Consider the following 49,742-nt stretch of genomic DNA (forward strand, 5'->3'; position numbering starts at 1 on the left):
CCACACTTCTCGTGTGATACCTCGGGCGGACAGGTCGATGACAAGCTCTCAGCTTGAGCGGCTCCTCTTCAAAAGGGGGCCATAGCTCAGTTGGTAGAGCGCGTGCTTTGCAAGCATGAGGTCGTCGGTTCGATCCCGTCTGGCTCCACCATGAAGACGTGAATAACGCGATCGGAAAGATACAAAGTTTCCAACGCCTGGCTATGCCGGCGCTGGTTCAATGACATCGTGAATTGAAGGGTTTATCCGGCCCCCCCTGGGGTTTGGAGGATGGACCTGAGAAGACATCATTGTTCGAAAGAACAAGATTTCTATAGCGCATGTGAGGGCGCCACCCACCGCTTCGTACCGACGGGTGGCAAATACCGTCCCCTTACATGAGTTTCACTGAGAACGATCAAGCGCATAAGGGCTTCTGATGGATGCCTTGGCGTCGAGAGGCGATGAAGGACGTGGCACGCTGCGATAAGCTTCGGGGAGGCGCGAGCACCCTTTGATCCGAAGATTTCCGAATGGGGAAACCCACCTTTACGATTTGCGAATTTGATTTTCAGCTTCGGCTGGGCATCAGGTTCGTACGTCGTTCAAAGGTATAATGACCTGAATAAAATAGGGTTCATTAAGCAAACCCGGGGAACTGAAACATCTCAGTACCCGGAGGAAAGGACATCAACCGAGACTCCCGTAGTAGTGGCGAGCGAACCGGGACCAGGCCAGTGCCGTCGTGACATAAAGCCGAATGACTTGGAAAGGTCAGCCATAGCGGGTGATAGCCCCGTAGGCGTCAATTAGCGACGGACTCGAGTAGGGCGGGACACGTGAAATCCTGTCTGAACATGGGGGGACCACCCTCCAAGCCTAAGTACTCCTCGACGACCGATAGTGAACAAGTACCGTGAGGGAAAGGTGAAAAGCACCCCGACAAGGGGAGTGAAATAGAACCTGAAATCGGAAGCCTACAAGCAGTCGGAGCCACCTCGCGTGGTGACGGCGTACCTTTTGTATAATGGGTCAGCGACTTCATGTGCCGTGCAAGCTTAAGCCGTTAGGTGTAGGCGCAGCGAAAGCGAGTCTGAATAGGGCGAATAAGTACGTCGCATGACGACCCGAAACCAGGTGATCTATCCATGAGCAGGTTGAAGGCTGGGTAACACCAGCTGGAGGACCGAACCCGTGAATGTTGAAAAATTCTGGGATGACTTGTGGATAGGGGTGAAAGGCCAATCAAACCTGGACATAGCTGGTTCTCCGCGAAAACTATTTAGGTAGTGCGTCGGACGAATTCCTTGGGGGGTAGAGCACTGGATGGATGCGGGGGTCGCGAGATCTACCAATTCTAACCAAACTCCGAATACCCAAGAGAACTATCCGGCAGACACACGGCGGGTGCTAACGTCCGTCGTGAAGAGGGAAACAACCCTAACCATCATCTAAGGTCCCCAAGTAATGGCTAAGTGGGAAACGATGTGGGATTGCTTTGACAACCAGGATGTTGGCTTAGAAGCAGCCATCATTTAAAGAAAGCGTAACAGCTCACTGGTCAAGCGATCCTGCGCGGAAAATGTAACGGGGCTAAAGCCATTCACCGAAGGTATGGGTTTGCAGTTTACTGCAAGCGGTAGCGGAGCGTTCCGTAAGCCTGTGAAGGTAAGGCGTGAGCCTTGCTGGAGGTATCGGAAGTGAGAATGCTGACATGAGTAACGATAAAGAGTGTGAGAAACACTCTCGCCGAAAGTCCAAGGGTTCCTGCGTAAAGCTAATCTGCGCAGGGTTAGCCGGCCCCTAAGGCGAGGCCGAAAGGCGTAGTCGATGGGAATCAGGTGAATATTCCTGAGCCAGTTGGAAGTGACGGATCCCGTAAATTGTGAGGGCTTATTGGATTGTTCCTTGCAGTGAAGGGGTCCCTGGAAATAACTCCAACGGAGACCGTACCCTAAACCGACACAGGTGGACAGGTAGAGTATACCAAGGCGCTTGAGAGAACTATGCTGAAGGAACTCGGCAAATTGCACGCGTAACTTCGGGATAAGCGTGACTCTGCTTAGGGCAACCTTTGTAGAGTGGCACAGGCCAGGGGGTAGCGACTGTTTATCAAAAACACAGGGCTCTGCGAAGCCGCAAGGCGACGTATAGGGTCTGACGCCTGCCCGGTGCCGGAAGGTTAAAAGGAGTGGTGCAAGCTGCGAATTGAAGCCCCGGTAAACGGCGGCCGTAACTATAACGGTCCTAAGGTAGCGAAATTCCTTGTCGGGTAAGTTCCGACCTGCACGAATGGCGTAACGACTTCCCCACTGTCTCCAGCATAGGCTCAGTGAAATTGAATTCCCCGTGAAGATGCGGGGTTCCCGCGGTCAGACGGAAAGACCCTATGAACCTTTACTGCAGCTTCGCCTTGGCGTTAGCGGCAACATGTGTAGGATAGGTGGGAGGCTATGAAACCGGGGCGCCAGTTCCGGTGGAGCCAACCTTGAAATACCACCCTTGTTGTCGCTGACGTCTAACCGCAGCCCGTTATCCGGGTTCGGGACATGGCGTGGCGGGCAGTTTGACTGGGGCGGTCGCCTCCCAAAGTGTAACGGAGGCGCGCGATGGTGGGCTCAGAGCGGTCGGAAATCGCTCGATGAGTGCAATGGCATAAGCCCGCCTGACTGCGAGACTGACAAGTCGAGCAGAGACGAAAGTCGGCCATAGTGATCCGGTGGTTCTGCGTGGAAGGGCCATCGCTCAACGAATAAAAGGTACTCTAGGGATAACAGGCTGATTTTGCCCAAGCGTCCACAGCGACGGCAAAGTTTGGCACCTCGATGTCGGCTCATCACATCCTGGGGCTGGAGCAGGTCCCAAGGGTTCGGCTGTTCGCCGATTAAAGTGGTACGTGAGCTGGGTTCAGAACGTCGTGAGACAGTTTGGTCCCTATCTGCCGTGGGTGTACGAAACTTGAGAGGATCTGTCCCTAGTACGAGAGGACCGGGATGGACATACCTCTGGTGGACCTGTCGTGGCGCCAGCCGCGCAGCAGGGTAGCTAAGTATGGACTAGATAACCGCTGAAAGCATCTAAGCGGGAAACTAACCTCAAAACAAGGTTTCGCCGAGAGCCGTGGTAGACCACCACGTTGATAGGCCAGGTGTGGAAGTGCCGCGAGGCATGCAGCTTACTGGTACTAATCGCTCGATCGGCTTGATCGTTCTTAGTGAAATTCATGAATGCGCTTCAGAAATCGCGCTTTCAGCAGTGATGTCTTCTCAAATATCCGTTTCGTTGACCTGGTGGTTTTGCCGAGAGGTCCCCACCCGATCCCATTCCGAACTCGGTCGTTAAGCCTCTCTGGGCCGATGGTACTTTGTCTTAAGGCACGGGAGAGTAGGTCGCCGCCAGGTCTACCAAACGGATATGTCCAATAACCCTTCAATCACGATTATAGCTTTGCCGCGGGGTGGAGCAGCCCGGTAGCTCGTCAGGCTCATAACCTGAAGGTCACAGGTTCAAATCCTGTCCCCGCACCCAAAGATCTCTTAAAGCCCCGCTCGCGCGGGGTTTTTTGCGTTTGGACGGTCGCGCCCGCGCGAAATTGGCCGAGATCTAAGCTTGCGAATACTTAAGACGCGTCAGAATTGGCCGCCTCATTGTCCGGATTGACCACGCGGCGATGCCCCTCGGCCACCGGAGCACCTATCCCGCGGCCTTCCGAAGCCCCTGCAATGGCCAGAGCTATCAGCCGCTGGCGCGCGACCGCGGTCTGACCCGGTTTGGTGTCAGCCTGCCGGTGATCGAGCACGGCCGATGTTTCTGCTGGTCGCGGCTCGCTTGTAGCCGCGTTGCGAAACGGCGGCGCCGTGGCGGCTTAGGCCACAGAAAAAGGGCCGGCGTGATGCCGACCCTTTCCCCGCAAATCTGGGTGTTTGGTTTAGCGCTGGGCGAGCCGCATCGCTTCGAGCTGGGCGACGTCCGAGGCGCCGAGCTGCTCGAGGGCCGAGTTGACCGAGCCCTTCATGCAGCGGCCGTAGGCGTCGAGGAACAGGCTCTCGCTGGTCACCGCCTTGGCGCACACCTTCTTGGCGGCCGCGACAATGTCGGCGTGGATCTGGGCGCTGGACTTGCCGACCAGAGAGACGCGGACGCCTTCTTCAGCATGGGCGACCGGAGCCAGGGCGAGGGTGGCCAGAGCGGCCAGGGTCATCAGTTTCATCATAGTCGTCGTCTCCGAAAGGGGTTGGGGTTCAACCGCCTCCCGGCGTTCCTCAGGCTGAGGCTTGTGCTTCTAGGGTGGCCCAAGCGCGTCGCCTGAGAGGGACTTAGCGCGTGGATTCGGCACCCGGCAAGTGACAATGGTGCGACGCAATATGGGGCATATTGCAATGCGATATGAGCGGGCGCCGTCGCTCAGAATGGTGGCGCCGAGGGGGGGAAGGCGCGGCGCGGCACGGCGGTTGCGGCGAACAGCGCGCAGGCCCCCGAAATGAAACACTTGCTTTCGGGACGTCTTCACATTTGATTAACCTCTATTAACCGCCGAGGTCTCATGTTGTTTTCTGTCCTGGCTTTGACGGCCGCTATTTCCGCCCCCTCGGGCGCGTCGGCCCAAGCCTCCGAAGCCGCCCCGGCCCTGGCGGCCAACGCCTATATCGTCGAGTGCCTGGTCAATGGCCCGGCACTGACCGCCTGCACCGTCATCGACGCCGACCCGGCCACCAACCCGGGCGCCGCCACAGCGCTGAAACTGGCGGCCAACATCCACGTGCCGGACTCCATGGCCGAGGCTGGCCGCATCCGCATCAAGCTGAACGTCAATCCGTAAGGCCCTCGGCCGCGATTGACGAACTGATCCCGGCGGCTCCAAAAGGCTCCCGCGCACTGTCGCGCCGCTTCTGAGGAGCCGCCCCATGCAGACCCGCAAGCTTGGACCGTTCGAGGTCTCCGCCATCGGCCTGGGGTGCATGAGCCTCTCCCACGGCTACGGACCTCCGGCCCCGCGGGAGCAGGCCGAACGGGTGCTGAAGGGCGCGCTGGACGCCGGCTACACCTTCCTCGACACCGCGGCGGTCTATGGCGTCGGCCACAACGAGACCCTGATCGGCGAAGTCCTGGGCGACCGGCGCGACGACTATGTGCTGGCTTCGAAGTGCGGCCTGACGAATGGCGACAAGCGGGAGCTGAACGGCCATCCCGACGTCCTGAAGGCCACCTGCGAGAGCAGCCTCAAGCGGCTGCAGACCGACGTCATCGACCTCTACTACCTGCACCGTTGGGACAAGCGGGTGCCGATCGAGGACAGCGTCGGGGCGCTTGCCGACCTCGTGGCGGCGGGAAAGATCAAGACCATCGGCCTGTCGGAGGTGTCGGCTGACACCCTGCGCCGCGCCCACGCCGTCCATCCCATCACCGCCCTGCAGACAGAATACTCGCCCTGGACCCGCAATCCGGAGATCGCGGTGCTGCAGGCCTGCAGGGACCTTGGGGTCACCTTCGTGGCCTTCAGCCCGGTGGGCCGCGGCTTCCTGGCCGGCGGCGCGTCCGATCCCGCGGCCTTCCAGGAAGGCGACATGCGGCTGGGCATGCCCCGCTTCCAGGGCGAGGCCTTCGCCGCCAATCTGAAGATGTTCGAGGCCTTCGCCGGCCTGGCGAAGGCGGCGGGTTGCACGCCGGCCCAACTGTGCCTGGCCTGGCTGCTGGACAAGGATGAGACCCTTGTCCCCATCCCCGGCACCACGAACCCGGGCCACATGGTGGAAAACGCCGGGGCGGCGGCGATCAAGCTGTCGGCCGAGACGATGGCCCAGGTCGAAGCCCTGGTGAATCCGCAGACCGTGACCGGGCCGCGCTATTCGCCCGCCATGCAGGCCTCCATCGACACAGAAGGCTAGGCGGTCTCGAGACTTTCGAAGGCGGTGATGAGCGCCGCCTGGGCCAGGCGCTTGGCCCGGGCGGCGACCTCGGCCTCGGGCATGTCGTGCAGGCCGCGCGGACGGGGCAGGCTGACCTGAACGGTGACGCCGTCATCGGTGAGGATCGAGACCCCCACGAGGGTGGGGCTGACGGTGACGGAGGGCGGCAAGGACAGGTCCAGCATGGCGTTCGTCTCCAGTTGTTCCCCCGTGAGCGGGATTTGGGGCGCCGCGAGTCCCAAGTCCAGGCACGGTTTTATGACCGGATAGGCGAGGGTTCGTTAAGCTTCCTGAGCATGCAGTTTCTCATCGATCTGCCTGGGGTTGTGTCACTTGCCGCGGGGTGACGGCTGACAGGGCGCCCCTTTGCCCCTATGCCCTTGGCCATGCCCATCAGTCCTCCCCCGCCCGAAGTCGAAGTCGTCGTCGTCCATGCTCCGCGCCTGCCGGCGTTGGGTGGGGAGGCGGTGTTCGCGGTCCAGCAGATCGGCGCCGAGGAGCTGAAGACCGCGCCGCGTCTCGACGTGGCCCTGAAGCGGGCGCCCGGCGTCTCGCTGTTTCGGCGGACCGGCAGCGACGCGGCCAATCCCACGATCCAGGGGATCTCCCTGCGCGGCGTGGCGCCCTCCGGCGCGGGCCGGGCCCTGGTGACCCTGGACGGCGCGCCGCAAAACGACCCCTTCGGGGGGTGGGTGATCTGGTCGGCCCTGCCGCCCGAAAGCCTGGAGAGCGTCACCATCGTGCGGGGCGCGGGCGCCGGGGCCTATGGCGCGGGCGCCCTGACCGGGGTGATCGCCCTGGAGGAGCGCGGGGCGACGCAGGGCGTCTCGGCCCTCGACGTCTCCCTCGCCCAGAGGGGCGGGGCGCGCGCGGCGGTCGCGGTCGGTACGACCGGCTTGCTGGTGACCGCCAGCGCGGAGAGCTCGGACGGCTACACCCCGGTGCGGGGCGGACGCGGGGCGGCCGACGCGCCGACGACGCTGGACGCCGGCGCCTTCGCCTTCCGGGTTCAAGGCGAGCACGAGGGGATCGTCGGCGCCCTGCGGCTGGGGGCCTATGAGGAACAGCGCGGGGCCGGCTTGGTCGGCGCCAACTCCACGGCCAGCGGCGGATCGGTCACGGCGACGATCGCCAGGATCATCGACGGCGGCGGTTGGCGGCTGCAGGCCTGGGCGCGGTCCAGCGACCTGAAGAACACCTCGTCGGCCGTCGCGGCGGGCCGCGTGGCCACCACGCCGGCCAGCGACCAGTATTCGACACCGGCCCTGGGCCACGGCTTCAACGCCGCCTGGCAGGGACGGGGGACAGCCTTCTCCTGGGAGGTGGGCGGCGACGCCCGCTTCGCCGACGGCCACGCCTTCGAGCGCTTTCGCTACATGGCCGGCGGCTTCACCCGCGGCCGGGAGTCGGGTGGGACCACGGCGGTGGCGGGGCTTTATGCCGAGGGCGTGCTGGACCGGGGCGACTGGCTGGTCATCGGCGGCGCGCGGGTCGATGCCTGGCGACAGGACGAGGCGGTTCGCCGTGAGCGCGACCTGGCTACTGGGGCCGTCACCCTGAATTCCACCTCGCCCGACACCTCGGGCACGACGCCGACGGCGCGGTTCGGGGTGCGCTACCGGCTGAACGAGGCGACCTGGCTGCGGGGCGCGGCCTATGCCGGCTTCCGGCCGCCGACGCTCAATGAACTCCACCGCCCGTTCCGGGTGGGCAATGATGTCACCGAGGCCAATCCGACCCTGACGCCCGAGACCCTCTATGGGGTCGAATTCGGGATCGGCGGCGACGGGGCGACCCGCTGGAGTGGGACGATCTTCTACAACCGCCTCGACGACCCGATCACCAATGTCACCGTGGGGCCGGGCGGAATGGCCTATCCGGTGGCGGGCTTCATCCCGGTGGGTGGTGTGCTGCGCCAGCGCCGCAACGCCGGCCAGATCAAGGCCTGGGGCCTGGAGGCCGACATTTCGCGCACCTTCGGCGGCCTGACCCTGATGGGTGCGGCCTCGGCCACCAAGGCGGAGGTCGATGGCGGCGGCGCTTCCCCCCAGCTCACCGGAAAACGCCCGGCCCAGACGCCGGAATATACGGTGACCGCCGGGGTGGACTGGAAGGCCACCGAGCGCCTGACCTTGTCGGCCAACGCGCGGTTCGAGAGCCAGCGTTTCGAGGATGACCTGAACAGCCGCAAGCTCGGGGCCTCCGTCGGGGTCGACGCCCGGGCGACCTGGCGCTTGACGCCCGACAGCGAGCTCTATCTGGCGGCCGAGAACCTCACCGACGCCCGCATCGAGGTGGGCGAGACCGGCGACGGGACCGAGAGCTTCGCCGCGCCCCGGACACTGAGGATCGGTTTCTCCCTGCGGCGGTGATCGTCGGGGTCCCGCCAGAATAAGTCAGAAGCCATGCAAGCTTTGCTGGGGCGCATGCTAGATTTCACCCGCTGTAAGCCGTCATGGCCGCCGCGGGAGACATTTCCAGCATGCCGCGCCCACAGTTGTTGGCCCCCTGATGGCCGTCATCCTCATTGTCGAGGACGAGTTCTTCATTCGTCAGAACGCCGAGTGGGCGATGGAAGACCTGGGTCACAGCACCCTTGTCGCCACGGACCTGGCGGAAGCCCTGGTCCACCTGTCGGCGACCTCCCACATCGACGCGCTCTTCGTGGACATCAGGCTGAGCTCTCTGCCCTCCGGCGGCTACGACGTCGCCAACCAGGCCATCGTGCTGCGGCCGGGCCTGCGGGTTCTCTACACCTCCGGGAGCCCGCTCAGCGCGGAAATGGCGGACGGATTTGTTGGTGGGGGCCAGTTTATCCAGAAGCCCTATTCGGCTGAGCAACTCGGAAATTCGGTTGGAACCCTGCTGCACTAAACCCCGGTGATCCCGGCCTTCGCGCCGGTCACGGACGTACATCTGAGTTAGGAAGCCCCATCCTCATCCCCACCGCCCCTGCTGAGACGGGCGCGAACCTGGCCGCGTTGCAGAGCGCGATCTTCAACAGCGCCAACTTCTCCAGCATCGCCACGGACGCCAAGGGGGTGATCCAGATCTTCAACGTCGGGGCCGAGCGGATGCTGGGCTATGAGGCGGCCGAGGTGATAAACACCATCACGCCGGCCGACATCTCCGACCCCCAAGAACTGATCGCGCGCGCCCAGGCGCTGAGCGCCGAACTGGCCACCCATATCGCGCCGGGCTTCGAGGCCCTCGTGTTCAAGGCCTCGCGCGGCATCGAGGACATCTACGAGCTAACCTATATCCGCAAGGACGGCAGCCGGTTTCCCGCCGTGGTCTCGGTCACCGCCCTGCGCGACGCCGCCGGGGCCATCATCGGCTATCTGCTGATCGGCACGGACAACACCGCGCGCAAGCTGGTGGAGGAGGAGCAGAAAAAGTCCGACCAGAGCCTTCGAGACCAGCAGTTCTACACCCGCTCGCTGATCGAATCGAACATCGACGCCCTGATGACCACCGACCCGGCCGGCATCATCACCGACGTGAACAAGCAGATGGAGGCCCTGACCGGGTCGACCCGCGACGAGCTGATCGGGGCGCCCTTCAAAGACTGCTTCACTGATCCCGACCGGGCCGAGGCGGGCATCAAGCGGGTGCTGGCCCAGAAATCGGTCACCGACTACGAGCTGACGGCGCGGGCCCGGGACGGCAAGCAGACCGTGGTCTCCTACAACGCCACCACCTTCTATGATCGAAACCGCACCTTGAAGGGGGTGTTCGCCGCGGCCCGCGACGTCACCGAGCGCAAGCGGGTTGAGGTCGAGTTGCAGCAGGCCAAGGCCATCGCCGAGAGCGCCAGCCGCACCAAGTCCGACTTCCTGGCCAGCATGAGCCACGAGATCCGAACCCCGATGAACGCCATCATGGCGATCGCCGACCTGCTGGCCAAGACGCCGCTGACGCCCGAGCAGGACAAGTACGTGCAGATCTTCCGGCGGTCCGGTGACAACCTGCTCAACCTGATCAACGACATCCTGGACCTCTCCAAGGTCGAGGCCTCGCAACTGGACCTGGAGCAGACCGGCTTCTCGCTCAGCGACCACCTGGAGAAGGTGATCGAGATGGTGGCGCCCCGGGCGCAGGAGAAGGGCCTGACCCTGGTCTGCGAGATCGCCCCCAACGTCGCCAACGACCTGATGGGCGACCCGACGCGGCTGCGTCAGGTGCTGCTCAACCTGCTTGGCAACGCTATCAAGTTCACGCAAGGGGGCGAGGTCTCGCTGAAGGTGGAGCCGGACCTGGATCCGGCGGTTCCCACCGCCTTGAGGTTCACCGTCACAGACTCCGGCATCGGGATCGCCGACAGCAAGCTGGCGCGCGTCTTCGAACGGTTCACCCAGGCGGACTCCTCGACGACCCGGCGGTTTGGCGGGTCCGGCCTGGGACTGACGATTTCAAAGCGTCTGGTGGAGTTGATGGGCGGGCGAATCTGGGTGAGCAGCCGCGTCGATGTCGGCAGCGTCTTCGCCTTCGCCCTGCCGCTCGAAGTCTGGGCCTCGGCGAACCGTCCGGTCAGCATGCCCGTCGGCGCCGGTCCCGCCGCGCCGCTCGCGCCGCTGCAGATCCTGATGGCTGAGGACTCGCCCGACAACTGCACCATCGCTCTCGCCTATCTCGATGACACCCCTTATCGCGTCGACGTCGCCGAGACCGGGATCATCGCGTGCGAGATGTTCAAGGCCGGGCGCTACGACCTTGTCCTGATGGACCGCCAGATGCCCGCCATGGACGGCCTGACCGCCACACGCACCATCCGCGCCTGGGAAAAGGCCAATGAGCGGCCGCCGACCCCGATCATCGCCCTGACCGCGTCGGCCCTGAAGGGCGACCGCGAGACCTGCCTGGCCGCCGGCTGTACGGCCTACCTTACCAAGCCCATCAAGCAGGACGTGCTGCTGGCGGCCATCCTGCACTACGCGACCCTGGCGCCGCCCGCGGAGCCTGCTCCAGAAGAACCGAGGTCCTGGCGGCCGAGCGAGCGGCTGCTGGCCCAGATTCCGGCCTATCTGGACAGTTGCCGCCAAGATGTCATCACCATGCGCGACGCCCTGGATCGGGCCGACTTCGAACCGGTGACGATCCTGGGCCACAACATGCGCGGATCAGGCGGCGGCTTCGGTTTTCAGGCCATCACCGACTTCGGCGCGGGTCTCGAACAGGCGGCCGAGGACACCGACGTCCTCACATCGCGCCGGCTGCTCGACGCGTTGTCGAGCTATCTCGAAAGCCAGACGCGAGCCTAGTTCGCCTTCTCGCCGAACAGTTCCTCATGCTTGGCGCAGATCGCAGGCCACAGGGCGGCCATCTCGGGCACGTCGAGGCCGAACTCTCGGGCCAGGATGTCGACGAAGGCGTCGGCGCTCTCGATCAGCGCCTGGGTGCGTTCCCCCGGTCGGACACGTCGCAGGGTGCGGCCTAGGATGATCACCAAGCCGTCCGGGGTATGGCGCTGGACGATGGGGAACTGGGTGAAGATCGAATCCGGTGAGGTCCGTAGCCACTGGCAGGTGGTGTTCAGCGTGGTGTCGCTGGCCGCCGCCTCGGTGAAATCGAAATAGGGCGCGCCGCCCAGGGCGTGGTTGTGAAAGCGCCACCAGTCGGCGTCGAGCTTCTCCAGGCGGAAGTCGTACTCGGCCACCGTCATCGGGCCCACGGCCAAGGCCACGGGCTCCAGCACGCCATCGCCGAACCCGACGTCGGCGATGTAGGGGCGGTCCAGGTCCACGCGAAGGACCAGATGGTTGCCATGGCTGATCTCGCCGCGCTCGGTGCGGCCCACCGCGCCGGCCATGCGCGTGACCTTGAAGCCGATCTCGGCCAGGGCCCAGCCCAGCAGACCGTTCATCTCATAGCACCAGCCGCCGCGCCGCTGCGTCACCAGCTTGTCGAAGGCGTGCTGCACGGAGACGTCGCCGGGCCGCTGCAGCTGCACGTCCAGGTTCTCGTAGGGGATGGCCAGGAGGTGGGCGCGGTGGATCGCCGTCAGGGTCTCCAGGTCCGCGCGCGGCGCCCCGGCATAGCCGATGCGGGCCAGATAGGCGTCGAGGTCCATGGGGCGCTCCTCCTTGTGCTCAAGCTAGGATGGCTGGCGTCGTTCCACCAGCGCGGCTCGGGCCGCTATATCCGCACCCATCCCACCTTCGACGCGCCGCAGGGTCCGCACGACGGACTGAACAAGGCGATCTTCGGCGGAACCGTCGGCGTGCCCGATGGCGGCAAGGGTGCGGATCGGCGTCTATCGGGTGATCCAGGGCGCCCTCCGGACCACCCGTCCGTGGCGAAAACGCCCCGATCATTGACGTATTCGCCACTGGTGAGGCGCGCGGGCGTCAGCGCATCCTGGCGATCGCCAAGGAGGTCCCATGTCCGAAGATGCTCGCCCGTTGAAAATCCGGCTGGAGGAGAAGCTCTCCCAATTTGACGACACCTGGGCCCCGAAGATCGTCGCTCGCTACAATGACAACGAGGTCCGCCTGGTGAAGGCGGAGGGGGAGTGGGTCTGGCATCGCCACGATGAGACTGACGAGCTCTTCCTGATCCTGCAGGGTGAGTTCGACATGGATTTCCGGGACAGCACGGTGACGGTCGGGCCCGGCGAACTTCTCCTGGTCCCCCGCGGGGTGGAGCATCGTCCCGCCGCGCGCCGGGGTCAGGTTCGGCTGCTGCTCATCGACCCCGCCGGGACGCCCAACACCGGCGACGTGGTCACCGCGACGCCCGCGGTGGAGCTGTAGCGCCCAGGCCACCAGCCGCAGGTCAGTCCTTCTTCGGCTCGGCTGCGGCGGCGGCGGTGATGAGGGCGACGATCTGCGGGCTGATGTTGTCGGCGCCCTTCTCCATCATGTGGGAGACGATCCGGGCGCCGACGGCGGCGCGGGTCTGGCTGGTGAACTCGGTCTTGTTGTCGCGCACCCAGTCCATGGAGGCCTTGCGGTTGACGTTCAACTGCTGGAAGTGCGGGACCACGTAGCGGGCGATCATCTCGTAGGAGCGCTTGGTGTTCTCCCAGTTGGCCCAGTTGTGGGCCATCATCAGGTAGCAGCCGAAGCCGCCGCTTTCTTCCTGCAGCTGCTCGATGCGGGCGATGGCCTCGTCGGGCGTGCCCACCACGGCCGAGCCGAGGGCCAGATAGGCCTCGACCGGGTCGCCCGCGAAGTCGTCGGGCACCATGGGCAGGTTGGCGATCTCCCGGAAGTAATAGATCCACTTCTCCAGGCCGAAGCGGACCTGCTCGATGGCCTTGTCCTTGGTTTCGGCGATGTGCATCTGGCCCACCAGCCGCCAGGCGTTGCGGTCCATGGTCTGGCCGCTGGCCTTGGCGATGTCCTCGGCGATGCCCCAGTTGGCGGCGAGCGCATTGAACCCCGCCGTGGTGGTGGCGCCCAGGGAGAGCAAGCCCACCCCATGCTTGCCAGCGGCCCGCGCGCCGGTCGGGGAGACCTGGCTGGCCACGGCGATCTCAACCGACGGCCGCGAATAGGGGGTCATCTGCAGGCGGGCGTTGACCAGGGTGAACCAGTCGCTCTCGTGGCTGACCTCCTCGCCGCGCAGCAGGCGAACCAGGACGTCCAGGGCCTCGTCCATGCGGTCGCGCTGCTTGGCCACCGGTATGCCCATCATGAAGGCGTCGGAGGACAGCGCGCCGGGGCCGGCGCCGAACATCACCCGACCACGGGTCATGTGGTCCAGCTGGTTGATGCGGTCGGCCAGCATCATCGGGTGGTGATAGGGCAGGGAAGACACTCCGGTGCCCAGCTTGATGTGCTTGGTGCGCTCGGCGGCGGCGGCGATGAACACCTCGGGCGAGGCGATCAGCTCATAGGCGGCCGAATGGTGCTCGCCGATCCAGGCCTCCTCGAAGCCCAGATTGTCCAGGTGCTGCACCAGCTCCAGGTCGCGCTGGATGGCCAGGGTGGGGTTCTCATCCAGAGGGTGAAAGGGCGCGATGAAGGCGCCGAAGCGCAGCTTGTTCTCAAGTGTCATTCTGGCCCTCCCAGGGTCTTTGACGAGACCTTAGCTGGGGTGACGCGGGGGCGCCTAGCGGCCCGCACCTGCGGCTCGAAACCTTAGGCGGCGGACTCCCGCGCGGCTTCCAGGAACATCAGGACCGAGAGCTCGAAGGCGCGTGTCGAGTTGGTGTTCTTCAGGGGCAGGACGCCACGCTCGTAGGATTCCAGCACCAGGGGGTGGATGTAGGAGCCCCTGCAGACTGCGGCGGTGTTGCCCAGCAGACCGGCCACGGCCTTCACGCAGGTCGCCACGTTGCGCTTGGCCTGGGCGGCGTTGGTGGAGTGCGGATGCATCACCAGGCCGCGGGCGGCGGCCAGGGTCCCGGCCCAGGTCCGGAAATCCTTGGCGGAGAAGTCCTCACCCAGGACCTCGCGGATATAGGCGTTCACGTCGGCGCTCTCGACCACGCGGCGCTGGCCGTGGTCGTCCAGATACTGGAACAGGCGCTGGCCGGGGATGTCCTGGCAGGCCTTGAGGATGCGGGCCAGGCGGCGGTCGCGGAAGCCGGTCTGGTGGACCTTGCCGCTCTTGCCGCGGAATTCGAAGACGGCGCCCGTGCGGGTGATCCTGGCGTGGCGGTCGCGCAGGGTGGTCAGGCCGAAGCTCTTGTTGGTGCGGGCATACTCCTCGTTGCCCACCCGGATCAGCGTGACCTCCATGACCGCGACGACGGCGGCCAGCACCTTCTCGCGCGGCAGTCCCCGGCGGGCGAGGTCGCTCTCGACCCGTTTGCGCAGGCGGGGTAGGGCGCGCCCGAAGGCGATGACGCGGTCGTACTTCATCCCGTCCCGGTCCTGCCGCCAGCCGGTGTGGTAGCGGTACTGCTTGCGGCCCTTCTGGTCGCGGCCGGTGCACTGGATATGGCCCCGGGGGGAGGGGCAGATCCAGACGTCGGTCCAGGCCGGTGGGATCACCAGGGCCTTGATGCGTTCAAGGGTCTGTGCATCGCTGACCGGGCGGCCCTCGGCGTCGCGGTAGGAGAACCCTGGCTTGCCGGCCACGCGGGTGATGCCGGCGTCGTCGTCGTTGACATAGGTCAGGCCGGCCGGGGCGGGGGGCGTGAGCTCTGCGGTGTCTCTGGCCATCTGTCGCCTTTGGAGATCCACGGGGACGTGGCATCTACGCCCCATACAGCCGCTGAACGTGAGCTCGCGGTCGCGAGTTCCCAGGTCGGCCGGGAGACTTAAAGTCCGTGAACTATCGCCACGCCTTCCACGCCGGGAATTTCGCCGACCTGGTCAAGCATGCCGGCCTGCTGCGCCTGATGGCCACCCTGACCAAGGCGCCGGGTCCGCTGACGGTCATCGACACCCACGCGGGGCGGGGTCTCTATGATCTCTCGGGCGCCGAGGCGCAGCGTTCGGGGGAGGCGGAGGCCGGCATCGCTCAGCTGATGAAGGCCGCCGACCTGCCCGCCGCCTTCGGCCCCCTGCGGGCGGCGGTGAACAAGCTGAACAACAGCGGGCCGACCAAGCTGTATCCAGGGTCGCCGCGCCTGATCGCCGACACCCTGCGCAAGAAGGACAGCTACATCGCCTGCGAACTGCGCGGCGAGGAGCATGCGGCCCTGCGCATGGCGCTCAAGGGCCGGACCGGGGTCGAGACCCTCTGCGCCGATGGCTATGAGACCGCTGTCAGCCGCTGCCCGCCGAAGGGCGCTGTGCTCGTGCTCATTGATCCGCCCTTCGAACGGCCCGACGACTACACTCGCATCGTCGCCACCCTGAAGGCCATTGGCCGGCGCAATCGCGACGCGGTGGTGATGATCTGGCTGCCCATCAAGGATCTGCAGACCTTCGACCATTTCCTCAACGAGGCGCAGGACACCGGCATCGGCCCGCTGCTGGTGGGGGAGTGCCGGATGCGGCCGCTGAACGATCCCATGAAGATGAACGGCTGCGCCCTGGTGACAGCTCGCGCGCCCGCGGACTTCGCCGCCTCGATGGAGGAAATGTGCCGCTGGACCGCCCAGACCCTGGGCCAGAATGGTCAGGGCCGGGTTTCGACGCTGTCGTAACGTTGATTTGCATCAAGGCGTCGCTGGGTGATGTTATGTTGCATTGCACAATCAACCTCGGAGACGTTCCATGATCGCGCTTAAGTCGAACGAGTCCGTTACCCCCGCCTCGGCCTTTCACGTGCCGATCGGCGCGGCCTCGCCCCTTTGGTTCATGTTCACTGGCGCGGCCTCGGCCGGCGTCGCCTACTGGTGGATGACCCGTTGGATGCGGCCGATGAACCTGGAGGCCATGCTGCCCCTTTCCGGCGCCGACGCAGCGCCGCTGGAAGAAGCCGCCATCCTTATCGAGGCCTTCGTCGAGCCTCTGCTGGAGGCGGCCCAACCCGTGCTTGAGGGCGGCGTGGTGGATCCCGACCCGGCTCCGACGCCCGCGCCGGAGCCCGCGCCGAACCCCCTGGACACCCCGCCGGCGCAAGCCGCCGCCCAGACGGTGGTTGAGCCCGTGGCGCCGATGACCGAAGCCTCGGCTGAGCCCGCCGCGCCAACGCCCAAAGCCAAGCCCAAGGCCGCCCCGAAAGCTTGAGGCCGTAGCGCGGAAACGCGCGGCGCATTAAGGCTGGTCTCCAACGAGGGGGACCTGTGTGCTGAAGCGTGGGTTAGACGTCCTGGGCGCCGCGGCGGGCCTGATCCTACTGTCGCCCGTGCTGCTGGCCCTGGCCGTCGCCGTGCGGCTGGAATCGCCCGGCCCTGCCCTGCACTGGTCGCGGCGTGTCGGCCGGTTCAACGCCCTGTTTCCCATGCCCAAGTTCCGCAGCATGCGCGTCGGCGCGCCTGACGTCGCCACCCACCTGCTGCCCGACCCGGCCTCCTGGATCACCCCCCTGGGCGCCTTCATGCGCCGCACCAGCCTGGACGAACTGCCTCAGCTCTGGAGCGTGCTGCGGGGACATATGAGTCTGGTGGGACCGCGCCCCGCCCTTTTCAACCAGGATGACCTGATAGCCCTGCGCGACGCGGCCGGCGTCCAGACGCTGCGGCCGGGCCTGACCGGTTGGGCCCAAATCCACGGCCGGGATGAGTTGCCGGTGCCAGACAAGGTTCGGCTGGACGCCGAGTACCTGGCCGCCCGCACCACCCTGATGGACCTCTCCATCATTCTGCGCACCGCGATGACCGCCTTCTCCGGCCGCGGAGTCCGTCACTAGACGGACCCCTTCGGCGGCTGGCGCGTTCTGGCCTGACCCGGAGTTCCCAGACCTTGCCAGACGAACCGATCTACCTGCGCGCCCGCTCGGGCCTCGTCCGCGCTCGCGACCGGGCCGCCGATAGCCTGCGCCGCGCACGTGGGGCGATCGGCCCTGGCTGGGAGCGGACGCGCTCGCGCCTGCGGGAAACCAGGATCAAGCGCCCGAGCAACAGGGCCCTGGCCTGGACGGGGGGGATCGTCGGCGCGCTGGTGGTGGCCATCGCCCTCTTCCTGATCCTGTTCGACTGGAACTACCTGCGCGGCCCGATCGGCCGCTACGCCTCGGCCAAGACCGGCCGCGAGATCGTGCTGGCGGGCAATCTTGACGTTAAGGCCTTCTCCTTCCAACCCCGTGCGACGGTGGAGGGTATTCGGGTCGGCAATCCCAAGTGGGCCGGCCCCGGCCAGACCGCCGACATCAAGAAGCTCGACGTCCAGGTCAAGCTGATGCCGCTGTTGGTGGGTCAGGTCGTGCTGCTGAATCTGGAGCTCAACCAGGCCAAGGTCGACCTCCGACGGGACCTCCAAGGCCGCGCCACATGGGACTTCTCCAACGGAAAGGAGTCCAAGAAGCCCTTCAAGATGCCGCCGATCCGGCGGTTCGTGATCAATGACGGCCACCTGCGTATGGTCGACGAGAAGCGCAAGCTGGTCCTGAACGGGGAGATCAACGCCACGGAGGAGATGGGCCGGGCAGGCCGCGGCTTTCTGATGAGCGGCGACGGTTCGCTGAATGGGAACCGGTTCCGGCTGCGCATCCAGGGCGGTCCGCTGCTCAACGTCGACAGTCGAAAGCCCTACCCCTTCGACGCCGACATCCGCTCGGGCGCGACGCGGGTGACCGCCAAGGGGGCGATCCCCAAGCCCTTCGACCTGGCGCAGTTCTCCATGAACGTCACCGCCCAGGGCCCGGACCTGGCCGCCCTCTACGACCTGACGGGCGTCGCCCTGCCAAACACCCCGCCCTATCGCCTGAACGGCCGGCTGTCGCGTGACGAGCAAATCTACAAGATCGAGGGCCTGAGCGGCCGGGTCGGCGACAGTGATCTGTCCGGGTTCATCTCGGTGGAGACCGGCGACGAGCGCCCCTACCTGAAGGCCGACCTGCGGACCCGCAGCCTGGACTTCGACGACCTCGCGGCGATCTTCGGCGGGGCCCCCTCCCGCAAGGCCGGCGAAACCATCTCCCCCGAGCAGGCCGCCATCGGCCGAAAGATGGCCGCCCAACGTCGGCTGCTGCCGGACACCACCCTGAACGTCAGCAAGATCCGTTCGCTGGACGCCGATGTCCGTTACCGGGTCGCGGCCATCCATGACGCCATGCTGCCCCTGCGGTCGGGCGACGTCACGGTGAAGCTGGAGCGTGGCCTGCTCAGCGCCAACCCCCTCACCCTGGACCTGCCCCAGGGCAAGATCACCGGCCAGGCCCACCTCAACGCCCGCGCCGAAACGCCGGTGACCGAGGTGGACGTCCGGCTCTCCAACGCTCGCCTCGAACAGCTCATCCCCATAAAGGGCGAACCGCTGGCCGGCAGCTTCGTCGGAAGGATCAAGCTGAAGGGCGCCGGCAATTCGGTGCACCGCGCCGCCTCCAACGCCGACGGCGAGGTGCTGGCGGTGGTTCCGAGCGGCGAGATCCGCGAGGCTTTCGCCGAACTGCTGGGCATCAACGCGGCCAGGGGCCTGGGCCTGCTGTTCTCCAAGGACCAGGGGTCGGTGCCCATCCGCTGCGGCGTGGCCCACTTCCAGGCCAGGAACGGCGTGCTGACCGCTGACCGCATCGTCTTTGACACCAAGCCGGTCCTGGCCACCGGGGCCGGGACCATCAACCTGGACAGCGAGACCATGAACCTGCGGGTCCAGGGCAAGTCCAAGGAACTGCGCCTGGTGCGCCTGCTCTCGCCGATCACCGTGAAGGGCCCACTCCTCGGGCCGAAGGTCGGCATCGAGACCGGCAAGGTGGTCGCCCAGGGGGGTGTCGCTGTGGCGCTGGCCGCCGTGGTCACGCCCCTGGCGGTCCTGCTGCCGTTCATCGATCCCGGCCTCGCCAAGGACGCATCCTGCGCCTCCCTGATCGCCGAAGCCGGACGCGAAGGCGCGCCGGTCAAGACGGTGGCCGCCAAGACCGCTCGCCGCTGAACATTTCAGGCCAGCAGCAAAACCAGGGCGGCCTGAAACCAACGCGCGATTGACGCGGCGTCCGGGCGCCCCTCAAACTCGGGCTTACGATTTCCGTTGCGAAGAGGTCTTTCCATGGCTCGTCTTACCAAGCGTCCCCTCGGTCTGGCCCTGGGGATGGCCCTCAGCCTGACGGCCCTCGGCGGGGCGGCCCTGGCGGCCTCGGCGGCCGAGACCGCCATCGCGCAGCGCCAGAAGGGCTTCAAGGCCATGGGCGGCGCCTTCAAGACCATCAATGACAACCTCAAGACCGACGCTCCCGACGCCAAGCTGATCGCGGCCCAGGCTACGATCATCAAGGCCCAGGCCGGGCACATCCCCCACTGGTTCCCGAAGGGCAGCGGCCCGGAGGCGGGCTTCAAGACCGCCGCCAAGCCGGAGATCTGGGCCGAGGGCGCCAAGTTCGCCGCCGCCGCCAAGGGCCTGCAGACGGAGAGCGCCAAGCTGGAGACCATCGCCAAGGGCGGCGACATCGACGCCATCAAGGCCCAGGTGAAGGCCACCGGCGGCGCCTGCGGGACCTGCCACACGCCCTTCCGCGTAAAGTCCTAGGGCTCCATGAGCGACGCGCCGCCGATCGCCACCCGGCTCTGGGACCTGCCGACGCGGATCACCCACTGGGCCCTGGTGGTGCTGATCCTCGTATCCTGGCTGACCGGGGGCGAGAACATGCAGGTCCATCGGTGGTCGGGCTATGGCGTGATCGGCCTGCTGGTCTTCCGGCTTTACTGGGGCTTCTTCGGCGGCGAGACGGCGCGGTTCTCCCACTTCGTGAAGGGACCGGGCGCGACGGTCGGCTACCTCAAGACCATGGGCAGGCGCACCGCCGGCGATCTGGTGGGGCACAGTCCGGTGGGGGCGGTCAGCGTGGTCCTGCTGCTGCTGGTCATGCTGGTGCAGGTCAGCCTTGGCCTGTTCGCCAGCGACATTGACGGCATCGAGTCCGGGCCGCTGTCCCACCTGGTGGACTTCGACACCAGCCGGCTGGCCTCGGACTGGCACGAACTGACCTTCCGCGTGCTGCAGGCCCTGGTGGTCCTGCACGTCGCGGCCATCGCCTTCTACGCCCTGTGGAAGCGCCAGAACCTCATCACCGCCATGATCACCGGCAAGCGGGTGTTCTCCGGTCCTGTCCCGAACCTGAAGTTCGCGCCGGTCTGGAGCCTGCTGCTGGGGATCGTGATCGCCGTGGCCGCGGCCTGGCTGATCGCCAGGGGCCTGAAGCTTCCGAAGTTCTAGTGCATGGCGCCGGCGTCCGGACCACAGGCCAACTCGGCCTCGGCCTCGAAGGTGTTGGCGCTGCCCAGCGGCGCGAACTCCCGGCCAAGCTTGATCCCGAATTTGGGGAGCCCGGCCGGGATAGAAAGGCTCAGGCGGCGGCGCCCTTCAGGCAGTTGAGCCAGGCGTCTTCGCGGGCCTTCTCGGCCTCGCGCAGGGTGGTCTCGGCGTCGCGCACGGCGGCGTCGTGCTTGCGCCACTCCAGGACGGCGCCTTCGCGGGCGGCGCGGGCGGCTTCCATGGTTTCGAAGCGGGCGAGGATGGCGCGCACGCTGTAGGTCACCGGCGGGCCCACGGTCTCGCGGTCAGGATAAAAGCCGGTGATGGAGTCCGTGCTCTCGCTGTCGATGTGGAAGACATCGGCCCAGCCGGCGTGGTGGCGCATCAGGGCCCAGGGACGTTGGACGGTCATCAATAGCTCCTCAGAATCCGCATAGCGGTGTCTCGCGGTGAAACTAGCCCGGCTCGCGCCCGGCTCCAACGGCGCAGGCGCGCGGCAATAGCAGATGCACCGCTTCGGATGAAAGCCGAACCGTGAAATTCGATCCTAGACTCCCATCAGCTCCAGGGCGTTGGCGGCGGCCGCCTCGAGCATGGTGTTGTCGAAGATGCACCAGCCCTCGGTCCCGGGTTGGCGGGTGGCCAGGGTCGGGGCGACCGTGGCTATCTGCTCGCTGGAATAGGGCGAGGCTTACATCCGCGGCGATCCGTGCAGGCGGATATAGGTGAGGCCGGTCCAGCCCCCGGGCCGCGCGGCCTCGGGAACCACGGCGGGGTCGGCGGCGACACGGGCGATGCGGGCGTCCACCAGCCTGGCCTCCGCCTCGCCGGTGAACCAGGTGGCGTGACGCGCCTCGATGACGGTCGGCCCCTCATATAGCTCGCGCCAGCCGCCGACGAAACGCGCGGCGTCGTCGGTGAACTGGAGGCTGGGCGGCAACTGGATCAGCACCGGTCCGAGCTTGCCGCCCAGGGGGCCGATCTCCGCGATAAAGGTGCGCAACAGGTCATCGGTCTCCACCAGCCGCTTCTCATGGGTGACGGTCTTGGGCGCCTTCACGGCGAACCGGAAGTGGGGCGGGGTGGCGTTGGCCCAGCGCTCGAAGATGGCGGGCTTATGTGAGCGGTAGAAGGTGGTGTTGATCTCCGCGGCCGGCAGCACGGCGGCGTAGCGTTCCAGGCCGGTCCCTTCGGCAGGGAAGTGCGCCGCCGACATGCGCGGAATCGTCCAGCCTGCCGTGCCGATCCTGTCCATGAGCGCTCAGCGCGCGAGCCGGGCGGCGGTTGCTAGGCGTCGAAGGGGATGACGCGGCGTTCCTGGTCGCCGGAAACCCCGACCCGCGGGCAGGCGTCACGCAGGACACAGAGGCCGCAGGCCGGGTCGAAGTGGGTGCAGAGCGACTGGCCATGGCCCTTCAGCAGCCAGTGCAGTTCGTAGAGCTGCTCTCCCTGCCATTCACCCGGCGCCTGCTCCATCAGGCTGTCATAGGCTTCCCGCACGTCGCCGCTGCGGGCGGTGAGGCCCAGGCGCCGCGAGACCCGATGCACGTGGGTGTCCACCACCAGGGCGCGGCGGTTCAGGGTGCTCAGGTTCAGCACCGCGGCGGCGATCTTCACTCCGACGCCCGGCAGGCGCATAAGCCAGGCCATGGCTTCCTCCACCGGCTCGGCGGCCAGGAAGTCCAGGTTCAGTTCGCCGCGCTTCAGCAGCAGCAAGCGGACCAGGATCGGAAGTTGGCGCGCCTTCTGGTCGGCGAAGGTCACCGGATCGATCACCGGCTCCAGCTCTTCCTGGGTGGCGTGCACCAGGGCGTTCCAGTCCGGATAGGCCGCCCGCAGCCGGATAAAGGCCGCCCATGACACCTCGTCATAGGTCCGCGAGCTCAGCAGCGACTTGATCAGCTGGGACACCGGATCAAGCTGATGCTCGGGCCTTTGCGGGCCCAGGACGCTGCGCAGCCGGTCGCGTGTGGGCGGCAGGTCTGAGGGGAGGGCGAGTCGGATATGCATGCCGCCACGCTAGAACAAAAACAGAACATTTGTAAACCCGCCCCGAGCGCCGTACGAAGGGGTCCGGCATCCACGGGAAGGGCGGCCATGAACCCGGCCTCGGTCTCCGACTATCGCGACTTGGCGCGCCGCCGGCTGCCGCCGATGTTCTTCGAATATATCGACGGCGGCTCCTACGCCGAGGTCACGCTGAAGCGGAACGTGGCTGACCTGGAGGCCATCGCCCTGCGCCAGCGGGTGATGCGCGATATGAGCCAGCTGGACCTCAGCATCGAGACCCTTGGTCAGAAGCTCGCCTTCCCGGTGGGCCTGGCGCCCGTGGGCATGGCCGGAATGTACGGCCGCCGGGGCGAGGTGCAGGCGGCCAGGGCCGCGGCCAGCCTTGGCGTGCCCTTCTGCCTGTCCACCGTGGGGGTCTGTTCGGTGGAGGAGGTGGCGGCCAGCGGGACCGCACCCTGGTTCCAGCTCTATATGCTCAAGGACCGCGGCTACATGGCCGAGCTTCTGGCGCGGGCCAAGGCGGCCGGCTGCCCGGTCCTGGTCTTCACTGTCGACCTGCCGCTGCCGGGTTCGCGCTATCGTGATGTGCGCTCGGGCTTCACTGGGGCGACCGGGCTTTCCGGCGCCCTGAACACCGCCTGGCAGGGGGTGACCCACCCCGACTGGCTGTGGGACGTCTGGCTGCATGGTCGACCCCACACCCTGGGCAGTGTCGCCAACGCCGTTCCGAAGGCCGGCGGCGTCACCGACTTCCTGGCCTGGATCGCCAGCAACTTCGACCGCTCCGTGACCTGGGCGGATCTGGATTGGGTGCGCAAGACCTGGGATGGGCCCATCGTGATCAAGGGTGTGCTGGACCCGCAGGACGCCCGCGACGCGGTGAAGGCGGGCGCGCAGGGCCTGATCGTGTCGAACCACGGCGGACGGCAGCTTGACGGGGTGCGCTCCTCGATCTCGGCCCTGCCGGCGGTGGCCGACGCCGTGGGCGGGGACCTGGAGGTCTATCTGGACGGCGGCGTCCGCTCGGGCCTCGACGTGCTGAAGGCGTTGTCCCTGGGGGCCAAGGCCTGCTTCGTCGGCCGGGCCTGGGCCTATGCCCTGGGCGCGGGCGGCGAGAAGATGGTCGCCCGCATGCTTGGAACCCTGCGCAGCGAGCTCGCCACCGCCATGGTGCTCACCGGCTGCCGCAATGCGCGGGATGCGGACAGAACGCTTCTCGACCTCGCAACTTAGAAAAACTTTTCAAATCCATAGGTTCGAACCCATCGACAAGGGTCGATCTTGCCGGTAATGGCCGCGCGAACGTGCGTTTGACGGTCGGGTTCGGCCGCGCAGTCGCATGCCTGTAATGCCTGCTAGTAGAAGAATGAGGTACCCGCATGGGCGCTCCGGAACGGCAAGGTCTGTACGACCCGCGCAATGAACACGATGCGTGCGGTGTGGGGTTTGTGGCCAATATCAAAGGCCGCAAATCGCATGAGGTCGTGACCGCTGGGCTGGAAATCCTGATCAACCTCGACCACCGCGGCGCCGTCGGCGCCGATCCCCTGGTGGGCGACGGCGCGGGGATTCTGATTCAGATGCCCGACGCCCTGCTGCGCGACTGGGCCGGCAAGGAAGGCGTCGAGCTGCCCGCGCCCGGCGACTACGCCGTGGCCATGTGCTTCATGCCCCAGGACGACGCCGCCCGCGCCGTGGCGGTCAGCCAGTTCGAGCACTTCCTGAAGGTCGAGGGCCAGATCTTCATCGCCTGGCGCGACGTGCCCGTCGACACCACGGGCCTGGGAGCGGCCGTGCTCGCCGAGATGCCGGTGATCCGCCAGGCCATCGTCGGCCGCGGCCCCGGGACCAAGGACCAGGACGCCTTCGAGCGGAAGCTGCTGACCATCCGCAAGCAGCTGCAGAACCCCCTGGCCGAGCTGGCGGTGAAGAAGAACCTGCCCGGCCTGACCCAGCTGTACCTGCCGTCCTTCTCGACGCGGACGGTGGTCTACAAGGGCCTGCTGCTGGCCGGTCAGGTCGGCGCCTTCTATACCGACCTCACCAACCCCCTGACCCAGTCGGCCCTGGCCCTGGTTCACCAGCGGTTCTCCACCAACACCTTCCCGTCGTGGAAGCTGGCGCACCCCTATCGGTTCATCGCCCATAACGGCGAGATCAACACCGTGCGCGGCAACGTCAACTGGATGAACGCGCGGCGCCGCACGCTGGAAAGCGACCTGTTGGGGCCCGACCTCAACAAGATGTGGCCGCTGATCCCGCACGGCCAGTCCGACACCGCCTGCCTGGACAACGCCCTGGAGCTGCTGGTGGCCGGCGGCTACCCGCTGGCCCACGCCGTCATGATGCTGATCCCGGAAGCCTGGGCCGGCAATCCGCTGATGGATCCCAAGCGCAAGGCCTTCTACGAATACCACGCCGCCCTGATGGAGCCGTGGGACGGTCCCGCCGCCGTGGCCTTCACCGACGGCCGCCAGATCGGCGCCACCCTGGACCGCAACGGCCTGCGTCCCGCTCGCTTCGTCATCACCGACCAGGACCATGTGATCATGGCCTCGGAAATGGGCGTGCTGGTGGTCCCCGAGGAGCGCGTCGTCCGCAAGTGGCGGCTGCAGCCCGGCAAGATGCTGCTGATTGACATGGAGGAAGGCCGGATCATCGAGGACGAGGAGATCAAGGCCTCCCTCGCCGACGCCGAACCCTATGCCGAATGGCTGGCCCAGACCCAGTTCAAGCTGGAAGACCTGCCCGAGGCCGCGCCGGCCGACGCCCTGATGGGCTCCGATCCAGCCCAGCTGCTCGATCGGCAGCAGGCCTTCGGCTACACCCAGGAGGACCTGCAGTTCTTCCTGGAGCCCATGGCCCAGACGGGCGACGACCCCATCGGCTCGATGGGTGGCGACATCCCCATCGCGGTGCTCTCCAAGCGCGCCAAGCTGCTCTACGACTACTTCAAGCAGAACTTCGCCCAGGTCACCAACCCGCCGATCGACCCGATCCGCGAAGAGCTGGTGATGAGCCTGGTCTCGATGATCGGCCCGCGCCCGAACCTGCTGGGCCGCCAGGCCGGCACCCACAAGCGCCTGGAGGTCTCCCAGCCGATCCTCACCAATGAGGACCTGGCCAAGATCCGCGCCATCAGCGAGCTGCTGGACGGCGCCTTCAGGACCGCCACCCTGGACGCCACCTGGGCGGCCGAAGAGGGCCCCGCTGGGCTCGAGCGCGCCCTGGACCGGCTGTGCCGCGAGGCCACCGAGAGCGTGCTGGCCGACATGAACATCCTCATCCTGTCGGATCGGGGCACCTCGTCCGACCGCATCGCCATCCCGGCGGCGCTGGCCACCGCGGCGGTGCACCACCATCTGATTCGCCAGGGCCTGCGCATGCAGACCGGCCTGGTGATCGAGACCGGCGAAGCGCGCGAAGTGCACCACTTCTGCGTCCTGGCCGGCTACGGCGCCGAGGCGGTGAACCCCTATCTCGCCTTCGAGACCCTGGAGCACCTGCGGGTCGCCAACGGCTACAACCTGTCGGCCTATGAGGTCCGCAAGAACTACATCAAGGCGGTCGGCAAGGGCGTGCTGAAGGTGATGTCCAAGATGGGCATCTCCACCTACCAGTCCTATTGCGGCGCCCAGATCTTCGACGCCGTGGGCCTGAACTCCACGGTGATCGAGCAGTACTTCACCGGCACCGCCACGACGATCGAGGGTATCGGCCTCTACCAGATCGCCGAGGAGGCCGTGCGCCGCCACCGCGACGCCTTCGGCGACAACCCGATCTACGCCTCCATGCTGGACGTGGGCGGCACCTACGCCTTCCGCCTGCGCGGCGAGGAGCACGCCTGGACCCCGGACACGGTGGGCCAGCTGCAGCACGCGGTGCGCGGCAACCTGCCGGACGCCTACAAGAGCTTCGCCGCCGGCATCAACGAGCAGTCCCAGCGCCTGCTGACGATCCGCGGCCTGATGCGCTTCAAGAACGCCGAGACGCCGCTCAGCCTGGATGAAGTCGAACCGGCCAGCGAGATCGTCAAGCGCTTCGCCACCGGCGCCATGAGCTTCGGCTCCATCAGCCGCGAGGCCCACACGACGCTCGCCATGGCCATGAACCGGATCGGCGGCAAGTCCAACACCGGGGAGGGCGGCGAGGAAGCCGACCGCTTCAAGCCACTGCCCAACGGCGACTCCATGCGCTCGGCCATCAAGCAGGTGGCCTCCGGCCGCTTCGGGGTGACCACCGAGTACCTGGTCAACGCCGACGACATCCAGATCAAGATGGCCCAGGGCGCCAAGCCCGGGGAGGGCGGCCAGCTGCCCGGTCACAAGGTGGACGCCAACATCGCCCGCGTTCGGCACTCCACGCCGGGCGTCGGCCTCATCAGCCCGCCGCCGCACCACGACATCTATTCCATCGAGGACCTGGCCCAGCTCATCCACGACCTGAAGAACGTCAACTCCAAGGCCCGCATCTCCGTGAAGCTGGTGTCTGAGGTTGGCGTCGGCACGGTGGCGGCGGGCGTGGCCAAGGCGCGCGCCGACCACATCACCATCTCGGGCTTCGAGGGCGGCACCGGGGCCTCGCCCCTGACCTCCCTGACCCACGCGGGCTCGCCCTGGGAGATCGGCCTGGCCGAGACCCAGCAGACCCTGCTGCTGAACGGCCTGCGCACGCGCGTGGCGGTCCAGGCCGACGGCGGCCTGCGCACCGGCCGTGACGTGGCGGTCGCGGCCCTGCTGGGGGCCGACGAGTTCGGCTTCGCCACCGCCCCGCTGATCGCCGCCGGCTGCATCATGATGCGCAAGTGCCACCTGAACACCTGCCCGGTGGGGGTGGCGACCCAGGACCCCATCTTGCGGGCCCGGTTCACCGGCCAGCCCGAGCACGTGATCAACTACTTCTTCTTCGTCGCCGAAGAGCTGCGCGAGATCATGGCCCAGCTCGGCTTCCGCACGATGAACGAGATGATCGGCCAGGTGGACCGCCTGGACATGCGCGAGGCCGTCGATCACTGGAAGGCCAGCGGGGTCGACCTGTCGAAGATCCTGCACGAGGTCCAGCCCGGCAAACCCAAGGGCCTGTGGAACCAGGACCGCCAGGATCACGGCCTGGGCAAGGCCCTGGACAACACCCTGATCGCCGACGCCAAGGACGCGCTGGCCAACCGCACCCCGATGCGCGGCGAGTACCCGATCAAGAACATCAACCGCACCGTCGGCGCCATGCTGTCAGGGGAGGTGGCCCGCGCCTATGGCCATGCCGGCCTGCCGGAAGACACTATCTCGCTCACCTTCCACGGGGCGGCGGGCCAGAGCTTCGGCGCCTTTGCGGCCCGGGGCGTCAGCCTGGAGCTGATCGGCGACGGCAACGACTATGTGGGCAAGGGTTTGTCGGGCGGCCGGGTTGTCGTGCGCCAGCCCAAGGACAGCCGCCGCGACCCGACGCAGAACATCATCGTCGGTAACACCGTGCTGTACGGCGCCATCGCCGGCGAAGCCTATTTCCAGGGCGTGGCCGGCGAACGCTTCGCTGTCCGCAACTCCGGCGCCGTCACGGTGGTGGAGGGCACGGGTGACCACGGCTGTGAGTACATGACCGGCGGCGTGGTGGTGGTGCTGGGTGACACCGGGCGCAACTTTGCGGCCGGCATGTCGGGCGGCATCGCCTATGTCTACGATCCGAAGGGCCGCTTCACGCCGCTGTGCAACACCGCGATGGTCGACATCGAGAAGGTGGCTCCGGCCAGCGGCGGCGCCGACGATCCGGGCCGTCCCAACCAGCGCTCCATCTCGGTGGAGAACAACGGCATGGGCGACATGCTGGCCTACGACGCCGAGCGCCTGAAGATCCTGGTGGAACGCCACCTGCTCTATACTGGCAGCGCGCGGGCCCGAGAGATCCTGGACAACTGGGATATCTGCCTGACCTCCTTCGTGAAGGTCATGCCCAAGGATTATCGCCGGGCGCTCACCGATATGGCCGCCGAGCGTCTGGCGGCCGCCGCCGTCGCCGCCGAATAGAATTTCAGAGTCGGAGTAAACCCATGGGCAAGCCCACCGGCTTCCTGGAAATTGAGCGCCAGGATCGCGGCTATGAGAAGCCGCAGGACCGCCTTCGCAACTGGAAGGAATTCGTCCATCCGCTGCCGCAGGACGTGCTGAACAAGCAGGCCGCGCGCTGCATGGACTGCGGGATTCCGTTCTGCCACACCGGCTGTCCGGTCAATAACCAGATCCCGGACTTCAACAACCTGGTCTATCGCGACCAGTGGAAGATCGCGCTCGAGAACCTGCAGTCGACGAACAACTTCCCGGAGTTCACCGGCCGTGTCTGCCCCGCCCCCTGCGAGGCGGCCTGCACCCTGAACATCATCGACACTCCGGTCACCATCAAGACGATCGAATGCGCCATCGTCGACAAGGGATGGGAAGAGGGCTGGATCGCCCCGCAGATGTCGCCCCGCGGCACCGGCAAGCGCGTCGCGGTGGTGGGATCGGGCCCCGCGGGCCTGGCCTGCGCCCAGCAACTGGCTCGGGCCGGTCACGCCACGACGGTGTTCGAGAAGAGCGACCGCATCGGTGGCCTGCTCCGCTACGGCATCCCCGACTTCAAGATGGAGAAGCACCTCATCGACCGCCGCGTGGCGCAGATGGAGGCCGAGGGCGTCATCTTCCGCACCAATATGGAGATCGGCGTGTCGGTCTCGGTCCAGCGGCTGCTGGACGACTATGACGTGCTGGTGATGGCCGGCGGCGCCGAGAACCCGCGCGACCTGGAGGTCTCCGGCCGCGAGCTGGACGGCATCCATTTCGCCATGGACTTCCTGGTCCAGCAGAACAAGCGCAACGCCGGTGACGACGAACTGCGCGCCGCGCCCACCGGCGCCATCTCGGCCACCGGCAAGCATGTGGTGGTGATCGGCGGCGGCGACACCGGTTCCGACTGTATCGGCACCTCCAACCGCCACGGTGCGGCCTCGGTGACCCAGCTCGAGATCATGCCCGAGCCGCCGGTCCGCGAGAACAAGTTCATGACCTGGCCGAACTGGCCGCTGAAGCTGCGCACCTCGTCCAGCCATGAAGAGGGCTGCGAGCGTGACTTCGCCGTGGCCACCAAGCGCGCCATCGGCTCCAACGGCCGCATCGAAGCTCTCGAATGCGTGCGGATGGAGTGGGCGGCGGGCGACGACGGCCGTCAGGTGCTGAGGGAAGTCGAGGGCAGCGAGTTCCAGCTCAAGGCCGACCTCGTGCTGCTGGCCATGGGCTTCGTCTCACCCAAGCACAACGCCTTCACCGAACAGGCAGGGGTGGAGATCGACCCACGCGGCAACGTGAAAGCCCCGGTGACCGACTACAAGACCACGACGCCCAACATCTTCTCGTGCGGCGACATGCGACGCGGCCAGTCCCTGGTGGTCTGGGCGATCCGCGAAGGGCGTCAGTGCGCCCAGGCCGTGGACGCCTTCCTGATGGGCGCGAGCAAACTGCCCCGCTAGGCGGAGGGGCGAGCCCGGCCTACCGCCGGAGGTCGTTCACCGCGTCCAGCTGGTCAGCCGCCCGGGCGGCGGTGTCCACCGCGTAGTCGCGCAGGATGTCGCTGTCTCCGTCGGCGGCGAACCGCTGGTGCAGGGCGAGCTGCTCCTGGTGGATGCGGCGTTGCTGGGCGATGTAGGTGTCGTCGAAATCGCGGCCGCTGGTCTGGGTCAGGGCGTCCAGCATGGCGCCCTTGACGTTGTCCCCGGAGGCCGAGGCTGGAGGCGGCACATTGGCCTCTTCGGCGGCCGCCAGCAGGGCGTTGGTGGTCATGGCCGCGTCGTCGATCACGTGCTGGGCGAGGGCCCTCACTGCGGGGCTCCGCGACCGGGAGAGGGCCAGCCGGCTGGAGGCGACCTCAAAGGCGTCGGCGGCGAAGGCCTCGTCCACGTAGGACGGGGCGTCGGTGGGGGTTGGGGCCGGTCGGTCGGCGACCCCGATCCGTGACTGGGCGAGGGCCGGTGCGGCCGAAATGAGGGTGGCCACGGAGGCCGCGGCGACAAACCATCCACGCATGGGGTTTCCTTCCGTTCAGAAGCGAACTGAAGGAGCAAACCGGCGCCGGCGCGCGAGGTTCCGGACCGAACCGAGCCGGCTACTTGAGTTGTCTACATCTGATGGGGCCAAACCGTTGATCGTCGGCCTCTAAACCACGTTCCGCGCCTCAGAGCGGGAATGCGACGTCTACAATCAGCCCGGCCGGCTCCCACTTGCGGGCGATCGTGCCCCTTAGCTGGCGCACGAGATTGTCCTTCAGGGACGAACCGAAGCCTTCTCGTGTCGGCTCGACAACCGTCGGACCTCCTGATTCCCGCCACCGGAGGGCCACCATACGCTCCTTGAGTGTCCAGGTGACCGACACACGACCTCCGCCAATGCTGCACGCACCGTGCTTGTTGGCGTTGGTCGCCAGTTCGTGGAGCAGCATGCTGATAGGCTGAACTTGCTCCGGCGAAAGCTCGACCTGCGGGCCGCCGGTATCGACGCTGTCCTTGGGGCAAAGGGCGTCCAGTTCCTCCCTGACCACGTCCTCCAACCGTCCGCCTTCCCACCGACGGGTGGCCAAGGATGTCTGCGCCCGGGCGAGAGCGCCGATCCGGCCCGTCAGAACGTCCTTGTAGGTTTCAAGATCCTCGGCGCGCGTAAGCCGGGTGAGGGATTGCACGATGGAGAGAACGTTGCGCGCCCTGTGATCGACCTCGTGCATCAGCAGCTTGCGCGTCTCCTCGCTACGCTTTTCCCCACTGATGTTCCGCGCCTCAATGATGGTGCCGACGACCTTCGACTCCTCGTCTTGAATGGGGCTGGCGGTGAAGGCGACAGGATAGAAGGAGCCGTCCTTGTGGACAAAAATCTCCTCCCCCTGCGTCCCCGCGTTCTCAGGAAACGCGCGGTCGATGGCGCACTCCGCAATCGGGAAATGCGAGCCGTCGGGGTGGGTGTGATGGATTACATCGTGGAGCGGTCGCCCGGCCGTTTCATGAAACGCGTATCCCGTGAGTTGCTCCGCCGCCTTGTTCATGAACACGCAATGCTGTCGCTCATCCATGAGGAATACAGCCATGGTTGTGTTGTCTAGAATCGAGTCGAGCCGTCTAGCAGTATCTCGAAGTTCAGCTTCGATCTGTCGATTTGCCGTAATGTCCTGAATCGCGGCGTAGAAAACGATGTCTTCATCTTCATCGAACATCTGTAATTTGACAGCAACATCATACTCTGTGCCGTCTTTTCTGCGATGTACGGTATTGAAATCAAGCCTTTCGATTTCCCGAGATTGAAGTGGTCGGATGAGAGCGAGGAATTCATCGCGGGTAATGTTGGGCTTCAAATCCCATGGCGTGAGGTCGGACAATTCGTCAATGCTATAGCCGAGATTATCTCGAGCGCCTTTGTTGACTAGGCGAAAGCGAAAATCACTCTTGGAGAAAATGTAGACTTCGCTGGCAGCTTCTTCAACGATGCGTCCAAGACGTTCACTCGTAACACCAGTAGAATTAGCCATGCTCGAAAATTCCGGTCCGAAGAGGTCATGCTATTGAATATCCGTAGATAACCGCCGAACCCGTGACAATGGGTTCGACACAACTGACAATGGCCAAGCTTGAGGTTGGAGACGGCTTGGCAAAGCTTATGCAGTTGGTCGGAAAGCCCCGGGAACCGCGCCAATCCATTTCACAGACCTCGGGGATCGTGGCTCTATGGAGCCGCCATCCAGGGGGAATCGTCTGACCATGCGCCGCCAACTCGCCAGCCTCGCCCTGACCGCCGGCCTCGCCCTTTCCGGCGCCGCCCAGGCCGCCGACCTGCTGATCTTCGGGGGGCCGATCTATACCGGCGTGGACGCTCAGCCCAAGGTCGAGGCCCTCGTGGTCAAGGACGGGAAGGTGGCTTTCACCGGCCCGCTGCCCGAGGCGCGCAGGGCCGCCGGCAAGGCCCAGGCCATCGACCTGAAGGGGGCCGCGGCCTATCCCGGCTTCGTCGACGCCCACGCCCACCTGATGGGCGTCGGCCTGCGGGAGATGACCCTGAACCTGGAGGGCACGGCCTCCATCGCGCAGATGACCGCCAAGGTTAAGGCCTGGTCCCTCGCCCATCCCGGTCCTGAGGTGCTGTCGGGCCGAGGCTGGATCGAGACCCATTATCCTGAGAAGCGCTTCCCCGACCGCGCCGACCTGGACGCCGTGGTCTCCGACCGCCCCGTAGTCCTGGGCCGCTCCGACGGCCACGCCATCCTCGTCAATTCCAAGATGCTGACCCTGGCCGGCATCACCCGCGACACCCCCGACCCCGCTGGCGGCCAGATCCTGCGGGACAGCAAGGGCGAGCCCACCGGCCTGCTGGTGGACAACGCCAAGGCCCTGGTGAAGGTCCCGCCGCCGACCGAGGCCCAGTTGCGCGAGGCCGCCCAGCGGGCGGCGGACCTCTACGCCTCCCGCGGCTGGACTGGGATGCACAGCGTCAGTGTCGCGGCCCGGGACGTGGAGATCCTGAACGCCATGGCGGCCGCCGGGACCCTGCCGATCCGGGTGGACAACTTCATGGACCTGTCCAGCCAGGGGACCCTGCTGACCACCGGTCCGTCCGCCGATCCCACCGGGCTGGTGCGGGTGGACGGCATCAAGATGTACATCGATGGCGCGCTGGGCTCGCGGGGCGCGGCCCTGCTGGCGCCCTATGACGACGCGCCGGGGACCGGCCTGCTGCTGACGCCGCCCGAGGTGGTGGCCAAGACCCTGGCGGCGGCGCGCAAGTCGAAGGCCCAGATGGCCATTCACGCCATCGGCGACCGGGGCAATCGCCTGGTGCTGGACGCCTTTGAGACCGCGTTTGACGGCGACCCCGCGCAACTACGCGCCGCGCGCTGGCGCATCGAACATGCCCAGGTGATCTCCCCCAACGACATCCCGCGCTTCGCCGACAACGGGGTCATCGCTTCGATGCAGCCCTCCCACGCCATCGGCGATCTCCACTTCGCCCCCGCCCGCCTGGGCGAGGCGCGGCTGAAGGGCGCCTATGCCTGGCAGGCGCTCCGGACCAGCGGCGCGCATCTGGCCGCCGGCACCGACGCGCCGGTGGAGAAGGGTGATCCGCTCATCGAGTTCTACGCCGCGACCTACCGCCACGACTTGAAGGGCTTCGCCGGTCCCAACTGGGGGCTGGACGAGGTGCTGACCCGGCCGCAGGCCCTGGCCATGCTCACCAAGGGCGCGGCCTATGCGGTGTTCCGCGAGAAGGACCTGGGGGACCTGGCGGTCGGCAAGGCCGCCGACATTTCCGTCTTCTCGGTGGACCTGATGACCGCCCCGTTCCCCGACATCGCCAAGGCCCACGCCGTGATGACCGTGGTGGGGGGCAAGGTGGTCTATCGCGCCAAGTAGGAAAACTGACGGCAGCTTGACCTTGCGGGTCAGCCGCGGCGGCCGCAGCCTCGCTCATGATCGGCCCGGGGCGCGGCTGCAAGGCGGCCTAGGTCAGAGCCTCGTCCACCAGGTTCGGGAACACCTTGGCCACCTTGGAGAGCAGGTAGTCGCCATAGGTCCCGTCGAAGTCGTGCACGCTGGCGCCGTCCCAGCGGCCATCGGCCCCAGTGGTGATGGCCACGCCCGGTAGGGGCGCCATTCTGGCGTTGAAGTCCGGGTCGAAGAACAGCGGGAAGGACAGGCGGTCGTGACCGCTCACATTCCTCACCCGGTGCGGAGTCGAGCGGTATCGCCCGCCGGTCAGCCGCTCCAGCATGTCGCCGATATTGCAGACCAGGGCGCCTTCGATGGGCGGCGCCTCGATCCAGCCGCCAGGCGCCTTGACCTGCAAGCCTCCGAACCGGTCCTGGGCCAGCAGGGTGAGCAGGCCGTAGTCGGTGTGCTCGCCGACGCCCCAGGACCCGGCGTCCGCGCCGAGCCCCTGAGCGGGATAGTTGAAGATGCGAAACAGCACGGTCGGTTCGGTGGTGTAGGCATCGCGGAAGTAGTTGTCGGGCAGGCTCAGGCTGATCGAGAACCCCTCCATCAGCGCCGCCGCCGCGCGTGTCGCCCCGGCCATATAGGCCTCGGCGGCCACCTTCAGTTCGGGCAGGGCAGGCGGCCACAGGTTGGCGCCGTGCAGGGGCATGCGCGCCTGGACGCGCCGATGATCGGCGGCCAGGTCGGTCCCCAGATAGAGGCCTTCCTTCTGGTCCGGCGCCCCGGAGGTGAGCTCGCCCCCGACTGGGAAGTAGCCTCGCCAGGCCCGGCCGCCGCGGGCCATGTCGATTCTCAGCTTCTCCTCCTCCGGGAGGGCGAAGAACCTGCGACTCTGGGCCTCAAGGTCGGCCAGGGTCGCAAGGTCGATCCCATGTCCGGTCAGGTAGAAGAAGCCGTGCGCCTCGCAGGCCCTGGCGATCTCCCCGGCCACCCGCGCCCGGCCCACCGCGTCGACGCGGTCGAACAGGGGGCTCATCTCGATGACTGGGAGGGTGGCCATCAGGCGGTGGGCGCCGGTCGGGCGCGCTGGTTGTAGAGCAGCTTCATGCGTCGCTCGCGCTCCTCGGGCGTCACGGTGGCGGGGTCTTCGGGCGGGCCGGCGACCACGGCCATGCCCTTCACCACGGCAGGGCGGGCGGCCATCGTGTCCCACCAGCGCTTGAAGTACTGGAACTCGCCCATGTCGATGCCCTGCAGCTCCCAGGACGCGGTCCAGGGATAGGCGATCATGTCGGCGATGGTGTAGTCGTCGCCGGCGATCCAGGGACGGTCGTAGAGCCGGTTGTTCAGCACCCCGTACATGCGATGGACCTCGTCGTTGAACCGCCGCTGAGCGTAGGCCTGGTCGCCGTGCTTGGGATCGACGCGGCTGAAGTGGCCGCGCTCGCCGGTCTTGGGGCCCTGGTTGGCCATCTGCCACACGACCCACTGGTTGACCTCGTACTTGCCACGCACGTCCTGCGGCCAGAATTTCCCGAACTTCTCGGCCAGGTACATCATGATCGAGCCGCTCTCGAAGACGCTCAGCGGGCCCCCGCCGTCCGCGGGCTCGTGGTCCACCAGCACCGGCATGCGGTTGTTGGGGCCGATCTTCAGATAGGCGTCGGTGAACTGGTCGCCCCGGCCAATGTTCACGGGCACGATGTTGTAGGCGACCCCCAGCTCCTGCAGCAGGATGGTGACCTTCTTGCCGTTGGGAGTGGGCCAGTAGTGGAGATCGAGCATGCAGCGCCTCGCGGGATTTCAATCCTGCGAGCCTAGGCCCGAGATGGGCCGCCTCAATCCCAAAAAATCTGCAACGGGCCACAAGCAAACGGGCCCCCGGCAATGCCGGAGGCCCGCTGCATTATCGGCCGGGACCGAAGGCCTTAGTAACCGCGCGGCGTACGGTCGTTGTCGCGCCGATCAGCGCGGATGTTGCGGGCCACCACATCCAGCTTGGCTTGGATCGTCGCGGCGTCGCGACGGCTCAGCTGGCCGTTGCGGTAGTGGCGCATGCCACGTTCCTGGCGGCTGATCATGTTGAGCGAGCGTTGGGCCTGATTGGCCTCGGCCCGGGACAGGGAGCCGTCGTTCAGCCCGCGTTGAATGCGTTCCTGCAGCCAGGCCTGGCGGCCGCGGACGTCCATCGGCGAGCCCGACCAACCCGAGCCCTGCTCGTAGGAGGCGTTCTGGCCGTAGCCGGAGGCGGCCGGCGCCGTGGCGATCCAGCGGCCTTGGCCGTCGTAATAGCCGTAGGATTGGCCTGCGACCCAGCGACCGTTGCTGTTGTAGTAGCCCGGCTGAGCGTCGGCGATCCAGACGCCGTTTGCGTCACGACGGCCGGCGGCTTGGCCGGGGATCCAGCGGCCATTGGCGTCATATCGGCCCGTGGCGGGACCGGCGATCCAGCGGCCGTTGCTATAGTAACCGCTGGCCGAGGCGCCGACCCACTGGCCGTTCACGTCATAGTAGCCGCTGGCCGAGGCCGGAACGTAGCGGCCATTGCGGTCATAATAGCCGCTGGCCGAAGCGTTCGTGTTGGCGGCGACCCAGCGGTTCTGGCTGTCGTAGTAGCCGTTCGGCGCGCCATCGACCCAACGGCCGTCGCGGTCGTAGTAACCCTGTGCGCTGGCCCGATCGACGGCGTTGGCATGCCACGCGCCGTTGGTGTCGTAGTAGCCATAGGCGTTGGGGCTAGCGCAGTTGGTGCGGGACTTGGCGATCTGGTTGCCGGCGAAGCCGCCGGCCAGCGCGCCGACCACCGAGCCTTCGGTGCGGGCGCCGTTGCCGGAGACCTGGCTGCCGAGAATGGCGCCGAGGCCCGCGCCGATCACGGTGCCGGCGACACGGTTGTTTCGCTGTTGCTCTTCGCAGGTCTGTTGGGCCAAGGCGAAGGTGGGCAGCAGGGCCGCGGCGGCGATGCCAGCGGCGAGAAGGGTCTTGCGCATAGGGGGATCTCCTGGGGACATTGTGTCCGTCCGTCGGGAGGCTAAACGCGGCGGCATGGTGGCGGTTCCTCAGGCGCCGGGGGCAGGTCGCGGGTGTCACTCAGCGGCCACGGTCGGGTTCTCGGAGGCCAGCGCCTTCTCCCGCGCCGTCAAGCGCTGGACCGGCGTGAGCCCGCGGAACCACCGTGCCTAGAGGCGCTCCACAAAGGCGGCGATCTCACTGTCCGTTCGCAGTCGGACCACCGGCACGTCAGGGCCATGCTGCACCTGCAGCGCCTCGATCCGCGGCCGGTTCTGGCGCTCGAAGTTCCAGATGAAGCGCAGCACGGTGGCGAGATCGCCGGGGCGATGCATCTCGCCCGCCTGGAATGTGCGGGTGATGGCGCGCCAGGCGCAGGTGATGCGAGGGCGATTCAGCCAGACCACCAGGTCAGCCCGCGGCATCCGCAGGTCAAAGGTGACCGCCGCGAAATTGCCGTCGCTGATCCAGGCGTCCTGCGCGTGCAGCACCTGCAGGGTCGCGCGGAAATCCGCCGTCTCCTGGGCGCGGCCTCGCCAGATCGCGTCCAGGTCGATCACCGGCGCCCCGGTCCTTTCCGACAGCCGCCGCGCCAGGGTGGTCTTGCCGCTGCCGGCGCAGCCCAGAAGGAGAATGCGGGTCATGGCCCACCTCTAGCCCGGGCGGGGGGGCGCGGCCCAGACCTAGGCCAGGGTCATCAGCAGCTAGAGGTGGACGTGCCCATCAGGCGAGGGCGGGGGCAGGGCGTCGGCCCGAATGTTCACCTGCAGCGAGGGGGGGGCAGGGTTAGGGCGCCCGGGTGAGCTCCCGCCTGGACTTTGAGCGCGGACTGGACCATCGCTGCGCGACGAGTTGTTGAAGAGTCTCAGTAAGTTGTCTCCTGGCATCGATTTCAAAGACTACCTCCTGCTCATGGGCGTGCCTGATGACGGCAGGGTGCTCGCCCAGGGGCAGGGCCTGCTTCGGCGGCCGACCTATGTCTTCTCCGGGACCTGCAGCTATCTGAGCTACCTCGGCGACCGCCTCGCCGGCGCCCGGGAAATCTGGTTTGCGCCTCCCGCCGGCCCGATGAGTCTGCGGATCGCGCCGGGGCCGATGGTGAACTACCTCGCCGATCCCGACATCTACGGCATGGCCCTGGCCAAGGCCGAACGGTTGGCCCGCGCGATGGGGCGGCCTTGCCTGAATCCTCCCGGGGCGGTGTTGCGGTCCGGGCGCGACAAGGTGGCCAGGGCGCTGGCGGGCATGCCAGGGGTGGTAGCGCCGCGGACCGAGCGTCTGAGCAGCGCGGGCCCCCAGGAGTTGGCTCGGATGATCGCCGACCTGGGGATGACCTATCCCGTCCTGATCCGGCCTGTCGGAGCCCATGGCGGCAAGGAGCTGCTGCGAATGGATCGCCCAGAAGACCTGGAAGGCCTAGTGGCGGGCTGGATGTGCGGCGCCCAGGTCTATGTGACCGAGTTTCATCCGTTCGCCGACCCGGACGGCGTGCATCGCAAATATCGCCTCGCGGTGATCGGGGACCAGATCATTCTGCGTCACGTGATCATCGGTGACACCTGGATGCTCCATGCCGACAGCCAGGGCGTGGACACTGAGGCCGATGAGGAAGCGCGCCTGGCGAGCTTCCAGGAGGGCCTGTTGCCCGTGATCGCGCCCGTGGTGCACGAGATCGCCCGCCGCCTGGAGCTCGACGTCTTCGGCATCGACTGCCACCTGGACCAGGACGGGCGTCTTCTGGTGTTCGAGGCCAACGCCTGCATGAACTTCTTGGCCCGCACCGTGCCGCCGCCCAATATGTGGGACGCGCCCGTCGAGGCGATCCGTACGGCCCTTCTCGATCTGCTGGCTGACCCGACGCGCTGGCGACATGCCGGGGACGACGGGAGCCCAGGAACCCCGCTATGAAGCTCCTCTACTCTCCGACCTCGCCCTATGCCCGCAAGGTCCGCATCTGCGCCCTCGAGCTGGGGATCGCCCTGGATGAGGTGGTGGTGGGCGCCAACCCCTCCCAGGCGGCCGATCCGGGGCTGGCGGCGGCCAACCCCCTGGCCAAGATACCTACCCTGGTCTTGGCGGACGGCCGGACGATCTATGACAGCCGGGTGATCGTCGACTATCTCGACAGCCTGACCGACAGGGCCCTCGCCCCGCGCTCGGGCGACGCTCGCTGGGCCGCCCTGGTGGAGCAGGCGGCCTGCGACGGCATCCTCGATGCGGCGCTGCTCAGCCGCTACGAGTTGGCCATGCGGCCCGAGGCGATGCGCTGGCCGGAGTGGCTGGCCGGGCAGTCGGGCAAGATCGAACGCGCTCTGGACCTGCTGGAGACCTCGGCCCGTGACGCCGCCAACCCCGGCTTGGGCGACATCTGTGTGGCCTGCGCCCTCGGCTACCTGGATCTGCGGTTCCCGGAGAACGGCTGGCGCTCCGGTCACCCGAAACTGGCCGCCTTCTTCGCGGCGATCTCCGAGCGGCCTTCGCTGAAAAGCACCATCCCGGCCTGACCCAACGGCAGGCGGAAAGCCTGCTAAGCTCCGGTCACGGCGGCCGACCAAAGAGCCCGCTGACGACCGGAGGACAGACGACCATGGCCCACGACGCCGCTTCGATGAACGCCCTGCTTGCCCGGCAGAAGGCCGCCCACCTGCGCGATGGCGCCCCCACCGCGGAGCAGCGGATCGCGCGGATCGACCGCTGCATCGGCCTGCTGATCGACAACCGCAAGGCCATCGAGGACGCGCTCAACACCGACTTCGGCTCCCGCTCGCGGGAGGCCACCGCCTTCACTGACATCGCCGGCTCTATCGGCCCGCTGAAGCACGCCCGCGACAGCCTGACCAAGTGGATGAAGCCTGAGAAGCGCAAGACGACGCCCGCGATCCTGGGCCTGTTCGGCGCCAAGGCCGAGGTGCGGTTCCAGCCCAAGGGGGTGGTGGGGATCATCAGCCCGTGGAATTTCCCGGTGAACCTGACCTTCGCCCCCCTGGCGGGCGTCCTGGCCGCCGGCAACCGGGCGATGATCAAGCCGTCGGAATTCACGCCGGCCACCTCGGAGCTGATGGCCGTGATGTTCTCCAGCGTCTTTTCCGAGGAGGAGATCGCGGTGATCACCGGCGGGCCGGAGGTGGGCCAGGCCTTCTCCGAACTGGCCTTCGACCATCTGATCTTCACCGGCGCGACAGCCATCGCCCGCCACGTGATGAAGGCCGCCTCGGCCAACCTCGTGCCCCTGACCCTGGAACTTGGCGGCAAGAGCCCGGTGATCCTCGGCAAATCCGCCGACATGGCCACGGCCGCCGCCCGGGTCATGAACGGCAAGACCCTCAACGCCGGGCAGATCTGCCTGGCGCCGGACTATGTCCTGACCCCGAAGGATCAGCTGGAGGACTTCATCGGCCACGCGCAGGGCGCGGTGGCCAAGATGTTCCCCACCATCCGCGACAACCCCGACTACACCGCCATCGTGGCGGATAGGCACTATGACCGCATCAAGGGCTATGTGGACGACGCCCGGGCCAAGGGTGCGCGGATCATCGAGATGAAGCCCGAGGGCGAGGACCTGAGCCAGCAGGAACACCGCAAGATCGCGCCGACCCTGATCATCGACCCGACCGACGACATGTTGGTGATGCAGGAGGAGATCTTCGGCCCGGTCCTGCCGGTGAAGACCTATTCCGGGGTCGACGAGGCCATCGCCTACGTCAACGCCCACGACCGCCCGCTCGGCCTCTACTATTTCGGCGATGACGCCGCGGAGAAGGAGAAGGTGCTGAACGGCACCACGGCCGGCGGGGTGACCATCAATGATGTGGTCTTCCACGTGGCCCAGGAGGAGCTGCCCTTCGGCGGCGTCGGCCCCTCGGGCATGGGCAGCTACCACGGGATCGACGGTTTCCGCGAGTTCAGCCACCGCAAGGCGATCTACACCCAGATCAAGAAGGACATCGGCCCCCTGGTGCAGATGCGCCCGCCCTACGGCCCCGGCATCCGCAAATATCTCGACGGCGCGATGAAGCGCTAGCCTCGCGGGGTTTTCAGGGACTGCAGCGCCCGTTCGTGGGCGTAGGCGGCGACGTCGCTCAGCGCGGCCTGGAGGGCGATGCGAACGCTCTCCAGGCGCACCGCGCCCTGTTGCTCGGCCACCTCGCAGGCGTCCCCCAGCTGAAAGGCCCCGACGCCCCGCGCCGCGCCCTTGATGGTGTGGACTGCGTCCAGCCATCCCTCGCTGGTCGGATCGAGCATCGCCGACCACAGATTGGCCTGCTCTCGGAAGAGGGCGAGGACCTCGTCCACGACGCCGGTATCGCCCGCGGCGAAGTCTTCGAGGTACGCAAAATCCACCGCGCCGGTGAGGTCTCGCCTGGCCAAAAAAATCGTCCTCTTACCCGCCTTGCTTTCAGCGAGGCTTCAAGTATGTTCCGCGCCCTTGCCGACAGGCCCTCGCGGGCTCCGAACGGTACGGGTGCATAGCTCAGTTGGTAGAGCAGCTGACTCTTAATCAGCGGGTCGTAGGTTCGAATCCTACTGCACCCACCATTCGCTTGGTGGACGGACTTTTCCAGAACTTCACGACATCGCGATGCCCGCTCGGCGCGTGGGGAATTCGCCCGCGTGGCTAGCCTTGGCCCGAGCCATACTCTATCTTCTAAGTTGCGACTCCGGCCCTGGCGGCTCAGGTGTTTGTTTTCTTTGAATTTAAGACTGAGGCCATTGAAATGACCACTGCGGCTGTGATCGACAAGAAGGCCCTGTTGGCCAAGTACATAGCGGAGCGTGACAAGCGCCTGCGGGCCGACGGCAACGCCCAGTACCTGGAGGTGAAGGGCAACCTGGCCCACTACCTCGAAGACCCCTACACGCCCCGCGTCGAGCGGGCGCCCAAGACCGATCACGTCACCTTCGCCTTCGTGGGCGGTGGCTTCGCAGGTTTGGTGACCGGGGCTCGCCTTGTGGAGGCCGGCGTGACCGATGTGCGCATCATCGAGAAGGGCGGCGACTTCGGCGGCACCTGGTACTGGAACCGCTATCCGGGCGCCCAGTGCGACACCGCCTCAATGATCTACATGCCGCTGCTCGAAGAAACCGGCCACATGCCGACCGAGAAGTACGCGCACGCCCCCGAAATCCTCGAGCAGTGCCAGCGGATCGGCAAGCAGTACGGCCTCTATGAGAACGCGCTCTTCCACACCGAGGTTGAGGATCTGCGCTGGGACGCCGCCAATTCCCGCTGGGTGATCAAGACCAACCGCGGCGACGAATTCACCGCCAGCTTCATCGGCCTGGGCACTGGGCCTCTCCATGTTCCCAAGCTGCCGGGCATTCCGGGTATCGAGACCTTCAGGGGCCACTCGTTCCACACCAGCCGGTGGGACTACGACTACACCGGCGGCGACCCCAAGGGCGCCAAGATGGAGAAGCTGGCCGACAAGCGCGTCGCCATCATCGGCACCGGCGCGACCTCGGTCCAGGCCGTCCCCCACCTGGCCAAGGCCTGCAAGCAACTGTTCGTCGTCCAGCGCACGCCGTCCTCGGTGGACGTCCGCGCCAATAAGCCCATCGACCCGGAGTGGTTCGCCGAGATCGCGACTCCGGGCTGGCAGAAGCGCTGGCTGGAGAACTTCACCGCCAACCAGGCCGGCGGCAACGCCGAGGAAGACCTGGTGATGGACGGCTGGACCGACCTGTCGCGCCGGATCCGCGCCAAGATTTCCCAGCTCCCTCGCGAGGGCCTGACCCCGCAGAAGATGCTCGCCGCCTACGAAGACAGCGACTTCGAAAAGATGGAGGAAATCCGCGCGCGGGCCGAGGCCATCGTCAAGGACCGCGAGACCGCCGAGAACCTCAAGGCCTGGTACCGCCAGCTCTGCAAGCGTCCCTGCTTCCACGACGCCTACCTACAGGCCTTCAACGAGCCCAGCACCACCCTGATCGACACCGACGGTCAGGGCGTGGAGCGCATCACCGAGAAGGGCTTCGTGGTGGCTGGCGTCGAGTACGAGGTCGACTGCATCATCTACGCCTCGGGCTTCGAGGTCGGCACGGAATACAAGCGCCGCGCGGGCTTCGAGGTCACCGGGGTGGGCGGCCAGACCTTGTCGGAGGCCTGGGCCGAGGGCATGAAGTCCAAGCACGGCATCCACGTCCTGGGCTTCCCCAACGCCTTCTTCGTGCAGCCGACCCAGGGCGCCAACCTGATCTCCAACGTGCCGCACAACCTGACGGAATCGGGCCGGACCATCGCCCTGACGGTGAAGCACGCCCTCGATGTCGGGGCCAAGGAGGTGGAGGTCACGCCCGAGGCTCAGAAGGCCTGGGTTGACCTGCTGCTCACCGGCGCCGGCCGCATGATGGGCGCGCCCGACTGCACGCCGGGCTACTACAACAACGAAGGCCAGAGCCCCGGCCCGGCGGCCAAGTACAACGTCGGCTACCCCCAGGGCGCGACCGCCTTCTTCAAGTACATCGAGGACTGGCGGACGTCCGGGCAGTTCGAGGGGCTGAACTTCCGGTAGGCAGAACGACCCCTTCCTTCTCCCGCAAGGGGAGGAGGAAGGGGTCCCTAAATCCCCGCCCCGTTGTCCAGCGCCTGCAAGGCCAGTTCGTGCGCCTCGGCCTCGGCGGTGATCCAGTTGATGAAGGCCTTTACCTGGGGCAGGCGGCCCTTGGCCTTGGGGTGGACGACGTAATAGGCGAAGTCCACGGCGGTCGAGATCTGCAGCGGCGAGACCAGGCGGCCGGCGTCCAGGTCGGCCTGGGCCAGGGTGCGTTTGGCGAGCGCCACGCCGCGGCCGTTGGCGGCGGCCTCGATCACCATGCTGGACTGGTTGAAGCGGGGGCCACGGGTGCCGTCCACGCCCTTAACCCCACGTGCCGCCAGCCACATCGTCCAGTCGGGGCAGCTGTCGTCGGGCTCGGGCGAGCCATCGTGCAGCAGGATGTGACCCACCAGATCCGCCGGCGAATTCAGGGGGTTGGAGGCCTGCAGTTCGGGGCTCAGCACTGGCACCACGGTCTCGCCGATCAGGCGGCGGACCTCCAGGCCGGGATAGCGGCCGGCGCCGTAGCGGATGGCTACGTCCACCTCGCCGGCGGTGAGGTCCACCAGCTCCAGGCCCGCCGATAGCCAGACGTCCACCTGCGGATGCAGCTCCTCGAACTTGCCCAGGCGCGGCACCAGCCACTTGGCGGCGAAGGAGGGGGCGGCGGTCAGGGTCAGGCGGCGGCCGTCCACGGCGGCGGTCAGCATGGAGGCGGCCTCGGCCAGGCGGTCGAAGGCCTCGCGCAGGGCGGGCAGGGCGGTCTGGGCGGCGTCGGTCAGCAACAGGCCCTTCGGCGTGCGCTTGAACAGCGCCGCGCCCACATAGTCTTCCAGGTTCTGGATCTGCTGGCTCACCGCGCCGGGCGTCACCGACAGCTCGTCGGCGGCGCGCGAGAAGTTCAGGTGGCGGGCGGCGGCCTCGAACGCGCGAAGGGCGTTCAGCGGCGGCAACCTGCGGCGCGGCGCGTCGCGTTCCATGGAGTTTTCCTGACAGCCCCGGCAGAAGACCTTGGCTTGCGAATTGGGCCCTCCGAGGCCAGTTTGCAAGCGTCCGGCGGTGTATAGGCCCTTTTCATCGGTGGACATCGGGCGAGGCGGGGGTAGAGCCCATCCCGCCTCAAAACTCAAACCTAGTCGTTAGAGAACCTTAAAGCCCATGTCGCGCCGCGCGCCCAAGGCCCCCACCGTTAACCGCCTCGTCGTCCTGGGCGGCGAAGGCGTACGCGCGGCCGGCTCGGTGTGGCTGGTGGGCGCGGGCCCCGGCGACCCGGAACTTCTCACCCTCAAGGCCTTCAAGGTTCTGTCGACCGCCGACGTCGTGGTCCACGACGGCCTGGTCAGCGACGAGATCCTGGACCTGGCGCCGTCGACCGCGCGCCGCATCTCGGTGGCCAAGCGCAAGTCGCGCCACTCCTACGCCCAGGGCGAGATCAACAGGATGCTGGTGGCCTTCGCCCTGGAGGGCCTGACGGTCATCCGGCTGAAGGGCGGCGACCCCTTCATCTTCGGCCGGGGCGGCGAGGAGCTGGAAGCCTGCCGTGAGGCCGGCGTCGCCTGCCATGTCGTTCCCGGCGTCACCGCCGCCCTGGCCAGCGCCGCCAGCGCCGGCGCCCCCCTGACCCATCGCGGCGCGGCCCAGGCGGTCACCTTCGTCACCGGCCATGCCGCCACCGGCGAGACCCCGGACCTGGACTGGGCCGGCCTCGCCAAGGCCAACCACACGGTGGTGATCTATATGGGCCTCTCCACCGCCGGCGGAATCGCCGAGCGCCTGATGGCCGCCGGCCGCGCGGGCGCGACGCCCGCCCTGATCGTCGAGAACGCCAGCCGCGCCGATGAGCGCCGCGTCGTGACCGACCTGGCAGGTCTGGCCGCCGCCGCCGCCGATGTTTCCGGTCCCGCCCTGCTGATCGTGGGTGAGGCCATGGCCCTGGCTCAGGCCGGGACCGCGCAATTTGTTCAAAGTGTCGAAGCTCGGGATCTCGAGCGGGGAGTGGGATCATGAAGGCGCTGACCGCCAATCGCCTGGACGACGGCGAGGTCGTGTTCTGGAACAGGGGCGCCTGGGTGGAGCGGTTCGCCGACGCCGAGCTGTTCGCCAATGACGCCAGCGGCGAGGCCGCCGAGGGCGCGGGCAAGTCCCAGCCCAATACGGTGATCGACGTCTATCTGATCGACCTGATCGAGAGCGAGGGGCTCTGGGCGCCGCTGAGCTTCCGGGAGCGCATCCGGGCGCTCGGGCCTCTCAATCATCCGACCCATGGCAAGCAGGCCGAGGGTGGCGCGGCCATCGAGGCCCTGCGGCACGCCGCCGGCGCCTCGCGCTCCACCGGCCGCGTCAACCTGATCAAGCGTAAGTAGGGCCGATGTATCAGTACGACACCATCGACAGGGAATTCCTGGCCGACCGCGCCGCGGAGTTCAAGGAACAGGTGGAGCGCCGCCTCGCCGGCGAGATCACCGAAGACCAGTTCAAGATGCTGCGTCTGCGCAACGGTCTCTATCTGCAGCTGCACGCCTACATGCTGCGGGTGGCGATCCCCTACGGCTCGCTGAACGCGACCCAGCTGCGCAAGCTGGCCGATATCGGCCGCCGCTACGACAAGGGCTACGGCCACTTCACGACCCGGACCAACCTGCAGTTCCACTGGATCAAGCTGCGCGAGGCGCCCGCGATCCTGGAGGAGCTGGCCACCGTCGACCTGCACGCCATCCAGACCAGCGGCAACTGCATCCGCAACGTCACCTCCGACCCCTATGCCGGGGCCACGGCCGAAGAGATCGACGACCCGCGCGTCTGGTCCGAGGCCATCCGCCAGTGGTCGATGCTGCACCCGGAATTCAGCCACCTGCCGCGCAAGTTCAAGTTCGCGGTCACCGCCGCGCCCAAGGACCGCACGGCCGCCCGGGTCCACGACATCGGCCTGGTGGTCCGCCGCGCCCGCGACGGCACCATGGGCTTCGAGGTAATCGTCGGCGGCGGGATGGGGCGCACGCCCTATGTCGGCCCGACCATCCGCGAGTTTCTCCCGGCCAACCGGCTGTTCTCGTACCTGGACGCCACCTTGCGCGTCTACAACCGCCACGGCCGCCGGGACAACAGCTACAAGGCCCGGATCAAGATCCTGGTGGCCGCCCTGGGCCGCGAGGAGTTCGCGCGCCAGGTCGAGGAAGAGTGGGAGAAGGTGGGCGCGGGCGCCGACATGCCCGACACCGAGATCGCCCGCATCCGCGCGGCCTTCGCCCCCAAGGCCTTCGACACCCTGGTGAACCGCTCGGAAGCCTTCGAGACCGCCAAGGCCGCCGATCCCGCCTTCGCGCGCTTCGCCCGCAACAACCTCAAGCCCCACAAGCGGCCGGGCTACACCATCGTCGAGATCTCCCTGAAGGGGATCGGCGACACGCCCGGCGACGCGACCTCCGACCAGATGGACGTGGTGGCCGACCTGGGCGAACGCTACGGCCAGAACGACATCCGCATCACCCACGAGCAGAACCTGGTCCTGCCCCACGTGAAGCTGGACGATGCGCACGCCGTGTTTCAGGCCCTGGCCGCCGCGGGCCTGGCGACCCCCAACATCAACCTGATCACCGACATCATCGCCTGCCCGGGCCTGGACTACTGCGCACTCGCCAATGCGCGCGCCATCCCCATCGCCCAGGACATCGCCCACCGCTTCGCCGACCAGGACCGCGCTGAGCTGGTGGGGGAACTGAAGATCAAGATCAGCGGCTGCATCAACGCCTGCGGCCACCACCATGTCGGCCACATCGGCATCCTGGGCGTCGATAAGAAGGGTGAGGAGTTCTACCAGCTCACCCTGGGCGGCTCCGGGGCCGAGGACGCCGAGGTCGGCAAGATGCTGGGCCCGGCGCTTCCCGCCGACCGCGTCACCGACGCCATCGACACTATCGTCGAGGTCTATCTGCGCGAGCGCGTCGAGGGCGAGCGGTTCCTCGACACCTTCCGCCGCACGGGCTCAGCCCCCTTCAAGGAGGCTGTCTATGCCGAAGCTCATTAGGATCATCGACGGCCAGTTCGTTTCGGCCGACGACCCCTTCACCCATGTCGCCGACGACGAGGGCATGCCCTCGGGCGATGTGATCGTCTCCCTGACCCGGTTCTCCGCCGAGGGCGACGCCCTGATCTCCCAGGGCCGCTCCGTGGGCGTACGCATCGAGCCGGACGAGGAGGTCGAGGCGCTCGCCTATGACCTGCCCAAGCTGGCGGTGGTGGCGGTCGCCTTCCCGAAATACCGCGACGGCCGCGGCTTCTCCACGGCCCATCTGCTGCGCGACCGTTTCGGCTTCAAGGGCGAGGTCCGGGCGGTGGGGGAGGTGCTCCGCGAGGAGGCCAATTTCCTGACCCGCTGCGGCTGCGACAGTTTTGAAACCGCCGACGGCTCCAGCCCCGAGCAATGGGCCCACGCCGCCAATCGTCATCGTCACGTCTATCAACGCGCCTCTGACGGCCGCACCCCGGCCTTCACCGAGCGTGCGGAGTCCTGAGCATGGCCTTTGATCAACTGGAACGCCCGCAGATCGCCCTGCGCCTCGACGCCGAACTGCGCCACGCCCATCCGGTGACGGTGCTGGAATCGGCCGTCGAGACCTTCGGCGACAAGCTCGCCCTGGTCTCGTCCTTCGGGGCGGAGTCGGCGGTGCTGCTGCACATGGTCTCCAGGATCAAGCCGAACATGCCGATCATGTTCCTCGACACCGGCATGCTGTTTGGCCAGACCCTCGACTACCGGCGCAACCTGGCGGCCAGGCTGGGCCTGACCGACGTGCGCGACCTGCGGCCGCTCTATACCGACCTGGCCACCGTCGATCCCAAGGCCAACCTCTGGCAGACCGACACCGACGCCTGCTGCAACATCCGCAAGGTGATCCCGCTGGACACCGCCCTGAAGGAGTTCGACGGCTGGATCACCGGCCGCAAGCGCTTCCATGGCGGCGACCGCCTGTCCCTGCCGGTGGTGGAGCAGGCCGACGGGCAGGTGAAGTTCAACCCCCTGGCCAACTGGGGCAAGACCGAGCTCGACGCCTATATGGCCGAACACGACCTGCCGGCCCATCCCCTGGTGGCCCAGGGCTTCCCCTCGATCGGCTGCTGGCCCTGCACCAAGCCGGTGGAGGAGGGCGAAGATGTGCGCGCCGGCCGCTGGGCGGGTTCCGAAAAGACCGAATGCGGCATACATGTCGCCCGTGCGCCCGACGCCGTGACGAACGTCGGCGGCGATATCTAGCCCAAGCTTTCAAGCAGACCGATCATGACCGATGTGACCGCCGCCGCTCCGGCCAAGAAGGCCGGCGCCTTCCTCCATGAGACCGTGACCTGGGTCCAGCACTGGACCGATAGCCTGTTTTCGTTCCGCACCACCCGCGACCCGGCTTTCCGCTTCCAGAGCGGCCAGTTCGTGATGGTGGGCCTGGAGGTGGACGGCAAGCCGCTGCTGCGCGCCTATTCCATCGCCTCGCCGTCCTGGCACGACGAGCTGGAATTCTATTCCATCAAGGTCGAAAGCGGCCCGCTGACTTCGCGCCTGCAGAAAATCCAGGTCGGCGACCAGGTGCTCATCGGCAAGAAGCCCACCGGCACCCTGGTGCTGGACGGCCTGAAGCCTGGCAAGCGGCTCTACATGCTGGGCACCGGCACGGGCCTCGCCCCCTGGCTGAGCCTGGCCCGCGATCCCGAAGTCTATGACCGTTTCGACGAGGTGATCGTCACCCACACGGTGCGGAATGTGGCGGATCTGAACTACCGCGAGCTGTTCGAGACCGAGCTGCCGCAGGACGAGATCCTGGGCGAGATCGTCGCGCCCAAGCTGCGCTACTACCCCACCGTCACCCGCGAGCCCTTCAAGCACCAGGGCCGGATCACCGACCTGATCGCCTCGGGCAAGATCTTCGAGGACCTGGGCCTGCCGCCCCTGGATCCTGCCGTCGACCGCCTGATGTTGTGCGGCGGCCCCTCGGTCCTGGCCGACCTGAAGGTCCTGCTGGAAGCCCGCGGCTATGTTGAGGGTTCGCTGGCCAGCCCCGGCGACTACGTCCTGGAGCGGGCCTTCGTCGAGACGTGATCTTCTCCCTCCCCATGAAGGGCAGGGGAATCGCATATGGCGTTGGAGTCGAAATCTTAGGTCGAAGCGGATTCTGCAGATGTCTCCTTGGTGTTT

42 protein-coding genes, 4 tRNA genes and 2 rRNA genes (1 of these 48 only partly in view) are annotated in these 49,742 nt (G+C 66.8%); 32 read left to right on the forward strand and 16 right to left on the reverse strand.

Features of this window, described 5'->3' with window-relative positions; genetic code table 11:
* From OCL97_RS07260 to OCL97_RS07280, 5 genes are all read left to right on the forward strand, one after another.
* A tRNA-Ile gene (locus tag OCL97_RS07260) sits at nt 1-3 on the forward strand (it extends 74 nt beyond the left edge of the window).
* 72 nt (nt 4-75) lie between these two features.
* Nucleotides 76-151: transfer RNA gene (locus tag OCL97_RS07265), tRNA-Ala, on the forward strand.
* Between the two features lie 244 nt (nt 152-395).
* A 23S ribosomal RNA gene (locus OCL97_RS07270) occupies nt 396-3,188 on the forward strand.
* 77 nt (nt 3,189-3,265) lie between these two features.
* Nucleotides 3,266-3,380 (forward strand): 5S ribosomal RNA (rrf, locus tag OCL97_RS07275).
* A 50-nt stretch (nt 3,381-3,430) separates the two neighbouring features.
* Nucleotides 3,431-3,507 (forward strand) — tRNA-Met (locus tag OCL97_RS07280).
* A 400-nt stretch (nt 3,508-3,907) separates the two neighbouring features.
* Here OCL97_RS07280 and OCL97_RS07285 read toward each other — a convergent pair.
* Complete coding sequence (locus OCL97_RS07285; RefSeq protein ID WP_377368909.1) at nt 3,908-4,192, reverse strand: hypothetical protein; 285 nt, start codon at nt 4,190-4,192, stop codon at nt 3,908-3,910.
* A 330-nt stretch (nt 4,193-4,522) separates the two neighbouring features.
* Here OCL97_RS07285 and OCL97_RS07290 point away from each other — a divergent pair, with 330 nt between their 5' ends.
* Nucleotides 4,523-4,798, forward strand: coding sequence for a hypothetical protein (locus OCL97_RS07290; protein ID WP_377368911.1), 276 nt, complete (start codon nt 4,523-4,525; stop codon nt 4,796-4,798).
* Nucleotides 4,799-4,883: 85 nt separating this feature from the next.
* Nucleotides 4,884-5,864: an aldo/keto reductase gene (locus OCL97_RS07295; protein WP_377368913.1), complete on the forward strand. Its 981-nt coding sequence runs from the start codon at nt 4,884-4,886 to the stop codon at nt 5,862-5,864.
* Here the strand turns inward: OCL97_RS07295 and OCL97_RS07300 are convergent.
* Entirely contained in the window at nt 5,861-6,070 is a 210-nt protein-coding gene (locus OCL97_RS07300; RefSeq protein ID WP_377368915.1) for a hypothetical protein, read from the reverse strand. The genes OCL97_RS07295 and OCL97_RS07300 overlap by 4 nt on opposite strands.
* A gap of 201 nt (nt 6,071-6,271) precedes the next feature.
* On the opposite strand from OCL97_RS07300, the gene OCL97_RS07305 reads away from it, so the two are divergent.
* The 3 genes from OCL97_RS07305 to OCL97_RS07315 all read left to right on the forward strand — a co-directional run bounded on the left by OCL97_RS07305 (nt 6,272) and on the right by OCL97_RS07315 (nt 11,146).
* A complete protein-coding gene (locus tag OCL97_RS07305; protein ID WP_377368917.1) occupies nt 6,272-8,257 on the forward strand; it encodes a TonB-dependent receptor in 1,986 nt (661 codons plus the stop codon).
* Between the two features lie 139 nt (nt 8,258-8,396).
* Nucleotides 8,397-8,759, forward strand: a complete 363-nt coding sequence (locus OCL97_RS07310) for a response regulator (protein WP_377368919.1) — start codon at nt 8,397-8,399, stop codon at nt 8,757-8,759.
* A gap of 107 nt (nt 8,760-8,866) precedes the next feature.
* Nucleotides 8,867-11,146, forward strand: coding sequence for a PAS domain S-box protein (locus tag OCL97_RS07315; RefSeq protein WP_377368921.1), 2,280 nt, complete (start codon nt 8,867-8,869; stop codon nt 11,144-11,146).
* Here the strand turns inward: OCL97_RS07315 and OCL97_RS07320 are convergent.
* A complete protein-coding gene (locus tag OCL97_RS07320) occupies nt 11,143-11,955 on the reverse strand; it encodes an arylamine N-acetyltransferase family protein (protein ID WP_377368922.1) in 813 nt (270 codons plus the stop codon). The two genes, OCL97_RS07315 and OCL97_RS07320, sit on opposite strands and share 4 nt — an antisense overlap.
* Nucleotides 11,956-12,265: 310 nt before the next feature.
* Here OCL97_RS07320 and OCL97_RS07325 point away from each other — a divergent pair, with 310 nt between their 5' ends.
* Complete coding sequence (locus OCL97_RS07325) at nt 12,266-12,637, forward strand: cupin domain-containing protein (protein WP_377368924.1); 372 nt, start codon at nt 12,266-12,268, stop codon at nt 12,635-12,637.
* A gap of 22 nt (nt 12,638-12,659) precedes the next feature.
* Here OCL97_RS07325 and OCL97_RS07330 read toward each other — a convergent pair whose 3' ends face one another.
* Both OCL97_RS07330 and OCL97_RS07335 read right to left on the reverse strand, forming a co-directional pair.
* A complete protein-coding gene (locus tag OCL97_RS07330; RefSeq protein ID WP_377368926.1) occupies nt 12,660-13,886 on the reverse strand; it encodes an LLM class flavin-dependent oxidoreductase in 1,227 nt (408 codons plus the stop codon).
* Between the two features lie 83 nt (nt 13,887-13,969).
* Entirely contained in the window at nt 13,970-14,998 is a 1,029-nt protein-coding gene (locus OCL97_RS07335) for a DNA topoisomerase IB (protein ID WP_377368928.1), read from the reverse strand.
* A gap of 107 nt (nt 14,999-15,105) precedes the next feature.
* Between OCL97_RS07335 and rlmJ the strand changes: the two genes are divergently transcribed.
* From rlmJ to OCL97_RS07365, 6 genes are all read left to right on the forward strand, one after another.
* Entirely contained in the window at nt 15,106-15,930 is an 825-nt protein-coding gene (gene rlmJ, locus OCL97_RS07340; RefSeq protein ID WP_377368930.1) for a 23S rRNA (adenine(2030)-N(6))-methyltransferase RlmJ, read from the forward strand.
* A gap of 70 nt (nt 15,931-16,000) precedes the next feature.
* Nucleotides 16,001-16,456 (forward strand): hypothetical protein, encoded by a 456-nt coding sequence (locus tag OCL97_RS07345; RefSeq protein WP_377368932.1) that lies wholly within the window; start codon nt 16,001-16,003, stop codon nt 16,454-16,456.
* Nucleotides 16,457-16,514: 58 nt separating this feature from the next.
* The gene (locus OCL97_RS07350) at nt 16,515-17,078 is read left to right on the forward strand and encodes a sugar transferase (RefSeq protein WP_457852592.1); all 564 of its coding nucleotides are present in this window, start codon (nt 16,515-16,517) and stop codon (nt 17,076-17,078) included.
* Nucleotides 17,079-17,131: 53 nt separating this feature from the next.
* Nucleotides 17,132-19,258 carry an AsmA family protein gene (locus tag OCL97_RS07355; protein WP_377368934.1) on the forward strand — a complete coding sequence of 709 codons (2,127 nt, stop codon included), beginning with the start codon at nt 17,132-17,134 and terminating at the stop codon, nt 19,256-19,258.
* 114 nt (nt 19,259-19,372) lie between these two features.
* Complete coding sequence (locus OCL97_RS07360) at nt 19,373-19,849, forward strand: c-type cytochrome (protein ID WP_305312541.1); 477 nt, start codon at nt 19,373-19,375, stop codon at nt 19,847-19,849.
* Nucleotides 19,850-19,855: 6 nt separating this feature from the next.
* The gene (locus OCL97_RS07365; protein ID WP_377368936.1) at nt 19,856-20,536 is read left to right on the forward strand and encodes a cytochrome b/b6 domain-containing protein; all 681 of its coding nucleotides are present in this window, start codon (nt 19,856-19,858) and stop codon (nt 20,534-20,536) included.
* A 130-nt stretch (nt 20,537-20,666) separates the two neighbouring features.
* On the opposite strand, the gene OCL97_RS07370 is transcribed toward OCL97_RS07365, so the two are convergent.
* The 3 genes from OCL97_RS07370 to OCL97_RS07380 all read right to left on the reverse strand — a co-directional run bounded on the left by OCL97_RS07370 (nt 20,667) and on the right by OCL97_RS07380 (nt 22,585).
* Nucleotides 20,667-20,987: a hypothetical protein gene (locus tag OCL97_RS07370; RefSeq protein WP_293497389.1), complete on the reverse strand. Its 321-nt coding sequence runs from the start codon at nt 20,985-20,987 to the stop codon at nt 20,667-20,669.
* Between the two features lie 279 nt (nt 20,988-21,266).
* Entirely contained in the window at nt 21,267-21,830 is a 564-nt protein-coding gene (locus OCL97_RS07375) for a DUF72 domain-containing protein (protein ID WP_377368939.1), read from the reverse strand.
* A gap of 32 nt (nt 21,831-21,862) precedes the next feature.
* A complete protein-coding gene (locus OCL97_RS07380; protein ID WP_377368941.1) occupies nt 21,863-22,585 on the reverse strand; it encodes an endonuclease III domain-containing protein in 723 nt (240 codons plus the stop codon).
* 87 nt (nt 22,586-22,672) lie between these two features.
* Between OCL97_RS07380 and OCL97_RS07385 the strand changes: the two genes are divergently transcribed.
* The 3 genes from OCL97_RS07385 to OCL97_RS07395 all read left to right on the forward strand — a co-directional run bounded on the left by OCL97_RS07385 (nt 22,673) and on the right by OCL97_RS07395 (nt 30,080).
* Nucleotides 22,673-23,818 (forward strand): L-lactate dehydrogenase, encoded by a 1,146-nt coding sequence (locus OCL97_RS07385; RefSeq protein ID WP_377368943.1) that lies wholly within the window; start codon nt 22,673-22,675, stop codon nt 23,816-23,818.
* A 146-nt stretch (nt 23,819-23,964) separates the two neighbouring features.
* Nucleotides 23,965-28,605 (forward strand): glutamate synthase large subunit, encoded by a 4,641-nt coding sequence (gltB, locus tag OCL97_RS07390; RefSeq protein WP_377368945.1) that lies wholly within the window; start codon nt 23,965-23,967, stop codon nt 28,603-28,605.
* A gap of 23 nt (nt 28,606-28,628) precedes the next feature.
* The gene (locus tag OCL97_RS07395) at nt 28,629-30,080 is read left to right on the forward strand and encodes a glutamate synthase subunit beta (RefSeq protein ID WP_377368947.1); all 1,452 of its coding nucleotides are present in this window, start codon (nt 28,629-28,631) and stop codon (nt 30,078-30,080) included.
* A gap of 19 nt (nt 30,081-30,099) precedes the next feature.
* Here OCL97_RS07395 and OCL97_RS07400 read toward each other — a convergent pair whose 3' ends face one another.
* Both OCL97_RS07400 and OCL97_RS07405 read right to left on the reverse strand, forming a co-directional pair.
* Entirely contained in the window at nt 30,100-30,633 is a 534-nt protein-coding gene (locus tag OCL97_RS07400) for a DUF4142 domain-containing protein (protein ID WP_377368949.1), read from the reverse strand.
* A 148-nt stretch (nt 30,634-30,781) separates the two neighbouring features.
* A complete protein-coding gene (locus OCL97_RS07405; RefSeq protein ID WP_377368951.1) occupies nt 30,782-32,119 on the reverse strand; it encodes a PAS domain S-box protein in 1,338 nt (445 codons plus the stop codon).
* Between the two features lie 229 nt (nt 32,120-32,348).
* On the opposite strand from OCL97_RS07405, the gene OCL97_RS07410 reads away from it, so the two are divergent.
* Nucleotides 32,349-33,995: an amidohydrolase gene (locus OCL97_RS07410; protein ID WP_377368953.1), complete on the forward strand. Its 1,647-nt coding sequence runs from the start codon at nt 32,349-32,351 to the stop codon at nt 33,993-33,995.
* 88 nt (nt 33,996-34,083) lie between these two features.
* Here the strand turns inward: OCL97_RS07410 and OCL97_RS07415 are convergent, their stop codons facing one another.
* The 4 genes from OCL97_RS07415 to OCL97_RS07430 all read right to left on the reverse strand — a co-directional run bounded on the left by OCL97_RS07415 (nt 34,084) and on the right by OCL97_RS07430 (nt 37,669).
* Entirely contained in the window at nt 34,084-35,076 is a 993-nt protein-coding gene (locus OCL97_RS07415) for an isopenicillin N synthase family dioxygenase (protein WP_377368955.1), read from the reverse strand.
* Nucleotides 35,076-35,801, reverse strand: coding sequence for a glutathione S-transferase N-terminal domain-containing protein (locus OCL97_RS07420; protein ID WP_377368957.1), 726 nt, complete (start codon nt 35,799-35,801; stop codon nt 35,076-35,078). Before OCL97_RS07420 ends, OCL97_RS07415 begins: the two co-directional genes overlap by 1 nt.
* Nucleotides 35,802-35,944: 143 nt before the next feature.
* Nucleotides 35,945-37,006 (reverse strand): glycine zipper 2TM domain-containing protein, encoded by a 1,062-nt coding sequence (locus OCL97_RS07425; RefSeq protein WP_305704492.1) that lies wholly within the window; start codon nt 37,004-37,006, stop codon nt 35,945-35,947.
* Between the two features lie 189 nt (nt 37,007-37,195).
* Complete coding sequence (locus tag OCL97_RS07430) at nt 37,196-37,669, reverse strand: AAA family ATPase (RefSeq protein ID WP_377368959.1); 474 nt, start codon at nt 37,667-37,669, stop codon at nt 37,196-37,198.
* A gap of 229 nt (nt 37,670-37,898) precedes the next feature.
* Between OCL97_RS07430 and OCL97_RS07435 the strand changes: the two genes are divergently transcribed.
* From OCL97_RS07435 to OCL97_RS07445, 3 genes are all read left to right on the forward strand, one after another.
* Nucleotides 37,899-38,933, forward strand: coding sequence for an ATP-grasp domain-containing protein (locus tag OCL97_RS07435; protein ID WP_377368961.1), 1,035 nt, complete (start codon nt 37,899-37,901; stop codon nt 38,931-38,933).
* Nucleotides 38,930-39,529, forward strand: coding sequence for a glutathione S-transferase (locus tag OCL97_RS07440; protein WP_377368963.1), 600 nt, complete (start codon nt 38,930-38,932; stop codon nt 39,527-39,529). Before OCL97_RS07435 ends, OCL97_RS07440 begins: the two co-directional genes overlap by 4 nt.
* Nucleotides 39,530-39,612: 83 nt before the next feature.
* On the forward strand, nt 39,613-41,046 hold the full coding sequence (locus OCL97_RS07445; RefSeq protein WP_377368965.1) for a coniferyl aldehyde dehydrogenase: 1,434 nt from the start codon (nt 39,613-39,615) through the stop codon (nt 41,044-41,046).
* On the opposite strand, the gene OCL97_RS07450 is transcribed toward OCL97_RS07445, so the two are convergent.
* Nucleotides 41,043-41,393, reverse strand: coding sequence for an Hpt domain-containing protein (locus OCL97_RS07450; protein ID WP_377368967.1), 351 nt, complete (start codon nt 41,391-41,393; stop codon nt 41,043-41,045). The two genes, OCL97_RS07445 and OCL97_RS07450, sit on opposite strands and share 4 nt — an antisense overlap.
* A 92-nt stretch (nt 41,394-41,485) precedes the next feature.
* Between OCL97_RS07450 and OCL97_RS07455 the strand changes: the two genes are divergently transcribed.
* Both OCL97_RS07455 and OCL97_RS07460 read left to right on the forward strand, forming a co-directional pair.
* Nucleotides 41,486-41,561: transfer RNA gene (locus tag OCL97_RS07455), tRNA-Lys, on the forward strand.
* Nucleotides 41,562-41,740: 179 nt separating this feature from the next.
* Nucleotides 41,741-43,537: a flavin-containing monooxygenase gene (locus tag OCL97_RS07460; RefSeq protein ID WP_377368969.1), complete on the forward strand. Its 1,797-nt coding sequence runs from the start codon at nt 41,741-41,743 to the stop codon at nt 43,535-43,537.
* A 47-nt stretch (nt 43,538-43,584) separates the two neighbouring features.
* Here the strand turns inward: OCL97_RS07460 and gcvA are convergent, their stop codons facing one another.
* Nucleotides 43,585-44,541, reverse strand: coding sequence for a transcriptional regulator GcvA (gene gcvA, locus OCL97_RS07465; RefSeq protein ID WP_377368971.1), 957 nt, complete (start codon nt 44,539-44,541; stop codon nt 43,585-43,587).
* 178 nt (nt 44,542-44,719) lie between these two features.
* Between gcvA and cobA the strand changes: the two genes are divergently transcribed.
* The 6 genes from cobA to OCL97_RS07495 are packed head-to-tail and all read left to right on the forward strand — an operon-like array spanning nt 44,720 to nt 49,646.
* Complete coding sequence (gene cobA / locus OCL97_RS07470; RefSeq protein WP_377368973.1) at nt 44,720-45,568, forward strand: uroporphyrinogen-III C-methyltransferase; 849 nt, start codon at nt 44,720-44,722, stop codon at nt 45,566-45,568.
* Nucleotides 45,565-45,924, forward strand: coding sequence for a DUF2849 domain-containing protein (locus tag OCL97_RS07475; protein WP_377368975.1), 360 nt, complete (start codon nt 45,565-45,567; stop codon nt 45,922-45,924). The genes cobA and OCL97_RS07475 overlap by 4 nt, the downstream gene beginning before the upstream one ends.
* 5 nt (nt 45,925-45,929) lie before the next feature.
* Nucleotides 45,930-47,585 carry a nitrite/sulfite reductase gene (locus tag OCL97_RS07480; protein WP_304779290.1) on the forward strand — a complete coding sequence of 552 codons (1,656 nt, stop codon included), beginning with the start codon at nt 45,930-45,932 and terminating at the stop codon, nt 47,583-47,585.
* Complete coding sequence (locus OCL97_RS07485; RefSeq protein ID WP_377368977.1) at nt 47,569-48,072, forward strand: DUF934 domain-containing protein; 504 nt, start codon at nt 47,569-47,571, stop codon at nt 48,070-48,072. The genes OCL97_RS07480 and OCL97_RS07485 overlap by 17 nt, the downstream gene beginning before the upstream one ends.
* A 2-nt stretch (nt 48,073-48,074) precedes the next feature.
* Nucleotides 48,075-48,812 carry a phosphoadenylyl-sulfate reductase gene (locus OCL97_RS07490; protein ID WP_305337158.1) on the forward strand — a complete coding sequence of 246 codons (738 nt, stop codon included), beginning with the start codon at nt 48,075-48,077 and terminating at the stop codon, nt 48,810-48,812.
* A 24-nt stretch (nt 48,813-48,836) separates the two neighbouring features.
* On the forward strand, nt 48,837-49,646 hold the full coding sequence (locus OCL97_RS07495; RefSeq protein ID WP_305337159.1) for a ferredoxin--NADP reductase: 810 nt from the start codon (nt 48,837-48,839) through the stop codon (nt 49,644-49,646).
* The last annotated feature ends 96 nt before the right edge of the window (nt 49,647-49,742 follow it).

The sequence above is a fragment of the Phenylobacterium ferrooxidans genome, from assembly GCF_042714595.1.
GTDB lineage: Bacteria > Pseudomonadota > Alphaproteobacteria > Caulobacterales > Caulobacteraceae > Phenylobacterium > Phenylobacterium ferrooxidans.

What these genes read in the sequence shown, in the direction of transcription:
- OCL97_RS07400 (WP_377368949.1), bottom strand. Translation starts at nt 30,633, where the DNA reads ATGCGTGGATGGTTTGTCGCCGCGGCCTCCGTGGCCACCCTCATTTCG.
- OCL97_RS07380 (WP_377368941.1), bottom strand. Translation starts at nt 22,585, where the DNA reads ATGCATATCCGACTCGCCCTCCCCTCAGACCTGCCGCCCACACGCGAC.
- OCL97_RS07410 (WP_377368953.1), top strand. Translation starts at nt 32,349, where the DNA reads ATGCGCCGCCAACTCGCCAGCCTCGCCCTGACCGCCGGCCTCGCCCTT.
- OCL97_RS07485 (WP_377368977.1), top strand. Translation starts at nt 47,569, where the DNA reads ATGCCGAAGCTCATTAGGATCATCGACGGCCAGTTCGTTTCGGCCGAC.
- OCL97_RS07395 (WP_377368947.1), top strand. Translation starts at nt 28,629, where the DNA reads ATGGGCAAGCCCACCGGCTTCCTGGAAATTGAGCGCCAGGATCGCGGC.
- OCL97_RS07295 (WP_377368913.1), top strand. Translation starts at nt 4,884, where the DNA reads ATGCAGACCCGCAAGCTTGGACCGTTCGAGGTCTCCGCCATCGGCCTG.
- OCL97_RS07360 (WP_305312541.1), top strand. Translation starts at nt 19,373, where the DNA reads ATGGCTCGTCTTACCAAGCGTCCCCTCGGTCTGGCCCTGGGGATGGCC.
- OCL97_RS07480 (WP_304779290.1), top strand. Translation starts at nt 45,930, where the DNA reads ATGTATCAGTACGACACCATCGACAGGGAATTCCTGGCCGACCGCGCC.
- OCL97_RS07415 (WP_377368955.1), bottom strand. Translation starts at nt 35,076, where the DNA reads ATGGCCACCCTCCCAGTCATCGAGATGAGCCCCCTGTTCGACCGCGTC.
- OCL97_RS07290 (WP_377368911.1), top strand. Translation starts at nt 4,523, where the DNA reads ATGTTGTTTTCTGTCCTGGCTTTGACGGCCGCTATTTCCGCCCCCTCG.
- OCL97_RS07370 (WP_293497389.1), bottom strand. Translation starts at nt 20,987, where the DNA reads ATGACCGTCCAACGTCCCTGGGCCCTGATGCGCCACCACGCCGGCTGG.
- OCL97_RS07320 (WP_377368922.1), bottom strand. Translation starts at nt 11,955, where the DNA reads ATGGACCTCGACGCCTATCTGGCCCGCATCGGCTATGCCGGGGCGCCG.
- OCL97_RS07430 (WP_377368959.1), bottom strand. Translation starts at nt 37,669, where the DNA reads ATGACCCGCATTCTCCTTCTGGGCTGCGCCGGCAGCGGCAAGACCACC.
- OCL97_RS07285 (WP_377368909.1), bottom strand. Translation starts at nt 4,192, where the DNA reads ATGATGAAACTGATGACCCTGGCCGCTCTGGCCACCCTCGCCCTGGCT.
- OCL97_RS07365 (WP_377368936.1), top strand. Translation starts at nt 19,856, where the DNA reads ATGAGCGACGCGCCGCCGATCGCCACCCGGCTCTGGGACCTGCCGACG.
- OCL97_RS07460 (WP_377368969.1), top strand. Translation starts at nt 41,741, where the DNA reads ATGACCACTGCGGCTGTGATCGACAAGAAGGCCCTGTTGGCCAAGTAC.
- OCL97_RS07440 (WP_377368963.1), top strand. Translation starts at nt 38,930, where the DNA reads ATGAAGCTCCTCTACTCTCCGACCTCGCCCTATGCCCGCAAGGTCCGC.
- OCL97_RS07445 (WP_377368965.1), top strand. Translation starts at nt 39,613, where the DNA reads ATGGCCCACGACGCCGCTTCGATGAACGCCCTGCTTGCCCGGCAGAAG.
- OCL97_RS07495 (WP_305337159.1), top strand. Translation starts at nt 48,837, where the DNA reads ATGACCGATGTGACCGCCGCCGCTCCGGCCAAGAAGGCCGGCGCCTTC.
- OCL97_RS07305 (WP_377368917.1), top strand. Translation starts at nt 6,272, where the DNA reads ATGCCCATCAGTCCTCCCCCGCCCGAAGTCGAAGTCGTCGTCGTCCAT.
- OCL97_RS07335 (WP_377368928.1), bottom strand. Translation starts at nt 14,998, where the DNA reads ATGGCCAGAGACACCGCAGAGCTCACGCCCCCCGCCCCGGCCGGCCTG.
- OCL97_RS07330 (WP_377368926.1), bottom strand. Translation starts at nt 13,886, where the DNA reads ATGACACTTGAGAACAAGCTGCGCTTCGGCGCCTTCATCGCGCCCTTT.
- OCL97_RS07385 (WP_377368943.1), top strand. Translation starts at nt 22,673, where the DNA reads ATGAACCCGGCCTCGGTCTCCGACTATCGCGACTTGGCGCGCCGCCGG.
- gcvA (WP_377368971.1), bottom strand. Translation starts at nt 44,541, where the DNA reads ATGGAACGCGACGCGCCGCGCCGCAGGTTGCCGCCGCTGAACGCCCTT.
- OCL97_RS07345 (WP_377368932.1), top strand. Translation starts at nt 16,001, where the DNA reads ATGATCGCGCTTAAGTCGAACGAGTCCGTTACCCCCGCCTCGGCCTTT.
- OCL97_RS07310 (WP_377368919.1), top strand. Translation starts at nt 8,397, where the DNA reads ATGGCCGTCATCCTCATTGTCGAGGACGAGTTCTTCATTCGTCAGAAC.
- OCL97_RS07490 (WP_305337158.1), top strand. Translation starts at nt 48,075, where the DNA reads ATGGCCTTTGATCAACTGGAACGCCCGCAGATCGCCCTGCGCCTCGAC.
- OCL97_RS07375 (WP_377368939.1), bottom strand. Translation starts at nt 21,830, where the DNA reads ATGGACAGGATCGGCACGGCAGGCTGGACGATTCCGCGCATGTCGGCG.
- OCL97_RS07420 (WP_377368957.1), bottom strand. Translation starts at nt 35,801, where the DNA reads ATGCTCGATCTCCACTACTGGCCCACTCCCAACGGCAAGAAGGTCACC.
- OCL97_RS07425 (WP_305704492.1), bottom strand. Translation starts at nt 37,006, where the DNA reads ATGCGCAAGACCCTTCTCGCCGCTGGCATCGCCGCCGCGGCCCTGCTG.
- OCL97_RS07325 (WP_377368924.1), top strand. Translation starts at nt 12,266, where the DNA reads ATGTCCGAAGATGCTCGCCCGTTGAAAATCCGGCTGGAGGAGAAGCTC.
- OCL97_RS07405 (WP_377368951.1), bottom strand. Translation starts at nt 32,119, where the DNA reads ATGGCTAATTCTACTGGTGTTACGAGTGAACGTCTTGGACGCATCGTT.
- cobA (WP_377368973.1), top strand. Translation starts at nt 44,720, where the DNA reads ATGTCGCGCCGCGCGCCCAAGGCCCCCACCGTTAACCGCCTCGTCGTC.
- OCL97_RS07475 (WP_377368975.1), top strand. Translation starts at nt 45,565, where the DNA reads ATGAAGGCGCTGACCGCCAATCGCCTGGACGACGGCGAGGTCGTGTTC.
- OCL97_RS07300 (WP_377368915.1), bottom strand. Translation starts at nt 6,070, where the DNA reads ATGCTGGACCTGTCCTTGCCGCCCTCCGTCACCGTCAGCCCCACCCTC.
- gltB (WP_377368945.1), top strand. Translation starts at nt 23,965, where the DNA reads ATGGGCGCTCCGGAACGGCAAGGTCTGTACGACCCGCGCAATGAACAC.